The organism is Paraburkholderia dipogonis (assembly GCF_046027395.1).
Lineage (GTDB): Bacteria > Pseudomonadota > Gammaproteobacteria > Burkholderiales > Burkholderiaceae > Paraburkholderia > Paraburkholderia dipogonis_A.
In genome coordinates, this window is sequence record NZ_JAQQEG010000043.1 from 1 (window position 1) to 57,671 (window position 57,671).

51 protein-coding genes and 2 pseudogenes (1 of these 53 running past the window's edge) are annotated in these 57,671 nt (G+C 58.4%); 23 read left to right on the forward strand and 30 right to left on the reverse strand.

Features of this window, described 5'->3' with window-relative positions; genetic code table 11:
- Positions 1 to 177: 177 nt before the first annotated feature.
- Together PQR32_RS33610 and PQR32_RS33615 are read left to right on the forward strand one after the other, a co-directional pair.
- A complete protein-coding gene (locus PQR32_RS33610) occupies positions 178 to 399 on the forward strand; it encodes a hypothetical protein (protein WP_408237502.1) in 222 nt (73 codons plus the stop codon).
- Positions 400 to 1,107: 708 nt separating this feature from the next.
- Complete coding sequence (locus PQR32_RS33615) at positions 1,108 to 2,271, forward strand: porin (protein ID WP_408237505.1); 1,164 nt, start codon at positions 1,108 to 1,110, stop codon at positions 2,269 to 2,271.
- Between the two features lie 355 nt (positions 2,272 to 2,626).
- Here PQR32_RS33615 and PQR32_RS33620 read toward each other — a convergent pair whose 3' ends face one another.
- From PQR32_RS33620 to PQR32_RS33655, 8 genes are all read right to left on the reverse strand, one after another.
- Entirely contained in the window at positions 2,627 to 3,427 is an 801-nt protein-coding gene (locus tag PQR32_RS33620; protein ID WP_408237508.1) for an MlaA family lipoprotein, read from the reverse strand.
- Positions 3,428 to 3,521: 94 nt separating this feature from the next.
- A complete protein-coding gene (locus PQR32_RS33625) occupies positions 3,522 to 3,737 on the reverse strand; it encodes a hypothetical protein (protein WP_408237511.1) in 216 nt (71 codons plus the stop codon).
- Positions 3,738 to 3,916: 179 nt separating this feature from the next.
- Positions 3,917 to 4,159, reverse strand: coding sequence for a hypothetical protein (locus PQR32_RS33630; protein ID WP_408237514.1), 243 nt, complete (start codon positions 4,157 to 4,159; stop codon positions 3,917 to 3,919).
- A 191-nt stretch (positions 4,160 to 4,350) separates the two neighbouring features.
- Positions 4,351 to 4,767, reverse strand: a complete 417-nt coding sequence (locus PQR32_RS33635; RefSeq protein ID WP_408237517.1) for a DUF3331 domain-containing protein — start codon at positions 4,765 to 4,767, stop codon at positions 4,351 to 4,353.
- A 457-nt stretch (positions 4,768 to 5,224) separates the two neighbouring features.
- Entirely contained in the window at positions 5,225 to 6,130 is a 906-nt protein-coding gene (locus PQR32_RS33640; protein WP_408237520.1) for a LysR family transcriptional regulator, read from the reverse strand.
- Between the two features lie 76 nt (positions 6,131 to 6,206).
- Entirely contained in the window at positions 6,207 to 7,223 is a 1,017-nt protein-coding gene (egtD, locus tag PQR32_RS33645; RefSeq protein WP_408237522.1) for an L-histidine N(alpha)-methyltransferase, read from the reverse strand.
- Positions 7,207 to 8,439 carry an ergothioneine biosynthesis protein EgtB gene (gene egtB, locus PQR32_RS33650; RefSeq protein ID WP_408237698.1) on the reverse strand — a complete coding sequence of 411 codons (1,233 nt, stop codon included), beginning with the start codon at positions 8,437 to 8,439 and terminating at the stop codon, positions 7,207 to 7,209. The genes egtD and egtB overlap by 17 nt, the downstream gene beginning before the upstream one ends.
- A gap of 118 nt (positions 8,440 to 8,557) precedes the next feature.
- A complete protein-coding gene (locus PQR32_RS33655; RefSeq protein ID WP_408237525.1) occupies positions 8,558 to 10,135 on the reverse strand; it encodes an MFS transporter in 1,578 nt (525 codons plus the stop codon).
- Positions 10,136 to 10,422: 287 nt separating this feature from the next.
- On the opposite strand from PQR32_RS33655, the gene PQR32_RS33660 reads away from it, so the two are divergent.
- A complete protein-coding gene (locus PQR32_RS33660; protein ID WP_408237528.1) occupies positions 10,423 to 11,598 on the forward strand; it encodes an epoxide hydrolase family protein in 1,176 nt (391 codons plus the stop codon).
- Between the two features lie 108 nt (positions 11,599 to 11,706).
- On the opposite strand, the gene PQR32_RS33665 is transcribed toward PQR32_RS33660, so the two are convergent.
- On the reverse strand, positions 11,707 to 12,093 hold the full coding sequence (locus PQR32_RS33665) for a DUF427 domain-containing protein (protein ID WP_408237531.1): 387 nt from the start codon (positions 12,091 to 12,093) through the stop codon (positions 11,707 to 11,709).
- A 273-nt stretch (positions 12,094 to 12,366) separates the two neighbouring features.
- Here PQR32_RS33665 and PQR32_RS33670 point away from each other — a divergent pair, with 273 nt between their 5' ends.
- The gene (locus PQR32_RS33670) at positions 12,367 to 13,992 is read left to right on the forward strand and encodes a methyl-accepting chemotaxis protein (RefSeq protein ID WP_408237534.1); all 1,626 of its coding nucleotides are present in this window, start codon (positions 12,367 to 12,369) and stop codon (positions 13,990 to 13,992) included.
- A gap of 71 nt (positions 13,993 to 14,063) precedes the next feature.
- Here the strand turns inward: PQR32_RS33670 and PQR32_RS33675 are convergent.
- Positions 14,064 to 15,178: pseudogene (locus tag PQR32_RS33675) on the reverse strand (alkene reductase).
- Between the two features lie 525 nt (positions 15,179 to 15,703).
- On the opposite strand from PQR32_RS33675, the gene PQR32_RS33680 reads away from it, so the two are divergent.
- The 4 genes from PQR32_RS33680 (at position 15,704) to PQR32_RS33695 (ending at position 19,545) form a co-directional block, all read left to right on the forward strand.
- Complete coding sequence (locus PQR32_RS33680; protein ID WP_408237537.1) at positions 15,704 to 16,369, forward strand: gamma-glutamylcyclotransferase; 666 nt, start codon at positions 15,704 to 15,706, stop codon at positions 16,367 to 16,369.
- Positions 16,370 to 16,562: 193 nt separating this feature from the next.
- Positions 16,563 to 17,624 carry an MFS transporter gene (locus PQR32_RS33685; RefSeq protein ID WP_408237540.1) on the forward strand — a complete coding sequence of 354 codons (1,062 nt, stop codon included), beginning with the start codon at positions 16,563 to 16,565 and terminating at the stop codon, positions 17,622 to 17,624.
- A 122-nt stretch (positions 17,625 to 17,746) separates the two neighbouring features.
- Positions 17,747 to 18,385, forward strand: a complete 639-nt coding sequence (locus tag PQR32_RS33690) for a glutathione S-transferase family protein (RefSeq protein ID WP_408237543.1) — start codon at positions 17,747 to 17,749, stop codon at positions 18,383 to 18,385.
- A gap of 152 nt (positions 18,386 to 18,537) precedes the next feature.
- Positions 18,538 to 19,545: an LLM class oxidoreductase gene (locus PQR32_RS33695; RefSeq protein WP_408237546.1), complete on the forward strand. Its 1,008-nt coding sequence runs from the start codon at positions 18,538 to 18,540 to the stop codon at positions 19,543 to 19,545.
- A 50-nt stretch (positions 19,546 to 19,595) separates the two neighbouring features.
- Here the strand turns inward: PQR32_RS33695 and PQR32_RS33700 are convergent, their stop codons facing one another.
- Both PQR32_RS33700 and PQR32_RS33705 read right to left on the reverse strand, forming a co-directional pair.
- Positions 19,596 to 20,360 carry a substrate binding domain-containing protein gene (locus tag PQR32_RS33700; protein WP_408237701.1) on the reverse strand — a complete coding sequence of 255 codons (765 nt, stop codon included), beginning with the start codon at positions 20,358 to 20,360 and terminating at the stop codon, positions 19,596 to 19,598.
- Positions 20,349 to 20,504 (reverse strand): annotated as a pseudogene (locus PQR32_RS33705) (helix-turn-helix domain-containing protein); the annotation flags it as partial. The pseudogene PQR32_RS33705 and the gene PQR32_RS33700, both read right to left, overlap by 12 nt.
- 313 nt (positions 20,505 to 20,817) lie before the next feature.
- Here PQR32_RS33705 and PQR32_RS33710 point away from each other — a divergent pair.
- The 3 genes from PQR32_RS33710 to PQR32_RS33720 all read left to right on the forward strand — a co-directional run bounded on the left by PQR32_RS33710 (position 20,818) and on the right by PQR32_RS33720 (position 24,829).
- Complete coding sequence (locus PQR32_RS33710) at positions 20,818 to 22,293, forward strand: MDR family MFS transporter (protein ID WP_459252010.1); 1,476 nt, start codon at positions 20,818 to 20,820, stop codon at positions 22,291 to 22,293.
- A 524-nt stretch (positions 22,294 to 22,817) separates the two neighbouring features.
- On the forward strand, positions 22,818 to 23,066 hold the full coding sequence (locus PQR32_RS33715; protein WP_408237549.1) for a DUF4148 domain-containing protein: 249 nt from the start codon (positions 22,818 to 22,820) through the stop codon (positions 23,064 to 23,066).
- Between the two features lie 587 nt (positions 23,067 to 23,653).
- Positions 23,654 to 24,829, forward strand: coding sequence for an oxidoreductase (locus tag PQR32_RS33720; protein ID WP_408237552.1), 1,176 nt, complete (start codon positions 23,654 to 23,656; stop codon positions 24,827 to 24,829).
- 142 nt (positions 24,830 to 24,971) lie between these two features.
- Here PQR32_RS33720 and PQR32_RS33725 read toward each other — a convergent pair whose 3' ends face one another.
- The 7 genes from PQR32_RS33725 to PQR32_RS33755 all read right to left on the reverse strand — a co-directional run bounded on the left by PQR32_RS33725 (position 24,972) and on the right by PQR32_RS33755 (position 31,606).
- Positions 24,972 to 25,904 carry an electron transfer flavoprotein subunit alpha/FixB family protein gene (locus tag PQR32_RS33725; RefSeq protein WP_408237555.1) on the reverse strand — a complete coding sequence of 311 codons (933 nt, stop codon included), beginning with the start codon at positions 25,902 to 25,904 and terminating at the stop codon, positions 24,972 to 24,974.
- 22 nt (positions 25,905 to 25,926) lie between these two features.
- Positions 25,927 to 26,676 carry an electron transfer flavoprotein subunit beta/FixA family protein gene (locus tag PQR32_RS33730; protein WP_408237558.1) on the reverse strand — a complete coding sequence of 250 codons (750 nt, stop codon included), beginning with the start codon at positions 26,674 to 26,676 and terminating at the stop codon, positions 25,927 to 25,929.
- A 42-nt stretch (positions 26,677 to 26,718) separates the two neighbouring features.
- Positions 26,719 to 27,180 carry a PaaI family thioesterase gene (locus tag PQR32_RS33735; RefSeq protein WP_408237561.1) on the reverse strand — a complete coding sequence of 154 codons (462 nt, stop codon included), beginning with the start codon at positions 27,178 to 27,180 and terminating at the stop codon, positions 26,719 to 26,721.
- Positions 27,170 to 28,342 carry an NADH:flavin oxidoreductase/NADH oxidase gene (locus PQR32_RS33740; protein WP_408237564.1) on the reverse strand — a complete coding sequence of 391 codons (1,173 nt, stop codon included), beginning with the start codon at positions 28,340 to 28,342 and terminating at the stop codon, positions 27,170 to 27,172. Before PQR32_RS33740 ends, PQR32_RS33735 begins: the two co-directional genes overlap by 11 nt.
- 106 nt (positions 28,343 to 28,448) lie before the next feature.
- Positions 28,449 to 29,108: a TetR/AcrR family transcriptional regulator gene (locus PQR32_RS33745; protein ID WP_408237566.1), complete on the reverse strand. Its 660-nt coding sequence runs from the start codon at positions 29,106 to 29,108 to the stop codon at positions 28,449 to 28,451.
- A 119-nt stretch (positions 29,109 to 29,227) separates the two neighbouring features.
- Positions 29,228 to 30,385: an acyl-CoA dehydrogenase family protein gene (locus PQR32_RS33750; protein ID WP_408237569.1), complete on the reverse strand. Its 1,158-nt coding sequence runs from the start codon at positions 30,383 to 30,385 to the stop codon at positions 29,228 to 29,230.
- Positions 30,386 to 30,445: 60 nt separating this feature from the next.
- Positions 30,446 to 31,606 carry an acyl-CoA dehydrogenase family protein gene (locus PQR32_RS33755; protein WP_408237572.1) on the reverse strand — a complete coding sequence of 387 codons (1,161 nt, stop codon included), beginning with the start codon at positions 31,604 to 31,606 and terminating at the stop codon, positions 30,446 to 30,448.
- 266 nt (positions 31,607 to 31,872) lie between these two features.
- Between PQR32_RS33755 and PQR32_RS33760 the strand changes: the two genes are divergently transcribed.
- A complete protein-coding gene (locus PQR32_RS33760) occupies positions 31,873 to 32,373 on the forward strand; it encodes a 6,7-dimethyl-8-ribityllumazine synthase (protein WP_408237575.1) in 501 nt (166 codons plus the stop codon).
- A gap of 78 nt (positions 32,374 to 32,451) precedes the next feature.
- Here the strand turns inward: PQR32_RS33760 and PQR32_RS33765 are convergent, their stop codons facing one another.
- The 5 genes from PQR32_RS33765 to PQR32_RS33785 form a co-directional block, all read right to left on the reverse strand.
- The gene (locus PQR32_RS33765) at positions 32,452 to 33,306 is read right to left on the reverse strand and encodes a 3-hydroxybutyryl-CoA dehydrogenase (protein ID WP_408237706.1); all 855 of its coding nucleotides are present in this window, start codon (positions 33,304 to 33,306) and stop codon (positions 32,452 to 32,454) included.
- Between the two features lie 48 nt (positions 33,307 to 33,354).
- Positions 33,355 to 34,539 (reverse strand): beta-ketothiolase BktB, encoded by a 1,185-nt coding sequence (bktB, locus tag PQR32_RS33770; protein WP_408237578.1) that lies wholly within the window; start codon positions 34,537 to 34,539, stop codon positions 33,355 to 33,357.
- 35 nt (positions 34,540 to 34,574) lie between these two features.
- Positions 34,575 to 35,345 (reverse strand): enoyl-CoA hydratase, encoded by a 771-nt coding sequence (locus PQR32_RS33775; RefSeq protein WP_408237580.1) that lies wholly within the window; start codon positions 35,343 to 35,345, stop codon positions 34,575 to 34,577.
- Positions 35,346 to 35,572: 227 nt separating this feature from the next.
- On the reverse strand, positions 35,573 to 36,697 hold the full coding sequence (locus PQR32_RS33780; RefSeq protein WP_408237583.1) for an LLM class flavin-dependent oxidoreductase: 1,125 nt from the start codon (positions 36,695 to 36,697) through the stop codon (positions 35,573 to 35,575).
- A 158-nt stretch (positions 36,698 to 36,855) separates the two neighbouring features.
- The gene (locus tag PQR32_RS33785; protein WP_408237586.1) at positions 36,856 to 37,371 is read right to left on the reverse strand and encodes a flavin reductase family protein; all 516 of its coding nucleotides are present in this window, start codon (positions 37,369 to 37,371) and stop codon (positions 36,856 to 36,858) included.
- A gap of 220 nt (positions 37,372 to 37,591) precedes the next feature.
- Between PQR32_RS33785 and PQR32_RS33790 the strand changes: the two genes are divergently transcribed.
- The 10 genes from PQR32_RS33790 to PQR32_RS33835 all read left to right on the forward strand — a co-directional run bounded on the left by PQR32_RS33790 (position 37,592) and on the right by PQR32_RS33835 (position 47,983).
- Positions 37,592 to 38,545 carry a LysR family transcriptional regulator gene (locus tag PQR32_RS33790; RefSeq protein ID WP_408237589.1) on the forward strand — a complete coding sequence of 318 codons (954 nt, stop codon included), beginning with the start codon at positions 37,592 to 37,594 and terminating at the stop codon, positions 38,543 to 38,545.
- Positions 38,546 to 38,610: 65 nt separating this feature from the next.
- Positions 38,611 to 39,405: an SDR family NAD(P)-dependent oxidoreductase gene (locus PQR32_RS33795; protein WP_408237592.1), complete on the forward strand. Its 795-nt coding sequence runs from the start codon at positions 38,611 to 38,613 to the stop codon at positions 39,403 to 39,405.
- Between the two features lie 73 nt (positions 39,406 to 39,478).
- On the forward strand, positions 39,479 to 41,059 hold the full coding sequence (locus PQR32_RS33800) for a class I adenylate-forming enzyme family protein (protein WP_408237595.1): 1,581 nt from the start codon (positions 39,479 to 39,481) through the stop codon (positions 41,057 to 41,059).
- A 49-nt stretch (positions 41,060 to 41,108) separates the two neighbouring features.
- Complete coding sequence (locus PQR32_RS33805; RefSeq protein WP_408237598.1) at positions 41,109 to 41,891, forward strand: enoyl-CoA hydratase/isomerase family protein; 783 nt, start codon at positions 41,109 to 41,111, stop codon at positions 41,889 to 41,891.
- Between the two features lie 87 nt (positions 41,892 to 41,978).
- Positions 41,979 to 42,689, forward strand: coding sequence for an enoyl-CoA hydratase/isomerase family protein (locus tag PQR32_RS33810; RefSeq protein ID WP_408237601.1), 711 nt, complete (start codon positions 41,979 to 41,981; stop codon positions 42,687 to 42,689).
- 73 nt (positions 42,690 to 42,762) lie between these two features.
- Positions 42,763 to 44,262 (forward strand): glycolate oxidase subunit GlcD, encoded by a 1,500-nt coding sequence (glcD, locus tag PQR32_RS33815; protein ID WP_408237604.1) that lies wholly within the window; start codon positions 42,763 to 42,765, stop codon positions 44,260 to 44,262.
- The gene (glcE, locus tag PQR32_RS33820) at positions 44,262 to 45,329 is read left to right on the forward strand and encodes a glycolate oxidase subunit GlcE (RefSeq protein WP_408237607.1); all 1,068 of its coding nucleotides are present in this window, start codon (positions 44,262 to 44,264) and stop codon (positions 45,327 to 45,329) included. Before glcD ends, glcE begins: the two co-directional genes overlap by 1 nt.
- Before the next feature lie 15 nt (positions 45,330 to 45,344).
- Positions 45,345 to 46,562, forward strand: coding sequence for a glycolate oxidase subunit GlcF (glcF, locus tag PQR32_RS33825; protein WP_408237610.1), 1,218 nt, complete (start codon positions 45,345 to 45,347; stop codon positions 46,560 to 46,562).
- 42 nt (positions 46,563 to 46,604) lie between these two features.
- Positions 46,605 to 47,009, forward strand: a complete 405-nt coding sequence (locus PQR32_RS33830; RefSeq protein ID WP_408237613.1) for a heme-binding protein — start codon at positions 46,605 to 46,607, stop codon at positions 47,007 to 47,009.
- A 278-nt stretch (positions 47,010 to 47,287) separates the two neighbouring features.
- A complete protein-coding gene (locus PQR32_RS33835; protein ID WP_408237616.1) occupies positions 47,288 to 47,983 on the forward strand; it encodes a glutathione S-transferase family protein in 696 nt (231 codons plus the stop codon).
- Between the two features lie 95 nt (positions 47,984 to 48,078).
- Here PQR32_RS33835 and PQR32_RS33840 read toward each other — a convergent pair whose 3' ends face one another.
- The 6 genes from PQR32_RS33840 to PQR32_RS33865 form a co-directional block, all read right to left on the reverse strand.
- Entirely contained in the window at positions 48,079 to 49,215 is a 1,137-nt protein-coding gene (locus tag PQR32_RS33840) for a porin (protein WP_408237619.1), read from the reverse strand.
- 226 nt (positions 49,216 to 49,441) lie between these two features.
- Positions 49,442 to 50,413, reverse strand: coding sequence for an ABC transporter permease (locus tag PQR32_RS33845; RefSeq protein ID WP_408237622.1), 972 nt, complete (start codon positions 50,411 to 50,413; stop codon positions 49,442 to 49,444).
- Positions 50,410 to 51,387 carry an ABC transporter permease gene (locus tag PQR32_RS33850; RefSeq protein WP_408237625.1) on the reverse strand — a complete coding sequence of 326 codons (978 nt, stop codon included), beginning with the start codon at positions 51,385 to 51,387 and terminating at the stop codon, positions 50,410 to 50,412. Before PQR32_RS33850 ends, PQR32_RS33845 begins: the two co-directional genes overlap by 4 nt.
- On the reverse strand, positions 51,384 to 52,973 hold the full coding sequence (locus tag PQR32_RS33855) for a sugar ABC transporter ATP-binding protein (RefSeq protein WP_408237628.1): 1,590 nt from the start codon (positions 52,971 to 52,973) through the stop codon (positions 51,384 to 51,386). Before PQR32_RS33855 ends, PQR32_RS33850 begins: the two co-directional genes overlap by 4 nt.
- Positions 52,974 to 53,037: 64 nt before the next feature.
- Positions 53,038 to 54,153 (reverse strand): sugar ABC transporter substrate-binding protein, encoded by a 1,116-nt coding sequence (locus PQR32_RS33860; protein WP_408237631.1) that lies wholly within the window; start codon positions 54,151 to 54,153, stop codon positions 53,038 to 53,040.
- Between the two features lie 1,242 nt (positions 54,154 to 55,395).
- Positions 55,396 to 56,520 carry an LLM class flavin-dependent oxidoreductase gene (locus PQR32_RS33865; RefSeq protein WP_408237633.1) on the reverse strand — a complete coding sequence of 375 codons (1,125 nt, stop codon included), beginning with the start codon at positions 56,518 to 56,520 and terminating at the stop codon, positions 55,396 to 55,398.
- Between the two features lie 599 nt (positions 56,521 to 57,119).
- On the opposite strand from PQR32_RS33865, the gene PQR32_RS33870 reads away from it, so the two are divergent.
- A protein-coding gene (locus tag PQR32_RS33870; RefSeq protein WP_408237636.1) for an NAD-dependent epimerase/dehydratase family protein crosses the window boundary here: on the forward strand, positions 57,120 to 57,671 show its 5' portion. Its footprint extends 87 nt past the window's final position; the window shows 552 of its 639 coding nt (coding positions 1-552); it begins with the start codon at positions 57,120 to 57,122; the stop codon falls past the right edge of the window.

The window sequence follows — 57,671 nt, forward strand, 5'->3', positions numbered from 1 at the left end:
TGGCGGCGGCTGGGGTGACACGGCCCCCCAACCTGCCCAGCCGGCCATGGGACAGGTAGCGCCGACAGCTCCGGTGCAAACAGCGGTTGCACAGATGTAACGGAACGGTTGTGAGTTGAGCATTACGCAGGCCCATCCAGAGCATCGGATGGGCCTGTCGCTTTCTGGAGTGACATCATGAAATCCGACGTGGCGAACACGATTCTCGGAACACCAATTAACTGGCTGCATCGGGCGATTCGCCGACGGAGAAGCTCGGATAACGCCCTCTATCCGGCGAAGATACTGCGAGTCGCCATCATCGCATCGATTCTCTATTTTGCTGTCGCCATGCTCGCGATAGCGATGGCAATCCTTCTGGCCATTGCAGACGCCATTCGGTGCGTGCTGCTTTTTTAGAGAAAACGGGGAAGGTCGGTGCGGCGGATGGGACTGGTCAGAGACGGGCGCCAGGAGGAGACGCGCAATCTGCAGCGAGTAGACAGAGCCCCGGTGGCTCAGGAAAAGCGGATTGAGGCGGGGCTCGCCTCGTGAGCGAAACCCCGGGCCCGGGTGACAACTTGCGGGAAGCACTCAGGCTGGCCGCATCTTATCTCGCGCCGAGCCGCGATGTAAGGTCCCATTGCGCGAATACTGTGTTCGCCCACAACGAATAAAACACAAGAAAAGCGCATTCGTACTCGCGTCAATTTCCTCTGCCAATTGCAGAGTTTCCAGCATTACGAACGTGGAGCGGTGGGAGCGACGCGGAGGAAGAGAATCGGGACCTCGCGTGAAGAGCGCGAAGTCCCTGGCCCAGGGCAACAACTGCGAGGAGATAGGGTTGAGTGAAGCGTACCCTCCGCCGCTTCCATCCGGAAGACCTCGCCTGCGAATAGTCTTTTCGCTCATTCCGAACAGCGCCTGACGTGTGCCACGCGAGTTCAATGAATACAGGCATTTAGCTCTCCCCCGATTCTAGCCTCACCTCTATCAAGCGACACGAACGCCTTTTTTTTCGTCGTGCAGTTGCTACATCCTTCATCTTGTCGTTTATCGCCATCGTTTTGACACGCTATCTTTACGTTCGCATTACCGACGTAAGTAAAACATCTGGAGAACGAAGATATGAAGCAGTACGTATTGACCCCTCTCGCAATTGCGCTCGCTGGCTTCACGGTGGCAGCCAACGCTCAATCCAGCGTCACGCTTTACGGCATCATCGACGCAGGCATCGGCTATGTGCACAACGCTGATGGCAACAAGAAGCAGGTGGGGATGATTAACGGCAACATGAACGGCAACCGCTGGGGTATCAAGGGTTCTGAGGACCTGGGCGGCGGCATGAAGGCTGTCTTCCAGTTGGAAAGCGGCTTCGACCCGGGCACCGGCAGACTGAACCAGGGTGGCCGCGAGTTCGGCCGTCAGGCCTTCGTGGGGCTGACCAGCGACAAGTACGGCACGGTCACACTCGGCCGTCAGTACGACCCGCTTGTCGATATGGTTCAGGGCATCACGGGCGATAACTTCTTCGGCGGCATCTTTGCGACGCCGGGCGACGTCGACAACTACGACAACAGCCTGCGCACATCGAACGCAGTGAAGTATGTCTCGCCTACGTATGCCGGTTTCCAGGTCGAAGGCCTCTATGGCTTCAGCAACGGCGCGGGCACGACCGGCCAGGGGCAAACGTGGAGCGGCGCTGCAACGTACAACAATGGTCCGGTGTCACTCGCCGCGGGCTACTTCTACGCGAACAATCCGACGGCAAATCGCACGACTGGCTGGAACAGTACGTCTTCCGACTCGCTCTTTAACAGTCCCGTCAATAACGGCTACTCGACCGCACACTCCATCGGCATCGCGCGAGTGGCAGGTCAGTATGTGTTCGGCTCCGCGACGGTCGGCATCTCGTACAGCAACGCGCGCTATAGCCCGGATGGCAAGTCGGGCTTCAGCGAGACCGAGAAGTACAATATCGGCAATGTGTTCGCGGCCTACCAGCTCACACCGGCGTTACTCGTGGGTGCAGGCTACACGTACATGAAGGCGAGCGGCGACACGTCAGCGAGCTATCACCAGGCGTCGCTCGGTGCCGACTACGCGCTGTCCAAGCGTACGGACTTCTACGCAATGGCGGCTTACCAGCACGCCAACGGAACCCAGTCGGTGTACGACGCAACCACTGGACGGCGCACGACGCAGGCCGCCCAGGCATCGATTGGTTCGTATGGCTACGCCGGCACGAGCCACCAGGAAATCGCAATTGTGGGCATTCGCCACAAGTTCTAAGCTTCGTGGTCGGGGTCAGCTTTCTCACGGCCCGAGCAGCGGAAAATAAAAAGCGCGAGGACGGCCGTCCTCGCGCTTTTTTGTACGCCAAATCCAGTCAGGATTGGAGCTCGTAGGTTATACCGCAATCGGCACACGAGACAACCACTGTCGGATCTGCAAGCCCTCTTGTGCGACCCGTTGCGCCGTCCCTGACGAACTCGAACATCGCCCTTGCGTCTTCGTCGCCGACCACTGAGACGTCAGTCGACCCGCAGATTTTGCATTCGGCCTGTAGTGCTATATCAAAGCCGGACCTTGCAACGTGACTCCCGTTGCGGGTTATTGCGCCGTCCATCAATCGAGTCTCTCAGCTTTACTTCGAATCCCGCACGGCCACGCCTCCCGGCGCCTGAACGGTCAAATCGCCGACGCTATCGGCGGGCTCTTCGTACGACGGCAATGCCTTCCCGTCATTCAACAGGTAGGCACGCCGCTGCATATATCCATCCCGCACGAAGCTGTATTTGTCGAGAGCCGCCTGCTCAAGAAGGTCAGTCGCGCGCAGCATATCGGCGCGAGCACTTACGACGTTCAGCCCAAAAAGGGGCACACTCGCCTCCACCGGCAAATAAGTCGTCGGCGACAGCGCACTCGTGAAAATCCAGCCACTCGCGTCGCGCACCGAACTAGGGCCGAATAACGGCAACACAAGATAAGGGCCGGCGGGCACCCCGTAGTGTCCGAGCGTCAGCCCGAAATCCTGGTGATGCTTTGGCAGCCCGGCAGCCGATGCCCAGTCCAGAAGGCCGCCTAAACCGAACGTCGAATTGAACGTGAAGCGCATCAGGTCTTCGGTGGCAGCGGTAATCTTGAATTGCAGCAGGTTGTTCGCAAAGTTGCCAATGTCGCCGAGATTCGAAAAGAAGTTGCTGAATACCGTACGCAAGGGCGCTGGCGTTACCTTCGTGTAACCCGTAGCCACAGGCTTTGCAACATGTCTGTCGAGGCCTTCGTTGAATGAGAAGACTGCCCTGTTTATCGGCTCGAGCGGGTCTGACGCCTTCCGGTCGAATCCCGTTGCGCATCCAGTCAACCACGTTACCGCGGCCACGCCCGTAAGTGCACCTGCGATACGCGTGCTCCACAACTTCTTCATCTTTGCTGCTTCCTTCAATAATTCTCCGTCGCCGCCTGTCACCGACGACCAGCAGCGAACAGACTTCCAGTGCTATTCCCTGTTAATCGCCGCACAAATCAAGGTGCCAAGTTCAGGAGTTACAGCTGTCTTTCGCGACCGACACCGACATCGGTTTGACATCTTGCTCAGGCGCTAGCGGCCCCTGCTGTTCCGGCGGCAGTTGCGCATGCTGTACTTCTTCTGATTGCTGCAGGTACTCGACTTGCGTCTTAGACAGGTGGTCCAGCAGACTCGGACCACCTACGAGGCTCACCAGAAAGCCCACTACGATTGCTGCGATAGCCATTTTGTCTCCATGGCAGATTTCAGATACCTCCGCCATGTCGAAAATGCGTTCCAGCTACTGCAGGACCTTCAACGTTCGAGAAACGGGAGGCGCGTTCTGTCGCGCGGACGCCCCGCGCTAGCACGACGTACTGCTTAGTGATGGTCGTGGATTCCCGGCGCCGCCGTGGCCACGCCTGATTACGACACCACGTCGGCCGTGCCGCCTACGTCTGACGAAGCATCAGCTACCACTGCACGGTTAGCCTCCTCGCGCTTTTCCTTGCGCAACTCGAGCAGGTCTTTGTGTGACGGTGTACTCGACCCGAATTGCGGCGGGTAAGTGCCTGCGCGACCAATGCCTCCGCCGCCCTCCGCGAGAGCGGCGCTCGCGGCGCCGGCCAGAATCAGCGCGAGCGAAACGCGCAGAAATCGTGAACTCATTTGAATCTCCAGTTTGATGAGTGAAAGCATTGGTCATGGCAAGACCCCTTCATTTGGCAGCTGGAGGCATTCCGCCGCCAGGCAAATCAAGGTTAGCCAGACTGGTCCTTCAGATAAAGGTTGGTTTTCCGAATTGATATCTTGTCGTTACCGAACAATCCCGAAAAACCCGAATTGGGCCTCGCACCCGTTTATTCGCCCTCTTCTTCGAGATGGGGTGCAAGTCGGTCGACTACCGATTGAAGAATCATCGCGTGCGCATTCAGAGGCACCGGTCGCGCCTGTGGCTTGAACACCATGTCGCCGCGTCGAATGAGTTTTCCGCTGATGACGCAGACGCCGGACACGCGGGATACTGCGGCTCGCCAGGTCTGGTAGCCATACCTGCAATTCGGCTCATTCCAGATGACTGTTGCCGACATTGGCCCGGTGCGCTCCGCAATCGTCACAACGAGTTCTGGCGACGGCCTATAAATTGTCCGCGACGTAGGTACGACATGCGTCGCGGCGAACCGGCGTCCTGCATCTGGGGGGAGTACCTTTGAGAAAACCTCTAGCTCGCCAAGCAGGTGGCCCCACGGGTCCGTCTGGTTTTCGAGAAAACGCATTGTCTGCTCCGGAAACAAGCCACTACCCTTGCGTTCTCTCTTGTGCGCGCCGCGACACCCTGTGGAGTCGTCTGCGCAAAGCCACCGCATGCCAGTAGAAAAGCTTCATTGATGGCGCCTGTCCTCCAACAGGCATCGCTGGATGACCTTAGCGTCGTTTGCGACTAACCAATGCTGGCAATTCTGAGACCTTTCACACTTCAGATAAAGGTCGTCAGAGTGGTTACAGTGTAGCCTCAGAAGCGACAGTCGGGTTTCGCACGATGGGAGGGAACGCCATCGATATAGATTATTCTGGATTGGCGAAAATATAATTCTGAAGTCAGCATGAGTCAGTGCTCGCGGGATGTACAGTCGCCCGTTTATTAACAGCGCCCTCTTCAAATCGGCCGGGCTACTGGCCGGGCCGAGGCCTGCCCGGCTCTACGGCCAGGCATCCAGCCGTAGACCGCTTTTGTTATCCCTTCTGTAGCGTTTCAGCAAGATGATTCACTACTGCCCGGGTCTTGGCCGCCATCTTCTGCCCGAGCGAAATGATGGCATGCACGGGCGGCCCGTCGACGTCCGCTTCGGGTAGCAGGTGCACAAGGCGGCCGGCACGCACATGGGGAAGCGCGACACGGTCGTGAATCTGCGTAATGCCGAAGCCAGCCACCGCCGCCTCGACGAGAGCCTGACCGTCAGCAAGCACGAGAACGGGGTGCGGGACAATTTCCCGCACGGTATCGTTTTCTCGCGCTGTCCATGAACGTAGTCGCCCTGTTGGGCCACGGAAAACTATTGCATCGTGGTCAGTCAACTCTGCGAGCGTCTTCACGTCACCCCGGCGCGCGAGATACTCAGGCGATGCATACAGACCTAGCCTCAGGTCGCAAAGCTTGCGCACCGTAAATTCACTGTCGTCCGGTAGTGCACCAATGCGAACGACAATGTCCCAGCCCTCCCCAACCGGGTCGGACATCCGGTCAGTCAGGGCCATTTCCACCGTGAGCTTGGGATACTTTTCGCGAAGCTGGATAAAGCTCGGCAGCAACAGGCGGCCGAAGCCTGCGGGCAGGTCAATCTTGACGCGCCCCGCGGGCTCGGCCCGCCTCGACGCGAGTTGCTGCTCCGCTTCGCGAAGGGCTTCGAGCGCCTCCTGCGCAGCAAGTAAATACGTCTCGCCGTCTTCAGTCAACCGGACCGCCCGCGTGGTGCGCTGAAAGAGCTGGGAGCCGAGTCGTGCTTCAAGGCGCTGGACCGCTTTACCTACATTGGACTTGCTGCTACCGATTTCTTCGGCCGCGCGCGTGAAGCTGCCGGTTTGTGCAACCGCCACAAATACCGCGATTTCATTTATAGGTGCATCTACCCGCTCGCTCATCTCTTAACCCCATTACGCAAGGTGGGAAAATCAGACTGTATCAGGCGCCTGCAGCCCGGGAGTCGCCGCTGTGCAGTCATTGCGGCGAAGGCATGGCGCCAGGGCTTTCCAGCCAGTGAACGCTGAACAGACCCGCGTCATCCGTCCAGACCGGACCCGGCGTGAACCCGGCGGCTGCTGCGATCTCCCGGAAACCCTCGACTGTGAACTTGTGAGAATTCTCCGTGTGGATGGTCTCTCCTTCATCAAACCGAAAGTCGTAACCGGCGACCCGGACCGTCTGCCGGCGCAGGCTTACCAGATGCATCTCAATGCGCTGCATTTGTTCGTTATAGAACGCTTTATGCATGAAGCCGCCAAGGTCGAAGTCCGCCTGCAACTCCGCATTCGCGCGCGCGAGGAGATTGAGGTTAAATGCCGCCGTCACCCCTTCACTATCGTTGTAGGCCTGATGCAATATCTGCGCATCCTTAATGAGGTCAACGCCCACCAGCAAACCGCCGCCCGCCAGCATTGTGCGCGCACGGCGCAGAAAAGCCGCAGCCTCGTGTGGGGTGAAATTCCCTATGGTCGAGCCCGGAAAAAAGCCAACTTTACGCCCGCTCATATCCTCGATGTCTGCAAGCTGTTCCGGCTTCATGTAGTCGCCCGCGATGGGCAGGACCTCAAGGCACGGGTACGCCCGGCGCAGACTCTGGGCGGAATCCTCCAGGTGTCCAGCGGAAATGTCCACTGGAATGAAGCGGTCCGGCGCCCGGTCTGGCCGGAACGCGTCAAGCAGGACACGGATTTTCTCGAGCGAGCCGGCACCAAATTCGATGATGTTCGCATGCGCACCCAACTGCTCCACAATTTCCGAAGCATTCGTACGCAGGATGTCAAGCTCGGTCCGGGTCGGGTAATATTCCGGCAGCTCGCAAATCCGGTCGAACAGAGCTGAACCGGCCGCATCATAAAAGTACTTCGGCGAGATGCTCCGGGGCGACCTGGATAACCCCGCGAGCAGGTCGCGCCCATAATCACTTTGCCGGATTGCCTGAATGAGCTCACGCCCGGCATTCTGCAGCGCACGGATTTCAGATGTCTCTGACAAGACGCACTCCCGAAAATTGCCAGCGTGCCGCCGGCGGAAAGAAATTGCGGTAGCTTGGGCGCGTATGTCCCTTCGGCGTGGCAATGCTGCCACCACGGAGCACCTGCTGCCCGACCATGAATTTGCCGTTGTATTCGGCCGCAACGCCGGGCAACGGCCGAAAGCCCGGATAAGGGTCATAGGAAGAGCGGGTCCACTGCCACACGTGACCGGTCATTTGCTGGATGCCTGGCGTGAGAAACGCTGCTTCCCACTCGAACTCCGTCGGCAAACGTGCCCCGGCCCACTCTGCGTACGCGGCGGCTTCGTAGAAACTGATATGGCAAACCGGTGCACTCGGTACGAGCGGATGCAGCCCCTGCAGGCCAAACTCTTCCCATGCACGCAGGCAACATGGCGCGCCCGCAGGCTCCGCTGTTGCCACCCAGTAAGCAGGCGCCTTCATGCATTCGCGCCGGACCATCGCCCAGCCGTCCGACAACCAGAACTCGGGGCGCTCGTAGCCTCCATCGGCTACAAAGTCGGCGAACTCGCCATTACTTACGAGCGTGTCTGCTATTTCGTAAGGGCGCAGAAATACTTTATGTCGCGGAGATTCGTTATCGAACGCGAATCCGTGGCCAGCGAAACCGACGTCAACTACACCGCCCGGTTGCCTGAGCCACTCGACAGTCTGGGTTTCACCTGGAATATCCTCGTCTGGACGTACCGCAGGCACACTGGCATACGCCGGCAGCATCGGATTGCAAGAAAACGCATGCAGTATGTCCGTAAGCAGCAGTTCCTGATGCTGCTGCTCATGATTCAGCCCCAGCACGATGACTGGCTCAAGCTCGGACAGGATCGCAATGTCCGATGTGGTTATCAACCGAAGCATCGCTTCGTCCACATGATGGCGATAGCGATGCACATCCCCTGCCGATGGCCGCGACAACAGCCCCCGCATCGGCCGGGCGTGACGCGGACCGAGCGCCTCATAATACGAGTTGAACAGGTACTGGTATTTCTCGTTAAACGGTACGTAGCCAGCAGCGTACTTCATGAGCACAACCGTCTCGAAGAACCAGGTCGCGTGAGCCAGATGCCATTTCGTTGGACTTGCGTCCGGCATCGACTGTACACATTGGTCTTCCGCTGAAAGCGGCTCCGCCAGCTCTACGCTGCGGCCGCGCACTTCGCGGTAGCTTCGTTGCAGCTTCGAGACGAAAAAGGTCATTGTGTCCTTGTCGGTGTTCAATTCGCCCATCCAGAACAGTCAAGCCCGATTGACTCAACTGATGCGAAAAAGGGCTACCCCGTTGCGGGACAGCCCCCTCAGCACCACCACTCGAGCGTTATGCGCTAACAGCCTCTTCAGCAACATCCTTCCGGTCAGACTTCGCACCCGGCTCATCATCCTGCGCCGGGGTCTTGCTCAGGAACGCGAAGGTGGCGAACGCCGACAGCAACGTGATGACAATCAGCACGTGCAGCAGGCTCGTGAACGCGTCCGCATAGCTCGATGACAACGCGTGCCGGGTTACTTCCGGCAGAGTCGACGCGGCATGCACCATGTCACCCGCTGTCACACGTTGTGCGGCCTCGGCAACACGCGCGGCAATGTCACCACCATTGTCGGGAATGACGCGGGAAAGACTCGTATGTGCCAGCGCTCCAAGCACTGCAGTTGCGATTGCGAGAGCGATACCTTCACCTGCTACGCGGGTAGTGCTGAAGATGCCCGAGGCCATCCCGGCCCGCTCCTTCGGCACCACGCTGACCGACAGACCGTCCATCAGCCCCCACGGCATACCCGCGCCGATACCAATCACCAGCATCGGCATGATGAGTTCCGCTTTCGGTCCGCTAAAGTCGACCAGGCTCAGCCAATACAGGCCCGCGGCGGCAATCAGAAACCCGATGCCCGACAGCACGCCAGCAGACATCCAGCGGGTGAACGAGGCAACCAGCATCGGCACGACGAGCATCGGAGCCGAGAGCGCAATCATCAGCATACCCGCGTCGATTTCGCTCAAGCCTTCCGCGCCAATGAACCGCAACGGCAACATGACGATGAGAACGATGTAGCAATAGCAGGTGCCCACCGGCAAAATCTGTACGCCGACGAAGCGCGGATATTTGAAGAGGCTCAACTCAAGCATCGGACGCTTGACGTGCGTCTCGACCATGATGAACGCAGCGAGAAAGACAGCCGATGCAACGAGAAGCGTCACAACCAGCGGGCTACCCCATCCGCTTTCCGGCGCCTGAATTACGCCGAACGTGAAGAGTGCAAGCGTTGCGGTGAAAGTGACCGTACCCGGATAGTCGAGACCCGTTGCGTTCGGGTCGCGCGTCTCACGCATACGGGGCACGCCAAAGATGAAGGCGATAACGCCAATCGCGGCGATGACGAGGAAAATCGAACGCCAGCCGAAATGCTCGATGAGCGTGCCAGCCATCAGCGGTCCAAATGCCAGACCGATGCCGAAGCTCGTGCCAAGCATACTGAATGCGCGCGTACGTGCATGCCCGTCAAACTCCTGCGCAAGCGACGCGCCGCCGCTAGCGAGCGACGCCGCTGCCGCGACACCCTGAACCCCGCGCAGAATATCGAGCCACAGCACCGAAGGCGCGAAGCTCATCGCGAACGAAGTGATGATGAAGCCACCCAGGCCGAGGACGAAGAGTCGTTTGCGACCGAACTGGTCGGCCAGCGCACCGGCGGCCATCAGCAGGCTGCCGAAACTCAGCATGAACGCGTTGGTCACCCACGTCAGCATGGCAGGGCTGCCGCCCAGGTCTCGCCCGATTGCGGGCGTAGCGACGGCACCTCCTGAAAAGGCAAGAGGCAAAACTAGCGCGGACAGGCAGACGGCTGCAAGAATTAGCAGCTTGTTACTATCCGTCCCGGATGACGTTGCAGTATTCATCGGTGAACCTGTGAAGTGATTGGATTGCGAAGCACGTCGGCGGGCTCACGCGGAATGAGGCCTTCGAAGGACGTCATTCTGAACAACGAATTGCATAAGATAAATAACGCTACGGTGGTTAGAGCGTCTCCCCATAAGCGACAATACTTTTCTCAACGTCAAAAAATAAGGTTCCGCCATTGTCTCTTAACAGGCGACTCTGCGTCTCCCAAACACGTCTTTTTGAAACCCGCCCGGTCGCCTAGGATGACCTCCCTCTCCAGGCTATTCACGAGGCAGGTTCGAAAATGAACATCACTCCGTTTCGCATTGACATCCCGCAGTCCGACCTTGATGACCTGAAAAAGCGTCTTGACGCTACTCGCTTCCCTGAGCGCGAGACAGTGGACGACCAGTCGCAAGGCGCGCAACTGGACCCGGTCCAGAAACTCATCGAATACTGGCGTACCCAGTACGACTGGCGGCGGGTTGAAGCCCGCATCAACAGCTACCCCCAATACAAGACCGAAATCGATGGTCTCGGCATTCACTTTCTGCATATCCGTTCAGAGCACGACAATGCTTTGCCCGTCGTGATGACTCACGGGTGGCCGGGCTCGATTGTCGAATTCGTCGATGTCATCGACCGGCTGGTCGACCCGACGGCGCATGGCGGCACGGCTGAAGACGCATTCCACGTCGTCCTGCCCTCGATTCCCGGCTATGGCTTCAGCGATAAGCCGACTGCGAAGGGATGGGAACGCAACCGTATCGGGCGCGCGTGGGACACCATCATGAAAGGTCTCGGCTACAGCGAATACGTCGCACAAGGTGGCGACTGGGGCAGCGTCATCACGACCGAGATGGGCCGCATAAAGCTCGAGGGTCTGCGCGCAATTCACGTGAATCTGCCGTTCGTTGCACCGGCCCAGTTCCCGGAAGTACCGACACCTGACGAACAGATTGCCATCGACCAATGCCTGCGTTTCGCCAATGACGGCTCCTTCTACCACCACCTTCAGACGACGCGGCCGCAAACCATCGGCTACTCACTGGCTGATTCCCCCGCTGGCCTCGCAGCCTGGATTTACGAGAAGCTCGGTGCGTGGAGCCATAGCAACGGTGTCCCGGAAGACGTATTCTCCTACGACCAGATGCTCGACAACATCACGCTGTACTGGCTGACGAACAGCGGCGCATCTTCGGCACGGATGTACGCAGAACATCCGGGCCTGACCTTTGCTGCGGTGCCCGTCGACATTCCGGTAGCGGTCAGCGTTTTCCCGGGTGAAATCTACACACCACCGAAGGCATGGGCTGAGCGCACGTTCAGCAAGATGTTCTACTGGAACCGTACTGCAAAGGGCGGCCACTTCGCCGCCTTCGAACAGCCGGAAATCTTCGCGGCGGAAGTCCGTGCGGCGTTCGCCAAGGTCCGCGATTCCAAAGCTCCTGGTCACGTCCTCGCTCCTACGCCGAACTGATTCATCGAGGGTCCAGGTTGCTGACTTCGGGCCGACTCCAATGCGTAAAGGGCAGTTGGACTCCCAACTGCCCTTTTTTGCTTGGTGGAGCAGTCGTCGGAGCGACTTTCAGTCTTCAAGAACCTCAATGGAGTCCACACGGTCCGGGTAGAACGCCAGACATTCGTTAATCTGCGCCACGGCCGGATACACCCCCACATAGGACCACACGGCGTTGATTCCGCGCTCGCCACCATCCCTGATACTAAAATACGACGCTTCGCCCTTGTAGGGACAATAGGTCTTGTGCTCAGTCGCATCAAGCAACGACATATCAACGTCCTCGCGCGGAATGTATTGGACAGGAGCGTATTTCGACTCTGTAAACGTCACTGCACGCCGAGTATCAGCGATGATTCTGCCTTCGCTCCTCACAATGACGTGAACTCCCGTCAGAGCCAGGGTGATAGGGTGATTGGCATCGGGTAGCTTGACGACCCTTTCCGCTGGTTGCATGAAAAACTCCTGTTCGTGTGAGCGCTGCTGCTTAATTGAAGCTAGCAGCAAAGTTCGAATGCTGCCCATCCTACGGACTATTGCTTCCTTCGAAAACGCGCGCTGAGCGAATAATCATGTCGCCAGATTTGAACAAAACCCGCGGAACTCGCCTTGAGCGACGCTTCGCGGCACTCAGTTTCCGTGTCTTTATTCATAACCGACTGACAGTCGAACACAATTATTCGAGAGGAGTAAATAACCGGGGCATCCAGCGCGAGATGAAAAAAGGTGTTGCGTAAAGTATTCGAAAGGGCAGCCGATAAAACGGGTTTCAATTACGGGCTTTACGCCAACGACTTAAGCATGAGTCTCAAAGATATTCCGCTACGACGCGGGCTCGTAACACTCCTCGTCCTCTTTGGACTTCTGGTTCTGGCGACGGGCCTGGCGGCCATGAAGGCTCTCGAACGAACTGTTGCCGTCTCGCAATCGATGCGCGCGCTTGACGAAGCCACTATCGACCTCAAGGACACTTACCTTAACAACCTGAAGGCACGAAGTGCGCTTGCGCGTGCGTACATTGCACAGAGCGAAAATGCGTCTGCCAGAGACGGAGCAATCGCTGCCGCGATGGGCTTCTACGCAACGGCTCACAAGTCGTTTAATGCCTTCGTCGCCGTTCCCAAGGGTAGCGAGGACGAGCGGTCCGCGGCCGCCGTCGCCGAAAGAACGTTCCGCGCGCACGCGGAGGTATTCGACAAACTCTTTGAAATCGTGAAGGCAGGCGACATGCAGCGCTACGCCAGCGTGAACGAAGGGCCAATGACCGCTACCAGCGTTGAGTTCGGCAAGGCCTCCGACGAATTCTTCAAGGTTCAGGCAGCGGCCTCAAAGGTCCTCGCGCGGGAGCGCGACCAGAACACGGCCCGGATGTTCGCCATCACTGGTACTGTCGCTGCCATCGCAATTGGCCTTATTGCCTTGTCATACTGGGCACTCAACCGCGTGCTTGTACGGCCCTTGCGCGAAGCAGTCCTGGCCGTCGGCGAAGTGGCTCGCGGCAATCTCATGACACAACTTCCTCGCCCGTCCCGCAACGAGATTGGGACACTGGCCGAGGCGCTGCAATCGATGCAGGCGAACCTCACCGCCATCGTACGGGACGTGCGCGGAGGGTCCGACACAATGGTGACCGGGGTTCGCGAGCTTTCCGCAGGCAACACCGACCTTTCGGCGCGCACTGAAGAGCAGGCAGCAGCGCTCGAGGAAACCGCTTCGAGCATGGAGCAGTTGACTGCCACCGTGCGACAGAACACCGAAAGCGCTCAGCAGGCAAGCCGGCTGGCAACTATGGCTTCAGGAACCGCGCGTGATGGCGGCATTGCTGTCCAGCAGGTCATCGATACGATGCAGAGCATCGCGCGTAGCTCCGAGGAAATCAAAGACATCATCAGCGTCATCGAAGGCATCGCCTTCCAGACCAATATTCTTGCTCTGAATGCTGCTGTGGAAGCTGCTCGTGCCGGGGAGGACGGACGGGGTTTCGCGGTCGTCGCAGGCGAGGTCCGCAGTCTCGCGCAGCGCAGTGCCACGGCCGCCAAAGAAATCAAGCAACTGATTGAGGATTCGACCTCTCGCATTGCAGTCGGAAGCGCTCAGGTCGACCGCACCGGCAAAACGATGACGGATGTTGTTCAGTCGGTCCAGCAGGTGACCGACCTGATGGCCGAAATCGCGGCTGCATCGGGGGAGCAAACCGCCGGTATCGAGCAGGTCAGCAAAGCCATTTCGCAGATGGACGAAGTGACGCAGCAGAATGCAGCACTTGTCGAGCAGGCGGCGGCGGCCGCCCAGTCACTGGAAAGCCAGGCACAGGCACTTGCGGGGGCGGTATCCGCATTCAAGGTCGAGAGCTGAGGGAGCGACTGAGGCCACCGGCCCCGGAGCAGTTTCCCGGGAGGGCGGCCGCCGTGCATCAGTGGCGCACCTTATTCGGGGGAGACGAGTGCGCTATCGAGCGTCGGGAATCCGTGTATCCCGCCTCCCCGCCTCCGAAGAACGTCGCCGCATCCGGGGAGTTCAGCGGGGCGTCCAACCGGAATCGCTCGACCGGGTCCGGATTGGCGAGAAACGCGCGCCAGAATGCAACCGCGTCGGCCTGCCCTGCCTGAAGCCGTGCCTCCGCTGTCTCAGGCGTGTAGTTGCCCGCCAAGCTAATCTCCCCGGCGCAGGTCGCTCTCAACTCTTTCCGGAAGTCATCCGAAAGCGCCTCACCGCCACCCAGTCCGGCTCTGCGATGTGGATGTACGCCATGCCCATTCGCTCCAGATGCGTGGCGACGTGTAGCGTCGACGCATGCGCTTCGAAGTCACTCATTCCAAACGCGACGAAGTTGGGTGACATCCTGACACTCACCCTATCAGCGCCAAAAACACCGGCTACGGCTTCGACCACCTCGACGACGAACCTCGCCCGCTTTTCCACACTGCCACCATAGCCGTCCGTGCGCAGGTTAGTCCCGGTAGCCAGGAACTGATGCAACAGATATCCATTCGCAGCGTGGACCTCGACCATGTCAAACCCGGCGCGCATCGCTCTCTGCGAGGCATCCACATACTGCTGCACAATTCAGGGCAGCTCCGCTTCATCGAGCGAGCGCGGCGTCCGCGGGAACCATTCCGTACGAACCATCCTCATGCTTCACGAACACTGCGGTATTTTCTGCGCGAATCGCAGAGGGTGCGACGGGCTGCATGCCGTCCTGCACGAGACGATGGGAGATCCGACCTACGTGCCACAATTGCAAGCCCATCTTCCGGCCCTTCTCGTGGACTGCCTTGACTACTTTCGACCAACCTGCTTCCTGCTCGTCGGTGTAGATGCCTGCTGTTGCAAATTAGCCCTGCCTCTGCCTCGAAATCTGCGTGCCCTCGGTCACCATCATGCCTGCACCCGCGCGCTGCTCGTAGTACCTGACCTTCATCTCAGCTGGCGCGTCACCCGGTTGGGCTGCCCGGTTGCCGGTGAGCGGGGCCATGACAACCCTGTTCTGAAGTTCGACACTACCGATGGTCACGGGTGACAGGAGTTTTTCCGGAGACATGTGTATTCCGTTTGTTCGAGATTAAGCCTCAGGCGGCCCCCTTCTTCGCCCCAAGCAGCAAGGAGCGAAATCTGATGAGGGCCTACCAACTCGAGAATACGAAACCAATCGGTGGCGACAACGGGGTAACTGTCGAAAATACATGTCTTTGGCATTGAACAATCCCCATATACATAAGCTAAGCGTCTTCACCGTCTGAGGACGGCGCCAAGCCCAAAAGTCGTTTTCAGGATTGCTGGAAGCTGGACTTCGTTTCATCGATAGTTATTCGCACTTTTTTAATCGTGCTTCGGATGCCAGTCTGATTGTCGCTTCTGCGCGGACGCTGCGTCTCTCGTACGCATGTTTATTCACGAGGGTTAGAACGTCATACTTGCACCTCGCACTCTCCGGCCGACTACTGCGGTAGGCCTTCGGCTTTGGATGGATTGACCGTCGGTCGCGCCTGAGCTGGAACGACAGCTCGTGTGTGCGCGTTCACGCCCGCGAGTGCCCTTTGGGACCATTCCTGATGAGAAAACTGACATGTTGAACCGAAACGCTATCAGCTCGGGAGCATATCTCGAGAGCTTTGACTCGCTACCCAAAGAGATTCTCTGGACCCAGGCCCAAATCGACCAATCACTCGCAGACACCATGTCGCGTCGGCCGGACCAGGGGGACCTTTGGGTATTTGCTTACGGCTCGTTAATGTGGAATCCCATTTCCGAGCACGACAAGCGTGTCGTCGCAAAGCTTGACGACTGGCATCGCAGTTTCTGTATCCGGCTTATCGCCGGTCGCGGCAGTCCTGAGAAGCCAGGGAGGATGCTCTCGCTCGAGCCAGGGGGCAGTACAGAAGGCGTTGCCTTACGCATTCCCAAAGCAACCCTGAACGATGAGCTGCGTATCCTCTGGATTCGCGAGATGGTAACAGGCGCATACACACCGACATGGGCTCCGCTTACTTTTCGGACCGGCGAAAATGCCACGGGCCTTGTGTTCGTTGCGAATCCCGAGCAAGCCCAGTTCGAGCCTGACGCACAGGCCAAGACAATCGCTCCGCTCATGGACGCAGCATCGGGCTCATTGGGAACAAACGCGGAGTACGTATTCAAGCTGCAACGCGCGCTTGCCGACTGTCAGATGCGTGACACGTACATAGACGAGCTTGCCGCCGAGCTTATCCGACTTGGTCAAAGGCCTGAATAATTGACTACCGAGACAGTTTGTCAGACAGCAGCGAAATCTCAATTCGCTAGCGGCGGCTTTTTCGCGACCGGTGGTCGCGCTACATTTGTTGAACAACATCCCATCCAGTCAACCACGCCCTCGACCTGTTACATACACATGTGATGCGCAAGTGTTCAGGTGCGGCCGAAGTACTCCTTCTTTACAAAATCACATGGGCGCTCTCGCTTTAGCCGCAAGTATTCTGGCACCGCTGACGGCCTTGTGTCTGCCAGCAAAAAAGAGAGCGCGTCTGCTTACGGCAGTCCTCTTCTGCCTTGCAGTTTGCAGTTGTCTTTCCGCAACCAGCCCCGCATTTGGCTCAATTTTTGGCCTGGCAAGCTTCTCCCTTGCCCTGCACCCAGCGCTTCTTCATCCGGTACTGCTAGCAGGGGCTGTTTCGAGCGCTACTGCGTATGAGAGACCAGGTAATTCACCCTGGCGAGGCGCCTTCGCCGCAAGAGGCGCTACGTTCGGCCTCGTACTTGGGCTACCGATGGCGACCTGGCTCTCGACCAGATTGCCTCAGCCCGTACCTTTTGTCGCCATCGCCTATCTCACTGCGGTAATCGGCATATGGATGATGCTCCGGCATCGGCGCAGTAACGAGTCTCAATCGCTAGCGGCTGAACAGGGACCGTTAATCCGAATTTCCCGCGTCATGTCGCTCTCGCTAGCGGCGACATCACTGCAGTACGCAGCGATGTTCTCCGTCTTTAGCAATTCCCTGCACCTTCTGACGGACCAGCCCGCTATCGACTTCCCGTCAGCTAGCCTGCTGATGGTTTTATTCGGCGTTGGGGGAATCGTGGGCGCTGTTATCAGTGGGCGACTGTTGCGCAACTATCCGACCGTGGTGGCGCTCATCTATCCAGCCGTTCTTGCACTGGCCTACGTGCTGCTCTACATCTTCGCCCACGGTCCTGACGTCATGACCGCGGCAGTGGTCGTGGTTTGGGGTGCGGCGCACTCCAGCGGCATGCTGGTGACGCACTCCTCCCTGCGTGCAGTCGGTGCAGGCAAGCCTGACGTCACGACCGCATTACATGTTTGTGCCGGCTGCGTCGGCGTGCTCACAGGCGTAGCCATGGCAGCCGTATTTTCAGCCGTATTCGGAACAGTGGGCATCCTGTTGTGTGGCATTGCGCTGGCCATCTTTTCCCTTGCCACCGTGGCTACACAGCTCTCCAGAATGGAGATGGACGCAACGATTGTCGCTCTTGATTCGACAGAGTGACGCCCGAACAACTCTTTATCGCAGGCTCCATTTTCCCCATACTTCTTCACAACGGTGCAGGACGCACGCACCACCCGAAACCCGGCTTATGCCGGTTACCCATCCTCTCCTAAGACGCTCAAATGAAACTCTACATCGCTGAAGCCACCTGCTCTCTTGCCGCTCAAGCAATCGCCAACGAGCTGGGTCTGTCGCCGGAACTCGTCCATTTCGACGTGTTCGGTAAATCCACTTCGGATGGCAGCAATTTTTCTGACGTCAACTCGCTCCAGTATGTCCCCGCACTGGTACTAGACGGCGAAAAAGACGCTCTGACCGAGACCGTCATCATTACGTCTTACCTCGCGGACCAGCATCCGGAATCCAACCTGATTCCGAAGCACGGCACGATTGAGCGCGCCCGTATGGACCAGCTCCTGACCTTCATCGCAACCGAAATCGCCCAGAAGCACATTCCCCTGATGCGCAAGCTGATGACCGCCGAAGGCATCGCTTACCACACGATGAAGCTTCAAACCGCATACGGTGTGCTCGACAAGCAGCTTGCAGATGGTCGCACGTACCTCACGGGCGAACAGTTCACGGTCGCTGACGCCTATGTGTGGGCGACGCTGTGGAACGAGCGTTCGGGCGTCAGCCTTGACCACCTCGAGAACCTGAATGCCTATATCGCGCGTGTCGTCGCGCGTCCGTCGGTGCAGAAGGCGCTGAAGGACGAAGCGGAAGTCGTTGCTGTCCACAAGGCACGCCTGGCTGCGTAAAGAACGATGGGCGCTGCTCGCCGCCGCTGTTGACCAATAGCTCCCCGCCCTTTGGCGGGGAGTCCGGCTTTCTGAGGGACGCTGCTGTAGCGGCTCCGCGACGCGCCCAAAAGTCTGTCGTCCCCGCGAACCCCGACACCATTCAGGCTGTCATGAACGAGAACATCAGAAGCAATGAAGTCGGTCCGCAAGAATCACTACCGGACGACCTCGCGACACATCGTGGATTCTCCCGCGTATTCCAGCCCGGCAAACTCACATTTGGGTTTATCGCTCCGCTCGAAGGATATCCCGACTCAGCTGGCCCGTCTCTAGAGGACCACGTAGAGATGGCACGCAAGGCCGACCAGATTGGCATGGCCGCCCTTTGGCTGCGTGACGTCCCGTTCTATGACCCGGATTTCGGTGATGTTGGACAGATTCTGGACCCCATGGTGTACGCAGGATGGCTCGCAGCGGTTACGCGGAACATCGCCATCGGGACGGCAGGTATTGTCGCTCCCCTTCGTCACCCTCTGCTCGTCGCCAAACAGGCTGCAAGCGTTGACCAGCTAATGGGCGGCCGCTTCCTGCTCGGTCTGGCAGGCGGCGACCGTCCGACAGAGTTTCCTGCGTTTGGTCTGCCATTTGTAAATCGCGCGGAGCGCTACCGGGAAGCGCGCAGCATTATCAAAGCGGTAACCGAACATACCTATCCCGTTTTAAAGTCCGACCACTACGGCACGCTGCGCGGACAACTGGATATGGTGCCGCGCCCGGTTGGACCAAAGCTGCCGACCATTGCCATCGGCCGCGGTGGCCAGTCGGTGGAATGGATTGCTGAGCATATGGATGCCTGGATTTGGGCTGGATTCGACCCGCGCACCATGACCGACGTGATTCCGCGTTGGCGCGCAGCGGGTGATGGCGTGAATTTCAAACCGTATGGGTACGGTACCCTGTTTGACCTGCTCGAAGACCCAAACGCACCGCTGCAACCGGGTCGCGTCCTGCGCGCTGGTCGCAACGCACTCATCGAGTTCTGGAAAGCGCAGGAAGAAGCTGGCATCTCGCATGTCGGCCTGCACATGAAGCCCACGCGCCGGCCGGCCCGCGACATTCTTGACGAACTTGCCGAGTTCGTCCTGCCGCACTTCCCTGCTCACACCCGCGACGCGTGAACGGGGTCCGCCGGCCCGGACAGTCAACTCCGGAGCGCGGCGGATTCGCTTTAAGCGTCATCCCGTTCGAACGACCCTGCCAATGTCTCGTGTTCAAACGCCTCAACCAGAAAATCCACGAACGTTCTGACGCTGGGCGCAAGATTGCGCCGGCTCGCATAGGCCACGCTGAGGCCGTCGGTCGGCAGGGGCTCGTCCGTAGGCACAGGCACAAGCACAAGGCGACCCTCAATCAGGTCCCGCTGCACGAGGTGCAGCGGCAACAGTGCGACGCCCATTCCCTCAAGCGCCATGTTGCGTAGTACTTCCGCATTATTTACCTGCAGGTGCGATGCGTCAGCTGCATGCTCGCCGACCCACCGACGGGCGACCCCTGCTGCCGCGCCAGCTGAAACGTCATCGATGTAGAGCATGTGCAGGTGGGCCAGGTCAACGGCCGCCCTGCGCACCCCGTGTAACGCCAGATAATCCGAGGTAGCAACGAGACACAACTTCCATTGGGCAAGTCGCCGCCTGACTACAGAACTGTGATGTGGATAATCGTCCGCAGCAATGGCGACATCAAAGCGCTGCTCGACAAGGTCGATGGTCCCGCTGGTCAACGCTATCTGGAGCGTGACGTCTGGATACCGGAGTCCGTAATCCTTCAGAATCCTCGCCAGACAAGGAGCCCCAAGCGACCCTTGCACAGCAATTCTCAGTGTTCCGGAAGGTGCATTGCTCGCTGCCAGAAGCGCCCCCTCAACGTCGTCGATGTCCGCGACGATTTCGCGCACCTTCTCCAGAAGGATGCGCCCAGCCTCAGTCAAAGTCACGCTGCGCGTTGTGCGCTGAAGCAGTCGCGCATCAAGGCGCTCCTCGATCGAAGAGATGTTCCTGGTGACGGCCGCCGTCGAAACGTCGAACTGTTCAGCGGCGCCCACGAAGCTGCTCACTTCAGCTACCTTCACGAACATTCGGAGTGACTGTAGATAATCCGTTTTCTTCGATTCTTAAGTTCTCGCCTGGAGGATTGCAGCGTTATTTCGCCGATGGAACTCTACGGGCTTGAACCGTCTCGAATAAAGCCCGCCTTCCCGAATTGACTTTTCAGCCTTACTCGACAATCGACATTTGCTCATCGCCGGACAGCCGAAAGGTGCCAGTTGTTCGCTGTTTGGGAAATGGTTTTTCGCGCTTAACGAATAATGCTTATTCGTTCGGCGGGCATAATCGACAGACGCGCCGGCGCATGCGATGCTGCCTCCGAACGTCCTTGAACCAATAGCGAACATGTCACATACAGCTACAGTCCGCCCCCTTGTCGTCATGTCGGTGATGGCCTCTATGGCAATGGTCGCGATTGAGGCGACCATCGTCTCGACCGCCATGCCTCAGATTGCGTCAGAGTTGGGAGGTCTTAACCTCTACAGCTGGGTATTCTCTTCGTTTCTGCTTACGCAGACCGCCTTGACCGTCGTGTTTGGCAAGCTCGCTGACCTGTTCGGACGCAAGCTAGCCATACTCTCCGGCATCGCAGTCTTCGTACTGGGCTCCGTGCTCGCGGGCTTCTCATGGTCCATGCCCGCTATGGTGGTGTTCCGCCTGATACAGGGCGTCGGTGCCGGCGCCATCTTGCCAGTTACGCTGACCATCATTGGGGACCTTTATCCCGCTAGGGAGCGTGGCAAAGTTCAGGGCTATCTTGCAAGCGTCTGGGCCGTATGCGCGGTTCTTGGCCCAACGGGGGGTGGATTGCTGATTCGCGAACTATCCTGGGGCTGGATTTTCTGGATAAACGTGCCAATCGGGCTATTGGCCTCCATGGGGTTCGTCTATTTCTATCACGAGGAAAAGCCCAAAGGCAGGCCGCAAATTGATGTCGCCGGCGCTGCACTCTTCACAATAGCGGTTGCAGCCCTGATGATGCTGCTCACTGACGTAGGAAGTGCGAGCGGTGTGCGTCTCAGTGTCGAGTTTGCAACGCTCCTGATAAGCGGCATCCTATTCTTTGCACAGGAACGGCGTGCGGTTGACCCGATGGTTTCGTTGAGCCTATGGGCACATCGACCGGTTGCCATCTGCAACGCGGCGACCGTGCTGACGGGCATGTCCCTGATGGGGCTTACTACGTTCCTGCCGATGTACGTCCAGGGTGTAATGCATCGCACGCCCGTAGAGGCTGGCCTGACCCTCACCATGATGATGGTGGGCTGGCCGTCTGGCGCGACCATTGCGTCGAGAACCTTCCACCGTATTGGACTGCGCCGCATACTTGTTTGCGGGAGTCTCTTTGTTCCCGCAGGCGCCATCCCTTTCGTGCTGATGACAGCGGAAAGTAGCGCGCTTTTTGCCGCGATTGGGTCGGCTGTCATGGGGTTCGGAATGGGCGTGCTGAGCGTCAGCTGCATGGTCCTCATTCAGGAGATTGTCTCCCCAGCTCAACGCGGCAGCGCAACTGCTTCAAACCTGTTTTCGCGCAATCTGGGCAACACGCTGGGCGCTGCGGTGTTCGGTGCAATTGTGAACTATGGACTGGCCCATACCAGTGGCGCGCCACCTGTGACTTCGGAAGAACTCGGTCGACTGCTATCGAGAACCGAAACGTTTGCCGCGAGCGACGCACTGAGACTCGCCTTGCACCACTCGCTGCACGTGATGTTCCTTTGCATGTTCGCCATAGCCGTGTGCGGCTTCGTTGCGATGCTGTGCCTGCCGTCAGTTGACATCACGAAGATGAGCAAGGTGCGTGAAACAGCGGAGCCGTGAATCCAGCCCGAACATCCGGCACCTACTGCTCCTCGATGTCTCCGAGCTCCCGCTGGGAGTCACGGAACCGGGAATCCGCAAACTTCGCAAATGCGAACAAAGCAACGATGCCGAAAGGGCTCACAACCAAGAGTGCGATTAACACGTCGACTCCAGCCGGATATGACTAAGTCCAGTCCAGGTCGCGCAGCGGCAAGGATAATCGTAGATATCCCGAATACTCTATTCGTGCAAGGTGAATTGGTGAGCAGAGGAAAGCGGTAGTGCGACAACTTGTACGAACATTGAAATTCTTGCGACGGCGCAGCCGACTCACACCTATTCGCTTACAACGAAATGTCGCTAATCATTAGCTGCCATTCGTCTACGGGGAATTGTGTTTTCCCTCGCCAGAGACTTTCGTCCCCGATTACCTGCCCCGTAGACTTCACGGTCGATTTCCAAACGATGCTGAATCGCGGCATTAGACGACTGCGGCGTCCCGTTCGCCGCGCCCTGTATTTACTTCGATTCGATAGGTAAAAATGTTTAAAGTGACTCTCTGCGCGGTATTGGCTAGTGCAACCGTCTTTTTTTGTGCACCGGTGTCCGCGCAGCAAACTCCGAAGACACGCGCGCAGGTTACCGCAGAGCTCGAAGAGCTTGTCAGCGTTGGGTACCAGCCCGGGTCCGAGCGCACTCAATACCCGAGGGGTCTGCAAGCTGCACAACAGCGTCTGCTGGAGCAGCGCGCCACGGGTCCAGCCAGTATGGCAGCAGCAACAACGCCTTGAATCGAGCGCGTTAGGACTAGTACCAAAGCAAATCAGTGCTCACTCCAGCGCGTCAGCAAAACAGTATCGCAATGATGTGATGCTCCTCGAGCATGACTGCGATTTCAAGCCATCAGGCCATTGAACGGGTCGGCGCCTTGAGGTCATTACGCGTCACAAAACCTTCCAGGGCCGAAGGACATTCGCATGCGAACATGATGCACCCCGATGTCTCGTTCCCGCCCCTCCCTTGTCCAGCTATACGAAAACCTTAAACGTTGCAATAGAGGATTGACTCCTGCGAAGCGACAGAGAGTCTCCCGACAAGGGCTTTTTTGCAATCAAGTTCTAAGCCAGTATTAAGGCAGCGCGAACGGTTCCTCCGCAGCTCACCGCGGCAAGGGCCGTTCGCTCTCTCTGGCGCATCGCCATCATGGGATACCGCATCAACCTCGTGCACAGAACAGATTCGACGCAGCTATACCAGTCGGGAGCGAATACATCCTCGCGGTTCTCTGGGTGTCGAATCGCCGGAAAAGCGTCATTGCACCCAGTTGTGGTCGGGTGTCCTTTAAAACAAAAGCTGGATTCCGATGCAGGAGATTCACATGAACACACACCTCTCCAACAAACCGGTAGAAGCTATCGCTGCTGAACGTACCGCGAAGCTATTCGAGCCGGTACGAGTTGGCGGTCTACCCTTAAAGAACCGTGTCGTCATGTCGCCTATGACTCGAACCATGGCGCCGTCGGGTGTTCCCGGTGACGCGAATGCCGAGTATTACCGCAAGCGGGCGGCCGGTGGCGCTGGCCTCATCATCACGGAAGGCACATGGGTTCCGCACGACGCAGCAGCCAACGAAGTGGATGTTCCGCGCATGTATGGCGTGGAAGCGCTCGGCGGCTGGAAGAAGGTCGTGGACGCAGTGCATGCTGAAGGCACACCCATTCTCGCTCAGCTCTGGCACGTGGGCCAGATGAAGCAGCACACCGTCGATGGTCTCTACGAAGCAAAGGGTGCAGACTACAAACCGCCGCGCCGTGTCGGTCCGTCTGGCCTCTTCGGCGGCATCGGCAAGCCGACCACGCTCGATGGCGAGCCGGCGCTGCCTGCCGACCTGGACTCCATCGTCGAAGCCTATGGCAAGGCTGCTATCAACGCGAAGATGGTTGGCTTCGATGGCGTTGAACTCCACGCGGCCCATGGCTACCTGCTTGACCAGTTCTTTTGGCCCGGCACGAACAAACGTGAAGACAAATGGGGCGGTTCATTACGCAACCGTGCGCGGCTCGCCGCTGACGCCATTGCAGAAATCCGACGCATGACGGGCCCTGACTTCGCCATCTCGTTGCGTATCTCGCAATGGAAGGTGCAGGATTTCAAGGCAAAGAATTTCAACACGCCCGCCGAACTCGACCAGTTTGTCAGCCTTATGGCAGAAGCCGGCGTCGACGTCTTTCACTGCTCGACACGTCGATTCTGGGACACGGAATTCAACTCTGACCAGAACCTGGCCGCGTGGACGAAGAAGCTTTCCGGAAAACCGACCATTACGGTGGGCTCCATCGGCATGACGGGTGAGCATATCGATACGCTTATGGGCGAGGGGAGCAATGTCGCTTCGCTTGACCACCTGCTGCAACTGGTCGACCGCGGCGACTTCGACCTGATTGCCGTGGGGCGCGGCATGCTGGTCAATCCGGACTGGGCGAACAAGGTCCGTGAAGGCCGCATTGACCAGTTGAACAACTGGAACCCGGAAGTGTTGAAGGGACTTATCTAAAGCTGAATACATACAGCCATGTCTAAGGCCTTCGCCCTGGTCTGCAGACAGTGCGTGATGAGGTTGTGTTCGGCTTGAACAGAAACAGGGCGTATGGCCCAGGCCATGCCCCCTGTCGGAGGGTATGCCCAGGCCCGCGCTATCAGAGCGTGTCTGCCAGCTCTGGAACCACCGAGAACAGGTCCCCAACAACCCCGTAGTCAGCCACGCTGAAGATAGGGGCCTCAGGGTCCTTGTTGATGGCTACGATAACCTTGGAATCTATCATCCCGGCCAGGTGCTGGATGGCGCCCGAGATGCCGACAGCAACGTAGAGCTGCGGCGCGACTATCTTGCCAGTCTGACCAACCTGATAGTCGTTGGGGACGAAGCCTGCATCGACTGCCGCTCGTGAAGCACCAAGTGCTGCACCAAGCTTGTCTGCCAGCGGCTCAAGTACCTTCGTGTAATTCTCCCCACTTCCAAGCCCGCGGCCGCCCGACACAATGGTGGTGGCGGAGGTAAGTTCGGGGCGGTCGAGTTTGGTCACCTCGCGGCTCACAAACTGCGACGTTCCGGCATCCGGCGCTGCAACGATAGCCTCTACGGTTGCCTCCCCTCCTTCCACGGCGACAGCATCGAATCCCGTCGTGCGCACGGTGATGACCTTGATAGCATCCGGAGACTGCACAGTAGCGATGGCGTTGCCTGCGTAGATGGGCCGCTGAAACGTATCCGCGCTATCCACCGCGATGATGTCACTGATTTGTGCGACATCGAGTCTCGCGGCAATGCGCGGCGCGACGTTCTTGCCAGACGCTGTCGCCGCCGCGAGGACGTGCGAATAGTCCCTAACAATGGCGAGAACGGTCTCTGCCATGTTCTCCGCGAGCCCGGTTTCGAGATGCGGCGCATCAGCATGAAGGACCCTCGTTACGCCGGCTACCTTTGCGGCGGCCTCCGCTACGCCGTGCGCATTGAAGCCGGCGACCAGGATGTGAACATCGTCGCCTATCGCTTGTGCGGCAGCAACTGCGTTCAGCGTCGCAACTTTAAGGGCCGAATTGTCATGCTCGGCAATTACCAGAATCGTCATTTCCCTGTTTCTCCGGATGTCTTCACAGCACCTTGGCTTCGTTCTTCAGCTTCTCGACCAGCGCCTTCACGTCAGGGACCTTCACGCCCGCAGAGCGCTTCGGCGGCTCCCCGACCTTGAGGGTCTTAAGACGCGGCGATACATCGACTCCCAGCTCCTCGGGCTTAAGCGTTTCCAAAGGCTTCTTCTTCGCCTTCATGATGTTGGGCAACGTCACGTATCGCGGTTCGTTGAGTCGCAGGTCCGTCGTCACGACGGCAGGCAGTGTCAACGAGAGCGTCTCGGCGCCACCGTCGACTTCACGGGACACCATTGCCTTGCCATCCGCCACAGTCAGCTTCGAGGCAAACGTAGCCTGAGGGAGTCCGGCCAGCGCGGCCAGCATCTGCCCGGTCTGGTTCGAATCATCATCGATAGCCTGCTTGCCAAGGATGATGAGGTGCGGTTGCTCCTTGTCGACCAGCGCCTTGAGCAGCTTGGCCACCGCGAGCGGTTGCAGCTCCTCGCCGGATTCAATCAGGATGGCGCGGTCCGCACCAATCGCAAGGGCTGTCCGTAGCGTCTCCTGCGCCTGTGAGACACCGGCGGAGACCGCTATGACCTCTGTCGCGATGCCAGCTTCCTTCAGGCGCACCGCCTCCTCAACAGCAATCTCGTCAAACGGATTCATCGACATCTTGACGTTTGCGAGGTCAACGCCTGACCCGTCCGATTTGACACGTACTTTCACGTTGTAGTCGACCACTCTCTTCACTGGAACGAGAACCTTCAATTCAAAACCTCATTGCTAGTTGTTTTCAACGGACGGGTATCGTTACGTCGGCCCCGAAGCCGAAAAGACCCCACTGGCTCTTAGCACTATCCGGCCGCCTTCCCCACGAATCACGCATGACGCGAACCTCACGCGGCCGACGGCCTTGTCGATGGTCACCGTCGCCTCAATCCATTCGCCGATTCGGCCGCTCGATATGAAATCCATATTCAGACTTACTGTCCCAAACCTCGTTGGCCGCTCGCCGATTTGAAGGAGATTGAAGCCGATAGCATAGTCAGCTAACGTTGCGAGCATTCCTCCGTGAACGTTTCCTCCCTGGTTACGATGGCACTCAGACATCTTGCTGGCAATGCACAAGCCGCCTGCCCCATCCTCCCGCATATAAACGGGCCCAACCGTGTCAAGGAAACCTTCGGCTGGCACAGGGCGAAAGCCTGTCGGAACGACCCATTGCGCATCCTGAGGTTCGGACCGCTCGTCCGTTGCAATTTCAATAGACATGCTGGTGCCCCACAGGCCGTGGCACGCCTGCCTCGTCCATCGATTTAATCAGTCGCGCACGCTTTGCCAACCACCAGCCATAGGGAGCGGGCCATCCGTCAAAGGACTCCTGCCCCAGCTCGTGTCGCGCATGCAACGCCCAGTTCGGGTTGTAGAGCGCCTCCCGTCCGACGCCAATCAGGTCCGCCTGCTCGCCTTCCAGCACTTCCTCGGCCTGCTGCGCGTTGACGATGAGACCAACGGCCATCGTCGAGATGCCGGCGCCTGCCCGCACGCGTGCAGCGTAAGGCACCTGGTGCCCATACGTGCGCGGCAGGCGATTGGAGACCGTGGCGAACCCGGAGATTCCACCCGACGAGCAGTCAACCACATCAACGCCCAGCGCCTTGAGCTCTCGCGCGAATGCCACGGTGTCCTCGATGTCATAGCCACCCTCCGCGCCATCGACCGACGAAACACGGCACATCAATGGTTTCTCTGCCGGCCAGACCGCACGCACCCGCTTAACGATTTCGAGCGGATAGGCCATACGGCGCGCTGCGTCACCGCCATATTCGTCAGTACGCTGGTTCGCCACCGGGGAAAGAAACTCGTGCAGGAGGTAACCGTGGGCGCAGTGAACTTCCAGGACGTCGAAGCCAGTCCGAGCGGCGCGACGGGCGGCAGCCTCCCATGCGAGCGCAACCTCTTCCAGTTCACGCCGGCTCATCTCCATCGGTTCGGGCCAGCCATCGGCAGCCGCAATGGCTGAAGGCGCGACGGTCTGCCAGGCGGGCTCGCCACGCGCAGCCTCCGCGTCGGTCAGAGTGCCGTAGCCTTCCCACGGGCGCTGCATGCTGCCCTTTCGGCCTGAGTGGCCAATCTGCAATGCAGGGATGGAGCCTTGCGAACGAATGAAAGCTGCGACTCGTGCCAGTGGGGCGACGTGGTCGTCGCTCCAGAGCCCCAGGTCTCCGTATGTACCGCGTCCATCAGGAGAAACCGCTGCGGTTTCGACCATGACCATCCCGGCACCGCTCTGCGCAAACTTGCCGTAATTGACGAGATGCCAGTCGTTGGCAAATCCGTCTTCAGACGAATAGGTGCTCATCGGGCTGATGACAATGCGATTGGGCAGGGACACCGAGCGCAGCGTCAGTGAAGAGAACAGTCTGGGATTCAAGGCTTACTCCGCAAAAGAAAAAATAACAGCAACTACGGTCGAACGGCGTTACGCGATAGAACAGAGGCGAACCTGACACCCCAAAGTCCGCTGCCTACGAGCAACCTTACTTCAGGCCATCCCGTACGAGCTTCATGTAGGTGTCCACTACCCACTCAGGCAGCTTCGACTTCTCATGTCCCTTTACATATCTCATGTACAGATAACTTCGGGCCGACTGGAAGATGTAGGCCAGCGCCTCGAGCTCCCTACCGTCAAACCGCTTGATTTCACCGTTGGCCACGCTGCGCTCAAGGGAATGCACGTAGTGTTCGGTGAGCAACTTCATATGCGCCGCGTGGGCGATTGGCGCCGCAACCTCGGCTTCGTTCAGCACGCGCACGAAGCCGGGATTTGTCCGCAGGTAGGAGAAAAAGGCTCTGAAGCCCCGCTCTTCGACCTCCAGAAAGGACTCAGCCCCGTGCACCTTCTTGCTGATGTACGCGAGCATGTCGACGCCCACGTGGGGCAGCAGCACATCAAAGAGTGCCTGGCGCGATTCGAAATACAGATAGAAGGTGCCTTGGGCAATGCCTGCCTCCTCGGTAATACGTCCGATGGACGCTTCCGCGTAGCCATGCCGCCCGACAACCGTCGATGCCGACGCAAATATCCTGTTTCTCAGTTCCTCAGCCCGCATCTCTCGGGTAGAGCGTCTTGCCTTGCCCGCCGGGCGAGGAACGTCCTTGTCTGTCACTTCAGAAGTCATACCGGCTGCCTCGTTCATGTCGTGTCCGCTATCTGCCATCTGCCAAAGGGCAAGATGACGCCCAGCGATTTACGGTTCTGGTCATACTCATCCCAGGTCCCAGAAAACACGATATTACCGGTGCCCCGCCACTTGCTTCATTGCCGCTTCATCCATTTGTAGATGTTGTTACGCTGGATAGCCGACGAACCGCCGATGATTGGCAGGGCAAGCGAGTCGCGAACGTATCGCTCGACGTCGAAGTCCTTGACGTACCCATACGCGCCGAAGATGGTCTGACACTCGAGAGAAATCGCCTTGCCGGCTTCTGTGGCAAAGAGCTTGGCCATCGAAGTCTCGCCGGTGCACGGCAAATGCCGGTCTGCGAGGCTCGCCGCGTGATAAAGCATCAGGCGGGCCGCGTGAAGGCGGGTCTTCATTTCCGCCAGCTTGTGCTGGACAGACTGATAGTTCCCAATCGCCTTGCCGAACTGCTGCCGCTCGCCCGCATACGTCCAGGCATCATCGAGTGCGGCCTGACCGATACCGATTGCCATCGCCGCGACTTCGAGCTTCTCGACATCAAGACCGGAACCGACCACCATGGGCCAGGCTCCGTTCCACTTTTCCTCGCCCCCGACGATGCTCGACAGTGGCAACTCGACATCTTGGAACGTCACATCGGTCGTCGGGAACCCCTTAAGACCAAGGCCGTTGATTTGCTCAATCGTCACACCGGCCTGCGTCGGCGGAATCAGGAGAAGCGTCAGATTCCGGTAGCGCTCTTCCTCTGGTCCGGTCCGCACGAGGGCGTAGATGTAGTCACTCACGCCTGCCCCGGAACAGAAGCGCTTGGCCCCGTTGACGACGATGGTGTCTCCCCGGCGCTCAGCCCTCGTCCTCATACTTGCCAGGTCAGAGCCAACATCCGGCTCGGTCCATCCGTACGCGAATATCATGGACCCATCGACCACCCGGGGCAGAATCTCCTCCTTCTGCTGCCGGGTTCCGCACTCGACGATATTCATCCCCGCGTAGCAGGCCGCGTTGATATACGGAAGCGCGACGGCAAGGCTCCTTCGGGCGAGTTCCTCGATGACCACCATCGCGCCAGGGATGTTGCGACCGAGACCACCGTACTCTTCCGGGACCGTCAGCCCGAGGACACCCAGCCCGGCAAGCTTCTCGAACACCTCGCGCGGAAACCGGTTTTCCTTATCCCACTTCGCCACCTGGTCTCGCGGCATCTCCTTGTCAACGAATCGACGAAGGGTGTCGCGTAGCTGACGAGTATCGTCTGGCTCTCTGAAATCCACGATGAAGTTATCCTTGACTGTTCGAACTACTACCCGAAGAGCAACGCGATGTGCGAGGCCCTAGAGCCCAGCGTTGGTCCACTTGTAGATGTTGTTTCTCTGAATCGCCGATGAGCCACCCATAATCGGAATCAGCAGCGCATCGCGGACATAACGCTCCGCACCAAACTCCTTCACGTAGCCATAGGCGCCCATAATCGTCTGGCACTCAAGCGCAATATCCTTCGCGGCTTCTGCGGCAAACAGTTTGGTCATGGAGGTCTCCACCGCGCACCGTTCATGCCGGTTTGCCATCGACGAAGCGTGATAGAGCATCAGCCGCGCAGCGTGCAGGCTGGTCTTCATGTCCGCGAGCTTGTGATTGATGGACTGATAGTCGCCAATCAACTTGCCGAACTGCCGGCGCTCGTGCGCATATGCCCATGCGTCTTCGAATGCCGCGGTCGCAACGCCGGTGGCAACTGCCGCGACCTCCAGCTTCTCGACATCGAGCCCGGAGCCAACCAGCATCGACCACCCCTGATGCCACCCCGCGTCACCGCCAACAATGTTCCACGCTGGCACTTCGACGTTGTCAAAGACGACATCCGTTGTACCCACGCCTTTCATACCGAGGCTGTCGATTTCGGTGATGGTTACTCCCGGAGTGTTCGGGGGAATCAGCACCATGGAAAGATTGCGGTGCCGCTCACCCTCCGGGCCGCTGCGGACCAGCGTGAAGATGTAATCGCATACTGACGCGCCGGAGCAGAAACGCTTTGCTCCGTTGATGACGACCTTGTCACCCACCCGCTCTGCCCGGGTCTTCACGCTCGCGAGGTCAGCACCGATGTCGGGTTCCGTCCAGCCATACGCAAAGAGCAGACTGCCGTCGACGACTTTCGGCAACAGTTCCCGCTTCTGCTCCTCTGAGCCACACTCGACCAGATTCATGCCGGCATAGCAGGCCGCCATGATGTACGGCACCGAGACGGCAAGGCTGCGACGCGACAACTCTTCGATGACCATCATCGTCGCGACAATGTCGCGACCCGCTCCACCGTATTCTTCCGGAACGGTCAGACCCAATACTCCGAGCGATGCGAGCTTGGCAAAGACGTCTCGCGGGAACACGTTTTCCCGGTCCCACTTTGCCGCAGCTTCCCGGGGCATCTCTTTTTCGACAAAGCGGCGCAGCGTGTCGCGAAGTTGTTGCATCTCGCCTGATTCAGTGAAGTCCACACTTTCTCCTGGTTGCAGTTCTGCGGATGTGAGAAAGATATGTCCGCGCGAATAATGAGTCAACAGTCATTTTGTGAACAATCAATCATTCACTCACAAAACTCAAACGTCTTTTTTGTCCCATCCGCACGGTGCAGGCGGCACAGCGCCAGACGGTGCTGGCATTTTTCAGATAATGTGAAAAGTGACTTCACGTGATTCGTAGGCCGAAGAGCCTTTCGCGGCGGTAGCATCGTGCGTATTCGCTCTATCCAAGGTCCTACGCAATGAACGCTTTTGATACCCAATACGCGCTGTCCAACAAGGCAGATGAAGGCCCGCGCAGCCGCATTGCGTTTATCCAGGCTTGCTGGCATCGGGATATCGTTGACCGGTGCAAGACTGCCTTTCTCGAAACCATGCAGTCGCAAGACTACGCGCTACACGACATCGACTTCCACGAGGTGCCGGGCGTCTTCGAAATCCCGTTGCATGTGAAGATGCTGGCTCAAAGTGGAAAATACGCCGGCATCGTGGCCGCTGGTCTCATAGTCAACGGCGGAATCTACCGACACGATTTTGTTTCGACCGCAGTCATCAACGGACTCATGCAGGTTCAACTCGAGACCGGTACGCCGGTCTTTTCTGCCGTGCTTACACCGCACAACTTTCACTCGTCCGAAGAACATGTGACGTTCTTCCGTGACCATTTCTTGGTCAAAGGGGTAGAGGTCGCGAAAGCCTGCGTCCAGACAGTCAACAAGATTGCGTCGCTCGCAACGGCTTGAGCCTCAGCAAGACCGACCGAAAATCCAGGGCCCGCCGCTCGATGCAGCGGGCCGTTGTTCATCCACGAGCAGCAGGTTCTAAGCCGCGTACGAATAGACTCCCTGTCCAGTCTTACGGCCCAGGCGGCCGGCGGTCACCATCTCGCGCAGCAGCGGGCTCGGACGGTACTTGGGTTCCCCGAAATCGGCATGGAAAACTTCCATCACCGACAGGCAGACATCCAGACCAATCATGTCTGCAAGCGCGAGCGGCCCAAGCGGGTGGTTCGCGCCCAGCTTCATACCCGCATCGATTTCCTCGGCCGTAGCCACTCTTTCTCCGAGCAGGAAAAACGCTTCGTTAATCATGGGCACCAGCAGGCGGTTGACCACAAAGCCCGGAGAGTTTGCGACCACGATGGGTGTCTTCCCCGCAGCGATGGCGAGCTGACGCGCGGTTTCCACTGCGACGTCGCTCGTTTGAAGCCCGCGGATAACCTCGACGAGCGGCATAAGTGGAACCGGGTTGAAGAAGTGCATGCCGACCACGCGCGACGGAACACCGACGTGTGCCGCAAGTCGCGTGATGGAAATCGACGACGTGTTTGAGCTGATGACCATGTCTTGCGACACCGTCTGCACAATCTGCTCAAAGATGCGAATTTTCGCGTCCACGTTTTCCGTCGCCGCTTCAACGACAAAATCAGCATCTCTGAGCGCTGAATAGTCCGCCGAGGTCGTTATGCGCGCGAGCGCTGCATCCCTGTCGGCAGCGTCTAACTTCCCCTTTTCGACCAGGCGAGAAAGCGCAGCGTCAATTTTTGCGACTCCTTTTTCCAGCGCCGCGGTCGAGATGTCAGTGAGCACGACCTGCATGCCGGAACTGCTCAGCGTCTGCGCAATTCCCTGCCCCATCGTGCCGGAGCCAACGATGCCGACCGACTTGACTGCCAGTGCGGCGACCGGCGTACTGCCCTGATTCTGGGTTCCCACGACTACTCCTTAAATCCGTTCGAAAATTGCCGCAATGCCCTGGCCGCCACCGATACACATCGTGACCAAGGCATACCGCCCGCCTGTCCGTTGCAATTCATAGAGCGCTTTAACCGTAATGAGGGCGCCCGTCGCACCAATCGGATGACCAAGCGAAATCCCTGACCCATTCGGGTTGACCTTTGCCGGGTTCAGTCCCAGTTCCCGTGTGACCGCACATGCCTGGGCAGCAAACGCCTCGTTGGCCTCGATAACGTCCATGTCGTCGATGGAAAGGCCAGCGCGTGCGAGCGCTGAACGGCTGGCCGGCACCGGGCCGATACCCATGATTTTCGGGTCCACACCTGCGTGTGCGTAGGCAACCAGCCGACCGAGCGGCTTCGCGCCGCGGTTCTCCGCGACCTTGCGCTCCATCAGCACCAGCGCTGCGGCGGCATCATTGATTCCGGAAGCGTTGCCGGCGGTCACCGTGCCGTTCTCTTTCGTGAAGACCGGCTTAAGCTTTGCAAAGTCGTCCAGGGCGGGGGCCATACGAACGTGCTCGTCAACTTCGAACAATGTCGGGCCTTTTTTGCTCCTTATTTCAACGGGCAGAATCTGCTCCTTGAAATACCCCTGTTCGATGGCGTGAGATGCGCGCCGATGAGATTCCAGGGCCAGCGCGTCCTGCTGCTCCCGGGTGATGCCGAACTGCTGCGCCACGTTCTCCGCCGTGACGCCCATGTGGATGCGATGGAACGGGTCGCTAAGCGCCCCAATCATCATATCCACCAGTTGCGTATCTCCCATGCGCGCCCCAAAACGCGCCTGTGGGACTGAGTACGGCGCGCGACTCATATTTTCCGCACCACCGGCCACAGCAATGTCGGCGTCGCCGAGTTTGATTGCCTGCGCTGCGGAGATGATTGCCTGCAAACCTGAGCCGCACAGGCGGTTCACTGTCAGCGCAGGCGCATCCTGCGTCACGCCGCCGTTTACTGCGGCCACACGCGCCAGATACATATCCTTCGGCTCGGTATGAACGACGTTGCCGAAGACAACATGTCCGACCTCCTCACCGCCGACCGAGGCCCGTCGCAGCGCTTCACGCACCACCTGCGCGCCGAGCTCTGTCGGCGCGATATCCTTCAGGCTACCGCCAAACGTTCCAATAGCGGTACGTACGCCGCTTACGACAACTACTTCGCGTTCCATTTCGACTCCATCGGGTATAAAAAGTGATTCGCGCCTTATTGGCCGACCTTCCTGAAATCGGGTCTGCGCTTTTCACCAAAGGCGGCGAAGGCCTCGCGTGCTGCAGGCTGCGTCACCATCTTTTGAAACAGGCCGGTCTCTTCTTCGATTCGCACGCTGACCGACTCAGCGTCGTGGCTTTTCAGGAGCCGCTTTGTTTCCATCAGCGCCGAGATGGGCTTATCGGCAAGATTGCTTGCCTGTTGCTGCGCGTAACCCAGCACGTCATCAGGAGGTAGCAAGCGGGTCACCAGCCCGCCCTTGAGTGCCTCTTCCGCGCTGAACTGACCTCCGAGCAGCAAGGCCTCAGCAGCGTTCCTGTACCCAAACACCTTCTGCAGGAGAAGGCTTGACCCGGCTTCAGGGCACACGCCGAGATTCACAAACGGCACGCGAAATCGGGCGTCGGTCGCCGCATAGACCATGTCGCAGTGCAGCAACATGGTGGTTCCGATTCCAACGACCACGCCGTTGACTGCCGCGACAACAGGCTTGGGGAAAGACCTCAGCACCCGGATGAATTTCCAGACAGGCGCATCCGGCTCAACAGGAGGGTTAGAAATGAATTCGTCGATATCATTGCCAGCCGAGAACGCCTCCTCGTTACCTTGGAAGACTACAACGCGAACCTGGTCGTCACCCGCTGCGTTTTCCAGCGCAGCGACCATGTTCGTGTACATCGCGGCAGTAAAGGAGTTTCTCTTCTCGGCGCGGTTGAATGCGATGGTCAGCACGCCAGCACCGTGATTCAAAAGTATGTCTTGCATCGGTGATTTGAGCCTCCAGCCTTACCATATAAAAAAGCCGCTCGCGTGCCCTTGGAATGCACGCGAACGGCGAAACCAGCACAGAGATTCATCCGGAATCTCAATTGAGAAATCTGGAGATTCAGCATTCCGGGGCAGCACGCAGAGTTTGTGCATTGCACCGCAGGAATTCGATACGTTCGTACCAGCGCCGACGGATGCCCTTTGCTATCGCGACCGAAAAATCCCTATTGTGCGTACTCGACCTGTTGCGCCTCTGCCAGTAGGGGCTCCATGTATTCGCTCAGCTTTGGCATCACCTGCGTCGCCGTCAGCTCCATCGAACGGCGCCAAAGGGGCTCGTCGTCCCATTCATGGAAGGTCGTGAGGAGAGTGCCGAACGGGCCGGTCTTCTCGCTGAATGCCACCAGCTGGTCAACAACCGAGTTTGCGTCGCCAGCAATGACCATTTCGCGGATGCAATGCTCGATGTTCACCTCGTCGTCGGTCATGTCGGGGCGCGACTTGAAGATGCTCGCGTAGCCGATGGCCTTCAGGTGGGTGACCATGAAATCGAAGTATTTGGCGAGTGCGTTGGTTTCCCGGGCCAGGTACTCGTCGGCCTGCGCCTGGGAGTCGGCGACGAAGACCGAGCGGGCGACCCGCCAGTTGCGACGGTCAGCCTTCACCCCTGCGCCCTGCGCGCCTTCACTGTACGACTGCCAGTGCGTTGCCACAGTCGCAGGGAGATTGAAGTTTGCCGAAATCACGTCCCAGTCGTTGGAACCAGCCAGTCTTGCCGTGCTTGAGAAGTTACTCATTGCTGAGGTCGCCACCCGTGGAAACGGGTTCTGGTACGGGACGGGCATCAGCCCGACACCAAGAGCCTCGTTCACCGTGTTCTTGATGCTGACCTTGTGATGCGCCGTCTCAAGGTCATACGGTGCGTCCGTATTCCAGATGGCGCGAATCATTGCGTAGCAGGACGCCAGCATCGCACCGCTTGCCTTGTGGTCGCTGTCAAATACCTCGAAGTCGGACGCGAGGCCACCGGGACCGATGCCCATGATGAAGCGGCCCTTCGACATATGGTCAAACATTGCGGCATCGGCCGCGATTCTTGCCGGATGGTGGTGCGGCAAGTTCAAGACACCCGTGCACAACTTCATGCGCTCGGTAACGGGAATCAGCGTTGAAAGGAACTGCAGCGCGTTGGTAATCGGCTCGGTGCGCTGCGAAGTATGCTCGCCAACCCACAACTCGTCGAAACCCACCTTGTCAGCGTGAATCGCGCACGCGACATCCATGTCGTACATCTCGTGATATTGCGCGCCGGCAAGGTGCAACGGCTGCATGAACATACCAAGTTTCATTTTCATCTCCTGAATCTTCTACTTGATAAGCCGCCAGCGCATCGCAAGGTCGGCTCATCGGCGGGTCACACTTTAGTAGGCGGCGACTGCCATTCCCCGAACCGGAGTGAACAGCAACTGCTACCCTCCAAGGGCACTACTCTTCTGATTACTGACCTTCAGCTGTTAAGCCGGCGATACCGCCCGCCTATGTACACCAGAGGCTCCTTTACATCAGGCAGAACCACATCGATTACGTTGCCGATGATGATGGTGTGGGTGCCATGTTCGATTTCGCGGGCGACCTCGCAGAAAATCGCGGCTTGCGCGTCCGCAAGATAGCGAATCCCTCTGACGCCCGTTTTCCAGTCGCCTTCGACAAATCGTTGGGTGCGCATGTCAGAGCGACTGAAAATCGTACTAATCTGCTCGTGTGCCGTCTGAAGCAAACTGACGCAGAAAAGACCGGTTTTTTTGATAATCGGGGATGCGCTGGCCGAACGATTCACGCAAATCAATGCGGAGGCTGGTTCCATCGAGACCGATGAAAACGCGGTGGCCGCAAGACCGTGGGGATAATCGTCGCTATCGACGGTGGTGATGAGAGTAACTGACGATGCGACCCGACTCATTGCGGACTTGAATCCGGCAGCAAGCTCGGGCGGGGAATTAGTCGCCGCGTTATGTGCGTGCATCTGTGTCTCCTTCGTGATTCACTGTCACACTTGTGTCGTTGAACAGTAGCACCGGAAACACCGAAATCCGTATTCAGATTTGGCGAAATAACTTTTCGCCTTTTCCGAAAAGCCGAACCAGTCAATGCGAACCCACTTCGGCCTATACTGGTTCGTACCGGGCTGACATCAACACGAAATCAGCCATCAGAATTAAAACGACACTTGAGACAAACGCACCATGGCTGACCGCATACAGGACATGCGACTCTTCCGTCTGGTCGTCCAGACAGGGTCACTTTCAACCGCAGGACGGCAACTAGGCCTTTCGCCTGCGGCCATGAGCGGCCGGCTTAAGGCCATGGAGGAGCAATACGGGGCGCCTCTGCTCAAGCGGAGCACCCGCGGGTTGAGCACAACGCCCGAAGGCCAATACCTGTTTGAGAATTCGGTGGGCATTATCGACGACGTCGAATCGCTCGACCGCGCGATTAAAGGTGGTCACGCCGACCTTCAGGGCACAATCGGAATCACTTGCCCCATCGACCTCGGCCGGCAATACCTCTCTCCATTGATTGACGCCTTTATCGCTGAGAATCCGGGAGTCATTTTTCGCATCAACTTCAGCGACCAGGTGCTGAATTTTGTCGACCGCGGTCTCGACATTGCATTTCGCTGGGGAAACCTTCCGGATAGCTCAATGGTGGCCAGACCGCTTGGCAACGACCGGCCAGTCGTTTGCTGCTCACCTGACTACATCGATAGGCACGGTCCTCCCCGTACGCTCGATGAGCTGCGAAATCACAACTGTTTGATTCTGCTGCGCGATGACTTCCCGCTCGACCGCTGGCGGTTCATGCAGGACGGCTTTTCAACCTCGGTGCAGGTGAAGGGCAACAGGATGACCAACGACGGATACGCGCTGCGTCAATGGGCCGTGTCGGGCCTGGGTGTGTTGTGGAAAGGAGCCTGGGAAGTCGGCGCTGACGTTAAGGCTGGGCGACTCGTTCCCGTACTGGAGGACTACCACCTGCCAGCCCAACGTTTTCACCTGCTAACGGATGGCTCAAAGCGTCTTACGGTACGGGTGAAGACTTTCGTCGATTTTACTGTTCAATACTTCAAGCAGATGGAAGAACCTGCCCGACATCTCGTTACATCTCACTCGTCACACCTGCTCGACTCGGTTCTCTAGTTTAAAAAACATATCTCCGGCTAGACGTTTGAATAAACCATATTCAACATATAGGAGTACTACTCATGAAAATTGAACTAACCTCGAAAACGGCACTGGTTACTGGCTCGGCCCAGGGAATCGGGTTCGCCATTGCGCGCGGGCTCGCCACCGCGGGCGCGTCAGTCGTCCTGAACGGGCTGACGAAAGATGAGGTCGACCGAGCCATTGAAAAACTTCAGGCGGAGCTGCCTGCTGCCGAAATCAGCGGCGTTGTTGCCAATGTCGCGACCGCTGAAGGTGCAACTGCACTGAAGGCAGCGGTGCCTGCGGTCGACATTCTTATCAATAATGCGGGCGTCTATGGCCAGCAGGACTTCTTCGAGACACCTGACGACGTATGGCTTCGAATGTACGAAATCAACCTGATGGGAGGCGTGCGAACCGCACGCGCCTATCTTCAGGGCATGGCGGAGCGCGGCTGGGGTCGCGTCGTCTTCATCTCGTCGGAATCGGCGCTCAACGTTCCGGTTGACATGCTTCACTACGCCACGACGAAAACAGCAAACCTGACGGTCTCACGCGGTCTCGCAAAACGCATGGCTGGCACAGGCGTCACCGTCAACGCGGTGTTGCCGGGTCCGACGCTGTCCGACGGTCTACAGGCGCTCCTGAAGGAAGAACAGGAGAAGTCGGGGCTCTCGATGGAAGAGACAGCGGCAGCGTTTGTCGTTGCCCATCGCCCCACCTCGCTCATCCGCCGCGCGGCGAGCATGGAAGAAGTCGCCAACCTGGTCATCTATCTTTCGTCGCCCCAGGCATCGGCAACCACAGGTGCTGCCCTGCGCGTGGACGGCGGCGTTGTCGACACGGTTGCCTGAAGGTGGCCTAACACCCGGCCCCGGACGTTGTGTCCACGGTCGGGGAATCCGAAAAACGTATTGCAGGTGATTCATGAGCTACAACGAGCTTCACGGATTGACCATCCCGGCGCTGCTTCGCCGGCGTGCCGCGGAAATACCGCAAGCCGCGGGCTTCTCCGGTCACTCATGGCAGGGCCATCGGGACCGTCTGAGCTACGACCAGCTGGTCCACCGGATGGAGATGATGGGGCGCGCCTTTTATCGCCGCGGCGTGCGGCACGGCGACCGCGTGGCTGTGTTTCTCACCAACTACGCCAACCGCGAATGCGTACTGACCGCGCTGGGTTGCCTGGAAATTGGCGCCGTTGTGGTGCCGCTGAACACACGCTCTTCCGACGAAGAACTCCGGCACGCGCTGACGCTGACCGAACCGGTCGCCGTGGTCTGCATGCAGGAGTCCGCTGCAAGGATTGCTGAACTGTATCCCGCAGCCAGCCTGATGCTGCTCGACGCACCGACTGAATCTCCGCAGTACTGGCCGGACCCTGAGCGCACGTTCGTGGCCGACGCCGTGCCCGTGGAAGTCATTCATACGGACTTGGCCTGTCTCCTGTTCACCTCGGGCACTACCGCCCGCGCTAAAGCTGTTATGCACAGCCACCGCAGCATGTTGCACGCCGGTCAGGCTATGGGTGGCGCGGTTGGGCTCGAGCGCGGGGACCGGTATCAGGGGGCGTGGCCGTTCTTCACGAGTTCGGTCATGAGCATGGCGTGCATGTCCTCGTGGGTCAATGGCGCTTGCGTCGTGCTTGAGCAGGTGCCCCTGTCCAACGCGGAACGCCTTCGTCTCATCGAGACCGAGGGCACGACCGTCTACCACGGCGTCACATCCATCATTCACTTCCTTATCGACGAATACCTCCAGGACACCTACGACCTGCGGCGAGTACGCCGGTTCGGTTACGGAGGCTCGGTTATGCCACCCGAAGTCATCGAGAAGATTTCCAACCGTGTTCCGTGGGCGGACCAGGTTCATGTCTGGGGTATGACGGAAACAGGGCCCGCCGGAACATATCTGCCCGCGCACCTCCTGCCACGCAAAGCAGGCGCGATTGGGTTCCCCATGCCAACGTGCTCGGTACGCCTCGTCGAGAGCGACGGACTACCCGTGCCGCAAGGGGAACTGGGCGAAATCGTGTTCAGTGGCCCGTCAATGGCCCTCGGCTACTTCGGCAATCCGGACGCGACTCGCGAAGCGTTTGTCGATGGTTGGGTCCACACGGGCGACATCGGGCGCTTTGATGACGAGGGCGTACTCCATTTCGTCGACCGAATGAAAGACATCATCAACCGCGGTGGCCTCAAAATTTCATCGGCTGCGGTAGAGAGCGCCTTGTACAGCTTTCCCGGTATCGCCGAGGCGGCCGTCATTGCGGTACCTCACGAGGGGCTGGGCGAGGATGTGGCCGCCTGCGTGGTACCCGCGGCAGGACAGACGCTTGATATCGAGGCACTTGCTGCCCACTGTGCCAGCCAGCTTGCCGACTATGCGCGCCCACGCCAGTGGCACGTGCTGGACGCGCTGCCGAAAAACCCGATGGGCAAGGTGCTCAAGCGCGAACTCCGCGACAGCCTTGCCTCATCGACATCATCCGCGAAGGTACCTGCCTGAGCACCAACCCGACCCGTAAGTCGACTTGTCACTGTAGAAAGGAATTGCCATGTCTGAAGCATTGCTGCTTGAAGTTCGCGACCGCGTCGCCTATGTCACCATCAACCGTCCGGACGCACTGAATGCGGTCAACGGCGACCTGCACACGGACCTGTCGAAAATCTTCATTGACCTTGGTGCCCGGCGGGACCTGTCGGCCATCGTGCTCACGGGTGCTGGTCGCGCATTTTGTGCCGGCGGCGATATCGAGTGGATGCGCGCGGCTGTGCGTGACCCGGAAAGCTTCGAAATCGTCACGTGGGAAGCCAAGCGCATCGTCTACGCAATGCTCGATTGCGAAATCCCCATCGTCGGTCGCATCAACGGCGACGCCGTTGGCCTCGGCGCCACGCTCGCGCTTCTGTGCGACATCACGGTCGCTGACGACACCGCACGTATCGGTGACCCGCACGTGCGCGTCGGCCTGAACGCGGCCGACGGCGGCGGCTTCCTGTGGCCGCAGATTATTGGCTTCGGCAAGGCCCGCGAACTTCTGCTTACCGGTGATCTGCTGAGCGCCGCAGAGGCGCAGCGTCTCGGGGCAATCGGCCACGTGGTTCCGGCTGCCGAACTGGATGCCAAGGTGGACAGTATCGTCGCCAAGCTGCGTAACGGCGCGACCAAGGCAATCCGGTGGACAAAGGCGGGTTACACCATCCCGTTGCGCCAACTCGCCCACGGCCACATGGACGCCGGTGTCGCTTACGAGTGCCTCACGAACCTCAGCGCCGACCACGCCGAAGCCATCGAGGCCTTCGCCGAGAAGCGCAAGCCGGTTTTCGGCAAGGACTAAGACCAAGCTAACGCAACGCTGCCCGGCCAGCCGGGCTGGGCGGCCGCGTCAAGCTCTCAGCAATCAGTATGCTCAAGGACTCCCGCCATGTTTCGACTCGAACTCGCTAACGGCGTCGCCGTTATTCACCTCGACGCTCCCCCGGTCAATGCAATGTCCTTCGCCGCTTGGGGTGAACTGCCTGGCGTCATCGCGAGTGCAAAAAAGCAGGGGGCTACAGCACTCGTCTTCAGTGGCCTGCCGCAAAAGCATTTCTGTGGAGGCAATGACGTTCGAGAGTTCGAGAACATTACCTGCGCTGAGACGATGCGCGGCATTGGTATGGTCCGCGACGCGATGAAGGCGATTGTGTCGAGCCCTCTTCCTTCCATTGCGGCCCTACACGGTGCTGTCATGGGCAGCGGAACGATTCTGGCCGGCGCGTGCGACATCCGCCTCTCGACGGCCGACACGCGCCTGGCGCTTCCGGAGGTCAAGGTTGGAGCTTACGGTGGCTACGCGATGGTGAAGGAGCACCTCCCTCACGGCGTGGCTCGGGCGATGACCCTACTGGGCTCGCCCATCAGTGGACAACGCGCCTTCGACTTGGGGTTTGTTCAGGAACTTGCCGCGGATGCGCAGGCGGTGCTCGACCGGGCAATCGCGATGGCTCTCGATATCAGTAAAAACCTTGCGAATCCCCTTGGTCAGCAAATCAGGTCGGTGATGAACCATCAGGATCAAAATTCGCTTTGGACCGCGTACGACATCGAGCGGGATTTTGCCGCGGAAATGATGGGCAAGACGGCCGTCCGCTGAAACAGCGAACGCATCTGCAACAAGGCGCAGCTTGTGCTACGCCAGTTTTTCGTCCAGCAATCGCACATACCAAATGTCCTACCGATACGACGAAAGAGTCGACGGCGCGATGACCTCTTATGACAAGAGGCGTGCCGTTGCAGAGCTTCGCTCTCTCCTGCCCAATTTGGATATTTTGCATGAGCTGGAGGACCTGCGCCCTTACGAATGCGACGGCCTCTCTGCTTACCGAACGACGCCGATGATGGTCGTGCTTCCCGAACGCGTCGAGCAGGTGCAGGCAATTCTGCGCTTCGCTCACGAGCGCAGCATCCCAATTGTCGCGCGCGGCGCCGGCACCGGCCTGTCGGGAGGCGCACTACCACTTGAGAAGGGCATTCTCCTAGTGATGGCGAGGTTCAATCGCATCCTTGACGTCGACGTTGAGGCTTGCACGGCATGCGTCCAGCCCGGGGTGCGAAACCTGGCCATCTCCCAGGCGGCCGCACCCTTCGGTCTGTACTACGCACCGGACCCGTCATCGCAAATAGCCTGCTCGATTGGCGGCAACGTAGCCGAGAACGCCGGAGGCGTGCACTGTCTCAAGTACGGGCTCACGGTACATAACATCCAGAAACTCGAGGTGCTCACGATAGAAGGCGAGCGGCTCACCTTCGGCTCGGATGCGCTCGACTCGCCGGGGTTCGACCTGCTGGCCCTCATGACGGGCTCGGAAGGCATGCTGGGCATCGTCGTGGAAGTGACCGTCAAACTTCTGGTCAAGCCAAAGAGCGCAAAGGTTTTGCTGGCTTCGTTTGACGATATCGGCAAGGCCGGCGCTGCGGTCGCCGAAATCATCGGGGCAGGAATTATCCCCGGCGGCCTTGAGATGATGGACAACCTCGCCATTCGCGCGGCCGAAGACTTCATTCACGCCGGCTACCCGGTTGATGCGCAGGCCATTCTCCTGTGCGAACTCGACGGCGCTGAAAGCGATGTCGACGAAGATTGCGCAATGGTCGACGCGTTATTGCGGGACGTGGGCGCAACCGATGTGAGGCTTGCAGGGAGCGAAGCCGAACGTCAGCGATTCTGGGCCGGTCGAAAAAATGCGTTCCCGGCAGTCGGTCGCATCTCGCCCGACTACTACTGCATGGACGGCACAATTCCGCGCCGGGAGTTGCCCCGCGTGCTCAAGGGCATCGAAGACCTATCGGTCGAGCACGGTTTGCGCGTGGCCAACGTTTTTCACGCTGGCGACGGCAACATGCATCCACTCATTCTTTTCGATGCCAATACGCCAGGGGAAATGGACCTGGCTGAAGCGCTGGGCGCGCGCATCCTCGAGCTTTGCGTAACCGTCGGCGGCAGTATCACCGGCGAGCACGGAGTTGGTCGCGAGAAAATCAACCAGATGTGTGCGCAGTTCAATTCGGATGAGCTATCCCTTTTTCACGCCATCAAGGCGGCGTTCGACTCCGGTGGCCTTCTTAATCCCGGCAAGAACATTCCTACGCTGCATCGCTGTGCCGAATTCGGCTCGATGCACGTTCACCATGGCGCCGTGCCTTTTCCTGAGCTGGAGCGATTCTGATGCACCCCGATGATAGCTCCTTCGATGACAGCCGGCGTTTGCTCGCTGAAGTCGCCTGGGCCGCTGGCACCGGCAAAACACTTCGTATTCGTGGCGGCAATAGCAAACCGTTTCCCGGTCGCATGGTCGATGGTATCGACATGAATACATGCACGCACCGCGGAATTGTGAGCTACGACCCGACAGAGCTGGTCGTCACAGCCCGCGCCGGCACCTCCGTCGCTGAACTCGACGCCTTGCTGGCGGAAAATGGACAAATGCTGCCGTGGGAACCCCCTTCTTTTGCCGGCAAGGCCACGGTCGGCGGCATGGTCGCCACTGGACTGTCCGGCCCCCGGCGACCCTATGCTGGCGCGACACGCGATTTCGTACTCGGATGCCGCGTCATCACCGGAGAGGCGAAACACCTTCGATTTGGCGGCGAGGTGATGAAGAATGTGGCCGGCTATGACGTCTCGAGACTCATCGTCGGCAGTTTCGGTTGTCTGGGTCTCGTGACGGAAGTCTCAATGAAGGTGCTTCCGAAGCCTCGCGCCACTCGCAGCCTGCTGCTCGAACTCCCCGCTACTGAAGTCCCAAAGAAGCTGCGCGCATGGCGCGATGCTGGGCTGCCAGTAACAGGTGCGAGTCATCTGGACAGCTGGCTGCACGTCCGGGTGGAAGGCGGCAATGGACTTGTTGCGAATGCCGTACGGGAGATTGGCGGAGAATACCTCGAGCCTGCATTCTGGGATGAGCTACGCGACCAGCAATTGCCCTTTTTTGCTGACCGCCGCCCGCTCTGGCGGATTTCGGTACCGCAAACCGCCCCGCTCACCCCTCTTCCAGGTTCCGTGCTTCTTGACTGGGGCGGCGCCCAGCGCTGGTTGAAGAGTGATGCACCAGCCGCCGTCATTCGCGCCGATGCCGAGCAGCTCGGCGGTCATGCGACCTTGTTCTCGCAACGGGCAGACGTTGAGCCATTCCATCCAATGCCCGAGGCCACGTTACGCCTCCATCAGCGCATCAAGCGACAGCTGGACCCACGCGGCATCTTCAATCCGGCGCGTATGTACGTGGCACTCTGAAGGACAGACAACCTGATGCAGACCAACCTTAGTGCAGCCGCACAGGCTCTGCCGCGTGCAGAAGAAGCGGCGTCCATTCTGCGCTCCTGCGTTCACTGCGGTTTTTGCAATGCCACCTGCCCAACCTATCAGGTACTTGGCAACGAACTCGACGGGCCGCGCGGGCGCATCTACCTTATCAAGCAACTCCTCGAAGGCGAGGAAGTCACTCGCAAGACACAGAGCCATCTGGACCGATGCCTCACCTGCCGCAACTGCGAGACAACGTGTCCGTCGGGCGTGAACTATCACGCGTTACTCGATGTGGGCCGCGCGGAAGTCGAACGCCGGGTGACCCGGCCGCTCCAGGAGCGAGTCTTGCGAGCAGGACTACGCCAGGTCATTCCCCGGCCAAAGGTGTTTCGGACCTTACTCGGCGTCGGACGTCTGACGCGCGCGCTGTTGCCGGCGGCGATGCAGGCGAAAATTCCGGAACGAATTGATGCCGCGAAGGAACGCCCCAAATCGAAGCACGCGCGTAAGGTACTGATGCTCGAAGGCTGTGTTCAACGTACCCTGTCACCCAACACCAACGCTGCCGCGGCGCGCGTAATGGACAGACTGGGCATCAGTGTAACCGCGGCACCACAGGCAGGCTGCTGCGGCGCGACGGACTATCACCTGAACACACAGGAAGCCGGGCTTGCACGGGCGCGCAGGAACATCGACGCATGGTGGCCAGCGATTCAGGCCGGCGCAGAGGCAATCGTCATGACGGCGAGCGGGTGCGGCGCCTTCGTCAAGGAATACGGTCATCTCCTGCGCGACGACCCGTTGTATCGGGCCAAGGCGCAACGCGTCAGCGAACTGACACGGGACCTCGTTGAGGTTCTGGTGGGTGAACCTCTTGAACGGCTACGCGCGGCAACTAATAAGCGCGTGGCCTTTCATTGCCCGTGCACACTCCAGCATGCCCAGAAACTGGATGGGTCAGCCGAGGCAATACTGCAGCGCCTCGGATTCACGACCACTGCCGTCCCGGACTCGCATCTGTGCTGCGGCTCCGCGGGCACCTATTCAATAACCCAGCCTGAACTCGCGACCACGCTTCGCGACAACAAGTTGAAAGCGCTTGGAAGCGGCAACCCCGACCAGATTGTGACTGCGAACATCGGCTGTCAGGTCCATCTTCAGAGTGGCTCCGCACGTCCAGTCAAGCACTGGATTGAACTCGTCGAAGAGGCGATTCCGTAAGTCATTTGCACACGATTCCCACTCCCTTATAGGAACACTCTCATGCTCACGAAATCCGTACTGACCATTGCCGAGGTCAAGCATATTCTTGAGGCAGCTCGCGCCGAGGCTGAGCGGAACGACTGGAAGGTTGCCATCGCCGTCGTCGACGATGGTGGCCATCCGCTTGCGTTGCTTCGGCTCGATGGGTGCACGCCGATTGGCGGCTACATTGCCACCGAAAAGGCACGCACAGCCGCGTTGGGCCGTCGGGAGTCGAAAGTCTATGAAGACATGATTAACGGTGGCCGCACGGCATTCCTGAGCGCACCGCTGTCTGGCGCCCTGGAAGGTGGCTTGCCGGTCCTCGTCGACGGCCAGGTTGTGGGCGCAGTCGGGGTCTCGGGCGTGCAGGCCGCGCAGGATGCCCTGGTTGCCAAGGCAGGCGCCGGAGCGATTTCCGGTTGACGTTCAGTCCGCTCAAGCCTCTTTGACTGGCCAACTCCTGACGAGAGAGCTCAACCCGACCAGGCGTGGAACACCGCCGGCCTGAGCGGTTCCTCCAACCCCCGCGCATTGGCGCCGGCTATTCGACAGCGACTCTCCTCCAGCTGTATTTATCCCGGCCCTGTCCTCCTATACTTCCTTCACCCGCCACCCCGGTCGGCCGACTACAAGTTGGCCACTCCGGAAATCGGCATACAGGCTTTAGAGCCCCGTTTACCCAAAAATAGCCAGGCATTGCCATGATTGAACCTTACACATCCGATACCCCCAACGGCTGGAAGGTCTCCATAGCCCTTGAGGAGCTTGAACTTCCCTACAGCGTCCATCAGGTCAGTATCCTAAAGGGTGAACAGAAACTGCCAGAGTTTCTCAGGTTAAATCCGAATGGACGTATTCCTGTCATCGTCGATTCTGAATGCAATGACCGGACGATTTTCGACTCTGGGGCCATCCTCATCCATCTGGCCGAGAAGACCGGCAAGCTATTCGGCAAGACCATTGAAGAACGGATTCACATCATCCAGTGGCTAATGTTTCAGATGAGTGGTATCGGGCCGATGATGGGGCAAGCAAATGTGTTCTACCGTTACTTCCCCGAGAAAATCGAGCCCGCTATCAACCGCTATCACGCAGAAGTCAAGCGGTTGTTCGGCGTGTTGGACGACCAGTTGGCAACCCGGGACTTCATCGCCGGGCCCTATTCCATCGCCGACATCGCGACCTTCCCGTGGGTACGTATTCACGACTGGGGTGGCGTTGGAATCGACGAGTCCCCCAACTTGCAACGATGGCTTGCGATGGTTGAGGCTCGCCCAGCTGTACAGCGCGGCGTCCTTGTGCCGAATCCGTCGGGTTGGGAGAAAATTACGGGTAAGGCGGGAGACGCCGACGAGCTCGCGGCCGAGGCGCTCAAGCTTGTGAACACAGGCGATTAGACATTTACGATGTTCAACATCTAAACGAACCATCGCGGGTCGCCCCACCGACACTTCCTTGCGGAAGCGTCAATAGGCCGGTACGTGACTCCTCGTTAGAACGTATGCTTCAGGCCTATTCGAGCGAAGGTCTGATTTCGTCCACTGGATGGTCCCGCACCGCCGGTGATGTTCGCATTGTCGAGGAAGGTCCCCGTCAGGCCACCGGCTACGCGTTGATAGGTACCGAGAGCGTAGATGTCAGTCCGCTTCGAAAGATAATAGTCGACCATCACACCCGCCTCGTGCCAGTGCGGCTTTGTCGTTCCTTGGGAAGCGTCAAAGGTTGCGTTCGTGTAGGTGTACATCAATAGCGCCGACAACGCAGGCGTGAACTGGTACAGCATGTTTGCTTCGATGTTGTCGAACTTTAACGAACTTGGGACGATACTGAAATTCCCGGCGTAAATGGAACTGGTGGGCTGGTCGAGCGATGTGTGCGTGTAGATTAGACCGAAGCTCGCCGAAGCCCATACATACTTAAGCGCGCCACCCCATACCTGCTGCTTGCGCGCAGTGAAGTTCGTATCGTCGTTGGCGAGCGCCCCACTGGCGTTTTGTCCGGGATTGTCAATGCGCATATAGGCGGCAGCCACAGTCAAGGCCGCCGCGGAGTATGTAGCCCCAAGGCTGTAGGCGCGGTTGTTGGCAAACCCACCCGTCTGGTTGCTCATCCCGTACAGCCCCCCAAATGTCAATCCGTTCAGGTTGTTACTCGTGTACTTGATGGAATTGTTGACCCTGAAAGTGTCGACCGCATTGTCGTTGTCAAATGGATGCGTGAATGCCCAGCCAGCGTATCCGCCCGTCGAAGTCAACGGCGCAATGAAGTCCACGAAGGAGTCATACTGGCGGCCGAACGTCACAGTGCCGAGTGAGTTGCTTGCGACGCCAACGTATGCCTGCCGGCCAAACATCCGTCCGGCGTTACCCAAGGTGCCCGAATTCAGGTTAAACCCGTTCTCAAGTCGAAACACCGCGCGCCAGCCACCTCCCAGGTCCTCGCTTCCCAACAGGCCCCACCGGTCTCCCGCCATTGACCCATCAGCCAGCTGGTATGTGCTCTTCCCGCCCGTGTTGCTTGTGTACTGGAAGCCTTCGTCAATAATTCCGTACAGTGCGACGCTGCTCTGTGCGAATGATTGTGATGCCATGAAAAGCAACGATGCACCTGCAAAAAATGCTTTCTTCACGTCTGCCTCCAACCTGATAGATTTGAGCAGCAAGCTTTCGTTTCAGCCCGCTATAATTTTTTCGTTGTTCTGCCAACACCTGATAAATCGGCCATTCTCCTTTACTTACACTAATAATTCACTTAGCAATCCTATTTAAACTTGAAATAATCTCGCCGCAATTTTCTTTCCTTGCAACAACACAAGGGAGTTGCCGGCGTCACACCCGCCGGCAACGTTATAGGTGTCAGGCAGTCGCGGTTGTTTGGCGAACGCTGTAGAGACAGACCATGCCCACAATCAAAACGCCGTAGCAAATCTGCTTGATGGCTTCCGGGACGTGCATCAGCGATAGCATGCTGCTAATCAGGGTAATCACCAGAACCCCAGCAATGGTGCCGCCATAAGTGCCTTTCCCGCCGAGAATACTCGTGCCGCCAACAACTACCGCTGCGATACCCGGCAACAGATACGGGTCACCCATTCTTTGATACGCCTGACCTGAGTAGCCTGCGAGCAGCATTCCTGCTATGGCGCTGCATAGACCGGACAAAACGAAGGCACCCATGACAACACGGCGTGTGTCGATACCGGACAGATAGGCGGCTTTCTCCCGGGACCCTACCAGATAGATGTACCGGCCAATCACCGTACGACGCAGCAGCCACATGAGCCCGGCAGAAAAGAAAACCCAAAGCAGGACGGAGTTAGGTACGACATTGAAAAGTTTGCCGCTTCCCAGCATCGTCATCAGGTGTGATGGCTGGCTCGCAACCACTGCGTTGCCCGCGTAGAACGCGCTCGCGCCAAGCAATATTGCGTTTATCGCGAGTGTCCATATCAGAGACGGAATGCGCAGGTAAGCGATGCCGAAGCCGTTCAGGACACCGATGGCCGCACCTGCGAGCAAGCCAGCCAGCGGACTCAGCTCCGCCCACGCACTCCCGGCACCAGCTTGCATCACCGCCGTCGATACTATAGCCGAAATACCCAGTGTCCACGGGACCGAAAGGTCGATATGGCCCACGAGAATGACCAGCATCGCACCGGCCGCGATGATACCTAGCAGCGCTCCGCTCTGAAGTTGAAGCAACAGATAACGCGGAGACAAAAACTGGTCGTGCACCATTCCGCCGACCGCAATCAGTATCGCGAGCACGATGAGTAGTGCTCGGGTCGATGTGTCCATGAAGATGCGTGGAAAAATAGGATGGTTCATTGAAACACCTCCAACCGGTTGCGAATCCCGACCAGTCCCAGCGCGCCGACCACCACCGCACCCACGAGAACAAGACCATCGAAGAGCGGTTGCGCGGATGGGGGAACGCCCAGGAAAAACATCAGGCTTCCAATCGTGCGCAGGATAAAAGCGCCAGCGATGGAAGCCAGCACGCTCCCTGTACCTCCGCTCAGCGCCGTTCCGCCTAACACGACCGCGGCTACCGAATTAAGCGTGTATGGCATGCCCGTAGTCGCGTCGCCGCTGAGCGTCTGAAGTGCGAGGAATAGTCCACCCGTTGCAGCGAACATGCCTGCTAGCGTATATGCCGCGACCTTGGCTCTCGCGACCGGGAGCCCCGACATGAATGCGGACGCCTCTGCCGAGCCGACAGCCATGATGGCTCTTCCCGTTAGCGAGCGTTTGACCGGCAGCCAGAGAAGAAGCACGAGGACTAACAGGTAAAGAAGCGAGGTTGGGAACCAGTCTGCGAAAGCCCCTGTCAATGCGTCGCTTAGGCCCTCGGATACGCTTCCGCCCGGCGCCGGCCGCACAAGGAGTGCAACACCTGTGTAAGCAGCGCTTGTACCGAGGGTCGCGACGATCGGCTGGATGCGGCCAAACACGATAATCATCCCGTTGACCAGGCCGCACAATGCGCCAATTGCAAGCACGGCAGCGATACCGGCCGCCGCCTGTGCCGGACTACCTTGAACCAGCTCCGAGGTTACGCTGTTGCACAGTGCCATGATGGAGCCGATTGAGATGTCGATTCCGCCGGCCAGCACAACGATTGTTTGCCCAACTGCTACGAGAGCAAGACCAACGCCCTGATTGGCCCACGCAGTGAACACGTTCACTGAAGCGCCACGCGGATGGATGCAAAGGAAGAGAACCAGCAGTGCGACGAGGACGGCACCCGCCATCAGATAGCGCGACTGGTACCGCAAGAACAAAGGCATTGAGGTTTTCATCGCGCGTAACTCCCGAGTTGTACATCCTGTGAGACAGAAGCAGGGCTCTGCGTAGGCCCGGCACTGGACAGATTCATCGAGTCCATCAGAATCTGCTGCTCATTCAGGCTCGCACCGGAGAGGACCGAACGAACTTTTCCGTCGTACATAACCGCGACCCTATCGCACAGCCCAATCAGTTCGTCGTAGTCGCTCGAGTAGAGAAGAATGGCCATGCCCTTCTCCGCCAGGTCGCGAAAGAGTCGATATATCTCCTGTTTGGTGCCAACATCGACGCCGCGGGTCGGGTCCATTAACAGTAGCAATTTCGGTTTGGTCGCCAGCCACTTTCCCAAGAGGACTTTCTGCTGGTTCCCTCCAGAGAGCGTCCCGACCGGCAACGACAGGTCTGGCGCCTTGATTTGCAATGCAAGGACCAGCTCCATGACCATCGACTTCTCAGCCCTGTCCTCGATGGCACCGCGCCGGGTGAACCGGCTTAGCGCGGCGACGCTCAGGTTGTCCGCCACCGAGCGCCGAATGAACAGACCTTCAGTCTTTCGTTCTTCCGGAACAAAGGCGAGCTGGAAGTCCCGACCTTTGCCTGCCCTCGGACTTGCGGGCACACCCAGTCTGTCGCCCACATGGATTTCGCCTTCCACGTTTGCAAGAACCCCGCTCAGCGCCAGCAGCAGTTCACGCTGCCCTTGCCCATCGAGACCGCCAAGCCCAACAATCTCACCTGGCCGAACCTGCAGGTGTATCCCTTTGAGCACGTTGTTCCAGTTCAACCCAGCTAACCGCAGGTAAGGAGGTTGTGCCGACGCCACCTCTGGCTTCGGTGGGTAGACCTGTGCAATTGGACGCCCAATCATGAGCCTGACGATGTCTTCGTGTGAGCGCGTGCCCGCCGGGAAGCTCGCAACGCGTTCGCCACTGCGAAAAACGGAACAGGTATCCGCCAAAGCATCGATTTCGTGCATACGGTGCGAAATGAAGAGCACGCAAACACCGTCCTCGCGTAACCTTCTAAGCAGACTTAGGATTTTGTTGACGTCGCCCGCGGCGAGGGCGGAAGTCGCCTCGTCCAGAATGAGAACACGGGGACGCTGGATAATGGCCTTGGCGATTTCGATGATTTGCCGCTTGGAGAGCGAAAGGTCTGAGCACCGTTCCGAGAGATTAAATTCTCCCTCGAACCCCATCTGCGCCAGTACGCTGGCGGCCTCTGCGTTCTGGCTTGCGCCGTCGACCATGCCGAAACGGCGCGGCGGCTTTCTGACGCAAATGTTTTCGGCCACCGTTAAATGCGGTACGAGCGACAGCTCCTGAAATATGCAGACGATTCCACTCTCCAACGCGTCGGAAGGTGTCGACATACTCAAGGGCAAGCCGCCGAGGGTGACCGTTCCACTGTCAGGCTTGACTACGCCGGCGAGGATTTTCATCAGGGTGCTTTTACCTGCGCCGTTCTCGCCGAGGATTGCATGAATCGAACCTCGTGCGGCGTTAAACGAGATGTCCTTCAAGGCGGTCGTGCCGCCATAGCGCTTCGTTACGCCGTCCAGGCGCAGAAAGCCGTCAATCACGTTATGTGTATTCACCATGTACCTCTCTTCGTGACATCAATTGATGGATGTCGCATCGAATGCGACATCCGCAGTCAAACGCTCAGTTGTTGTCAGCCAGGAATTTGTTGACTTCCTGGGGCGTGAAGGAGATGCCACAGTCCACGTAACTTGCGACCGTTTCGTACGTGTCCGGGAGATTGGGAAAATAATTGACGTCAGGCTTCATGTCCTTCGTCAGGACATACGGAATCGGCAGGTACGCACGGGTCGGGAAAGTCTTCCCTTGCATGAGAGCTACCGCCGCCTGCAGAGCAACAGGACCCTGGCCAGGGGATGTCGACACCGCGACACCCGGCAGCTTCTGCGCAGCAAGTGCCTTCACGAATCCGTTGGCAGCGTCGCCTCCAACGGGAATTGCAGGACTGCGCGCGGCCTGGAGCGCGCGCGTAACGCCCTGGCACCCATATTGGCAAGTTACCGCGTCGAAGTTTCCGTTGACAGCGATTGCATCTGAGACCACCTTCTGGACCGTCCCAGTATCCCAGTTGCCAACAACCTCGGTTACCTGAATGTCCTTGTAGTTGCTGAGGACCTTTTGCATTCCAGCGTGCAGGTCGCGGTCAGCAGCGTTGCCGGCCGGCCCCCGGACTTCAAGCAGTCTGCCCTTCTTGACCGGCATCTGGTCAAGAATGACCTGGGTACGGATGGTCTCGAAGCGGGTCCATTCCGGGGTAATCTGCAGGATGTCTGAGTTGTCGACCGGGTTATCAAACGAAACCAGGACTGTCCCCGCCTTCTTCGCACGCCGGATGACGGCATCGAATGCCTTGGGGTTGACGGCGTCAAACGCAATCACGTCATAGCCGGCCTCGATGAAGTTGTCGATGGCGGCGATTTGTGCTGCTACATCGGCACCAGTGCTGACAACCTTCAACTCCTTGATGTTGCGTGCGTTGTCCGGTCGTGCAGCCCACGCGCGACTTTCCTGAATCATCTGGGTACGCCATGGAATGCCGGTATAGCCGTTGACCAATGCTACCCGGTACGGACCAGGTCGAGCCGGATATTTAATCGTCGTTGTCACTCCTGGCGCGGGCTTGTAGCACGCAGGCATGTATGTGTCCGCTGCCGCAGATGACAGTGACATACCCAGCGATGCCGCCGCCAGTACAACTGCCGTCGCCAACGGGATTCCACCTTTCGTTGCACGCTTCATTTTCGTCTCCAATATTTTCTCAAGCCGCACAGCGCAAGCTCTTTTGGCCGCATCTGTTTTTCGGTTCGGGCAGCCCCGCTGAAGGCCAACCGCCCTTCCTACTACCACTGACGTACCTCTTGACCTCACTGGGCAATACTGTTTGGTTTGCAACCAAACTTACAAAAACCAGACTACTTTATTTCGGATACCGAACTTTAATAGGTCGCCTATCCGAATAAAATCACCCGTCCCGATTGCTCACTTCGTCTTACGAAACCTTTGTTAAGCGCCGCCGAACGAAGTGTTTTCAGGCCGTGTGAAGCACAGGATAAATGACCTCTCCGGCAATCCTTTCTCGGTAACTTCAGAAAACAGATTTCAGAAAAAGTGAAATCAGGCGACTTGCGAAAATAATTGATTCATGACATGGAATGCCGTATGTAACGTTCACCGCATCCCAATGTCGTTTACCCTCAAATCAGGTCGGATTTGCGAAATGAATATTGACTCACGGCTCATTCGCTCCTATCGTCGCTCTCGTGAACCGAAGACACTGTTGAAGTGATGCCGCGGTCCGCCTGACTATTGGGTCGCTGGCGAGACATGAGAGGAATTCCACATAGACGCGCGGCCCCGTGGGGGCCGTCGACTGGCAGCGCTCTGTGTGCGCATGGCGCTGGTCTTACTGAGAGAAAGGAGTTCCAGTCTCCCGAGGAAGGGTTCAAACCCGAAATGAGGCGTGCGTTATCCGCAGCTGGGGCTTTCGTGGATGATAGGGTCTTGAATTTCGTCAGGCCATTCTGAAGTTGGCTTTGAGACCGCCGATGAATACGGGCTGTCTTCGGAAAGTTTGATTTCTATCCAGACTCCTTCAGTCCGGTTGCAATGGTCCGCCAGCCCTCAAGAGTGAAGAGCCCAGCGCCATTGACGCCCTCAGAATCGGTGTGCAGCGTATCGTCCATGCCGAGGAGCGGCACCCGTGCGTACATCTCCCGGGCAACGCCAGCGAATTTTCGCGCACTGTCCCGTTTAAAGACGTTGCTTCATATAAAAGCCGCTCGCGTGTCCCTGGAGTGCACGCAAGCGGCAGGACCGCACAGGAGATTCCTCTGGTCCCTCACAAGAATTACGATTTCTCGTTTCGGAAAAACGAAACAGCACTCATGCACTGCTCCGCTTTAACCAGATAGATCGCAGCAAACTGCTGACCAGCGTCCTCTGCAATTGCAGCGAGCGCCCTGACAGCGTCCGAAACAACACTTAACGTGCGTACTCGGCCTGCTGCGCCTCGGCAAGGCGAGGCTCCATGTATTCGCTCAGCTTCGGCATCACCTGCTTCGCCGTCAACTCCATTGAACGGCGCCAGAGCGGCTCGTCGTCCCACTCATGAAATGTGGTGAGGAGAGTGCCGAACGGCCCCGTCTTTTCACTGAAGGCGACCAACTGGTCAACGACCGAGTTCGCGTCACCGGCAATAACCATCTCGCGGATGCAGTGCTCGATGTTAACTTCGTCGTCCGTCATGTCGGGGCTTGACTTGAAGATGCTCGCGTAACCGATAACTTTCAGGTGGGTGACCATGAAGTCGAAGTATGTGGCCAGCGCGTTTGTTTCACGAGCCAGGTATTCGTCCGCCTCTGCCTGTGAGTCGGCGACAAACACGGAACGGGCGACACGCCAGTTCCGACTGTCGGGTTTGACCCCGGCCGACAGTGCGCCATCGCTGTATGCCTGCCAATGCGAGGCGACAGTAGACGCCAGATTGAAGTTGGCCGAAATCACATCCCAGTCGTTCGCGCCCGCAAGTTTCGCGGTGCTGGAGAAATTGCTCATCGCGGATGTCGCAAACCGCGGGAACGGATTCTGATAAGGGACCGGCATCAGCCCGACGCCCAGGTCTTCGTGAACAGTGTTCTTGATGCTGACCTTGTGATGCGCCGTCTTCAGGTCGTATGGCGCATCGGTGTTCCAGATAGCGCGAATCATCTGATAACAGGACGCGAGCATCGCCCCGCTCGCCTTGTGGTCGCTCTTGTACACCTCAAAGTCCGATGCGAGGCCACCTGGACCAATGCCCATAATGAAGCGCCCTTTCGACATATGGTCGAACATAGCTGCGTCCGCCGCGATGCGTGCAGGGTGATGATGCGGCAGGTTCAACACACCCGTGCAGAGTTTGATGCGCTCCGTAAGGGGAATCAGTGCCGAGAGAAACTGTAGCGCGTTGGTTACCGGCTCCGTTCGCTGCGAAGTGTGTTCGCCCATCCAGAGCTCGTCATAACCTACCTTGTCCGCGTGAATGGCGCACGCGATGTCCATGTCGTACATTGCGTGATACGGGGCGCCGGACAGGTGCAGCGGCTGCATGAAAATGCCAAGTTTCATTTCATCTCCTAACGCTTCTATGTAAGACCAGCATCTGACCGTCTACGCGGTACATTCTGATTCTGGTGACACAACAAGCCGGTCCGCTTATCCAGGACGCAGGTAGACGGTGCCAGCGCTTTCGGGGACTCCTCGGACGCATCAATAGTCTGAAATTCGGGTGACTTTGCAGCCGTCGACGCACACCGGAGGTTCTTTGGCCTCCGGCGACACCGCGTCGAAAACATCGATGGTGTTTGCGGCTATTTCGTTTCTTTACTGCATATTATGCATACCGAAATATATCCATTCATCTGGTCGTGGTCCACAGAATGAATGACGGCCATGTAATTGATTTTCTGAGATTTCAGAAAACAGATTTCATAAAAACTGACGACTCTTAACCAGCTCGAGAAGCGTGTCGTTTACCCTGAAAATGACTTATGAATCACAAATGAATATTGACTCATAGTTCGTTCACTCATATCGTCCGTCTCAGGGCCGTGCGTAAGAACGAGTCAAATCTCAAAGCGCTTCAGAGCAGGCCTCGCGCATAACATGGACCCAGGGCAACACGACGTATCCGCATCATTGTCCGATTAACCTTCAGAAAGGTGACCATGACGACGAACACAGGGTCTGCGACAGCTTCACGACTCCTCATTGTGGGTGGCTACGGCGCAGTCTGGACGGCCGTAGCGAGCACTATGCGAAACACCGACTGGACCGTCCTGACTGCCGCACGACGTGCGGCACCTGCACACATGCTCGCCGAAGTTCCAGCACCGGACCACCTGCGCATCGATTTGCTTAATCCTGCAGAGATAAGGGATGCCCGCTCCAGACTCGAAAGCGTAACCGACGTTGTTTACTGCGCATACGCCGAGAGGGAATCCATGACGGCGGCTGTCGAGCCCAATGCCTCGATGCTCGACAACGTACTCGACGGGCTTCGAAATGCGGGCGCGAAATTGCAGTCAGTTGTTCTAATCGGTGGAGGCAAATCATACGCCGAGCACCTGGGACCCTACAAATCTCCCCCCAAAGAAAGTGACCCGCGCTTCATGGGTCCGATTTTCTACAACGACCAGGAAGATATCCTCTGGGCACACGCACAGGCGGAGGGTTACGACTGGACCGTACTGAGGCCAGACGCTGTAATTGGGCCAAGC

Bases quoted from the DNA above. Each gene is read 5' to 3' on its own strand.
- PQR32_RS33790 (WP_408237589.1), top strand. From the start codon at position 37,592: ATGGCTGACCGCATACAGGACATGCGACTCTTCCGTCTGGTCGTCCAG.
- glcF (WP_408237610.1), top strand. From the start codon at position 45,345: ATGCAGACCAACCTTAGTGCAGCCGCACAGGCTCTGCCGCGTGCAGAA.
- PQR32_RS33655 (WP_408237525.1), bottom strand. From the start codon at position 10,135: ATGAATACTGCAACGTCATCCGGGACGGATAGTAACAAGCTGCTAATT.
- PQR32_RS33725 (WP_408237555.1), bottom strand. From the start codon at position 25,904: ATGACGATTCTGGTAATTGCCGAGCATGACAATTCGGCCCTTAAAGTT.
- PQR32_RS33610 (WP_408237502.1), top strand. From the start codon at position 178: ATGAAATCCGACGTGGCGAACACGATTCTCGGAACACCAATTAACTGG.
- PQR32_RS33855 (WP_408237628.1), bottom strand. From the start codon at position 52,973: ATGGTGAATACACATAACGTGATTGACGGCTTTCTGCGCCTGGACGGC.
- PQR32_RS33680 (WP_408237537.1), top strand. From the start codon at position 15,704: ATGTTGAACCGAAACGCTATCAGCTCGGGAGCATATCTCGAGAGCTTT.
- PQR32_RS33745 (WP_408237566.1), bottom strand. From the start codon at position 29,108: ATGAACGAGGCAGCCGGTATGACTTCTGAAGTGACAGACAAGGACGTT.
- PQR32_RS33780 (WP_408237583.1), bottom strand. From the start codon at position 36,697: ATGAAACTTGGTATGTTCATGCAGCCGTTGCACCTTGCCGGCGCGCAA.
- PQR32_RS33830 (WP_408237613.1), top strand. From the start codon at position 46,605: ATGCTCACGAAATCCGTACTGACCATTGCCGAGGTCAAGCATATTCTT.
- PQR32_RS33615 (WP_408237505.1), top strand. From the start codon at position 1,108: ATGAAGCAGTACGTATTGACCCCTCTCGCAATTGCGCTCGCTGGCTTC.
- PQR32_RS33690 (WP_408237543.1), top strand. From the start codon at position 17,747: ATGAAACTCTACATCGCTGAAGCCACCTGCTCTCTTGCCGCTCAAGCA.
- PQR32_RS33810 (WP_408237601.1), top strand. From the start codon at position 41,979: ATGTTTCGACTCGAACTCGCTAACGGCGTCGCCGTTATTCACCTCGAC.
- PQR32_RS33835 (WP_408237616.1), top strand. From the start codon at position 47,288: ATGATTGAACCTTACACATCCGATACCCCCAACGGCTGGAAGGTCTCC.
- PQR32_RS33785 (WP_408237586.1), bottom strand. From the start codon at position 37,371: ATGCACGCACATAACGCGGCGACTAATTCCCCGCCCGAGCTTGCTGCC.
- egtB (WP_408237698.1), bottom strand. From the start codon at position 8,439: ATGACCTTTTTCGTCTCGAAGCTGCAACGAAGCTACCGCGAAGTGCGC.
- PQR32_RS33640 (WP_408237520.1), bottom strand. From the start codon at position 6,130: ATGAGCGAGCGGGTAGATGCACCTATAAATGAAATCGCGGTATTTGTG.
- bktB (WP_408237578.1), bottom strand. From the start codon at position 34,539: ATGGAACGCGAAGTAGTTGTCGTAAGCGGCGTACGTACCGCTATTGGA.
- PQR32_RS33795 (WP_408237592.1), top strand. From the start codon at position 38,611: ATGAAAATTGAACTAACCTCGAAAACGGCACTGGTTACTGGCTCGGCC.
- PQR32_RS33630 (WP_408237514.1), bottom strand. From the start codon at position 4,159: ATGAGTTCACGATTTCTGCGCGTTTCGCTCGCGCTGATTCTGGCCGGC.
- PQR32_RS33845 (WP_408237622.1), bottom strand. From the start codon at position 50,413: ATGAACCATCCTATTTTTCCACGCATCTTCATGGACACATCGACCCGA.
- PQR32_RS33635 (WP_408237517.1), bottom strand. From the start codon at position 4,767: ATGCGTTTTCTCGAAAACCAGACGGACCCGTGGGGCCACCTGCTTGGC.
- PQR32_RS33805 (WP_408237598.1), top strand. From the start codon at position 41,109: ATGTCTGAAGCATTGCTGCTTGAAGTTCGCGACCGCGTCGCCTATGTC.
- PQR32_RS33860 (WP_408237631.1), bottom strand. From the start codon at position 54,153: ATGAAGCGTGCAACGAAAGGTGGAATCCCGTTGGCGACGGCAGTTGTA.
- PQR32_RS33685 (WP_408237540.1), top strand. From the start codon at position 16,563: ATGGGCGCTCTCGCTTTAGCCGCAAGTATTCTGGCACCGCTGACGGCC.
- PQR32_RS33760 (WP_408237575.1), top strand. From the start codon at position 31,873: ATGAACGCTTTTGATACCCAATACGCGCTGTCCAACAAGGCAGATGAA.
- PQR32_RS33850 (WP_408237625.1), bottom strand. From the start codon at position 51,387: ATGAAAACCTCAATGCCTTTGTTCTTGCGGTACCAGTCGCGCTATCTG.
- PQR32_RS33775 (WP_408237580.1), bottom strand. From the start codon at position 35,345: ATGCAAGACATACTTTTGAATCACGGTGCTGGCGTGCTGACCATCGCA.
- glcE (WP_408237607.1), top strand. From the start codon at position 44,262: ATGCACCCCGATGATAGCTCCTTCGATGACAGCCGGCGTTTGCTCGCT.
- PQR32_RS33865 (WP_408237633.1), bottom strand. From the start codon at position 56,520: ATGAAACTTGGCATTTTCATGCAGCCGCTGCACCTGTCCGGCGCCCCG.
- PQR32_RS33660 (WP_408237528.1), top strand. From the start codon at position 10,423: ATGAACATCACTCCGTTTCGCATTGACATCCCGCAGTCCGACCTTGAT.
- PQR32_RS33695 (WP_408237546.1), top strand. From the start codon at position 18,538: ATGAACGAGAACATCAGAAGCAATGAAGTCGGTCCGCAAGAATCACTA.
- PQR32_RS33710 (WP_459252010.1), top strand. From the start codon at position 20,818: ATGTCACATACAGCTACAGTCCGCCCCCTTGTCGTCATGTCGGTGATG.
- PQR32_RS33800 (WP_408237595.1), top strand. From the start codon at position 39,479: ATGAGCTACAACGAGCTTCACGGATTGACCATCCCGGCGCTGCTTCGC.
- glcD (WP_408237604.1), top strand. From the start codon at position 42,763: ATGTCCTACCGATACGACGAAAGAGTCGACGGCGCGATGACCTCTTAT.
- PQR32_RS33665 (WP_408237531.1), bottom strand. From the start codon at position 12,093: ATGCAACCAGCGGAAAGGGTCGTCAAGCTACCCGATGCCAATCACCCT.
- PQR32_RS33720 (WP_408237552.1), top strand. From the start codon at position 23,654: ATGAACACACACCTCTCCAACAAACCGGTAGAAGCTATCGCTGCTGAA.
- PQR32_RS33715 (WP_408237549.1), top strand. From the start codon at position 22,818: ATGTTTAAAGTGACTCTCTGCGCGGTATTGGCTAGTGCAACCGTCTTT.
- PQR32_RS33735 (WP_408237561.1), bottom strand. From the start codon at position 27,180: ATGTCTATTGAAATTGCAACGGACGAGCGGTCCGAACCTCAGGATGCG.
- PQR32_RS33625 (WP_408237511.1), bottom strand. From the start codon at position 3,737: ATGGCTATCGCAGCAATCGTAGTGGGCTTTCTGGTGAGCCTCGTAGGT.